This window comes from Paenibacillus lutimineralis, assembly GCF_003991425.1.
GTDB lineage: Bacteria > Bacillota > Bacilli > Paenibacillales > Paenibacillaceae > Fontibacillus > Fontibacillus lutimineralis.
Window position 1 is genome coordinate 3058062 of sequence record NZ_CP034346.1, and the last position, 55957, is coordinate 3114018.

At 44.8% G+C, this 55957-nt stretch carries 70 protein-coding genes and 1 other annotated feature (2 of these 71 only partly in view); of the genes, 59 read left to right on the forward strand and 11 right to left on the reverse strand.

The window, feature by feature from the left end:
• A protein-coding gene (locus EI981_RS13085; protein ID WP_126998789.1) for an SDR family NAD(P)-dependent oxidoreductase crosses the window boundary here: on the reverse strand, positions 1 to 175 show its 5' portion. The gene continues 620 nt to the left of window position 1, outside the view; 175 of the gene's 795 nt are visible here — the first part of the coding sequence; the start codon lies at positions 173 to 175; the stop codon falls past the left edge of the window.
• Between the two features lie 225 nt (positions 176 to 400).
• On the opposite strand from EI981_RS13085, the gene EI981_RS13090 reads away from it, so the two are divergent.
• From EI981_RS13090 to gshAB, 5 genes are all read left to right on the forward strand, one after another.
• Positions 401 to 736, forward strand: coding sequence for an ArsR/SmtB family transcription factor (locus tag EI981_RS13090; RefSeq protein ID WP_227011831.1), 336 nt, complete (start codon positions 401 to 403; stop codon positions 734 to 736).
• Positions 733 to 1785, forward strand: coding sequence for an ACR3 family arsenite efflux transporter (arsB, locus tag EI981_RS13095; RefSeq protein WP_126998791.1), 1053 nt, complete (start codon positions 733 to 735; stop codon positions 1783 to 1785). The genes EI981_RS13090 and arsB overlap by 4 nt, the downstream gene beginning before the upstream one ends.
• A gap of 5 nt (positions 1786 to 1790) precedes the next feature.
• Positions 1791 to 2213, forward strand: a complete 423-nt coding sequence (gene arsC, locus EI981_RS13100; protein ID WP_193556460.1) for an arsenate reductase (thioredoxin) — start codon at positions 1791 to 1793, stop codon at positions 2211 to 2213.
• 64 nt (positions 2214 to 2277) lie between these two features.
• Complete coding sequence (locus tag EI981_RS13105; RefSeq protein WP_126998795.1) at positions 2278 to 3624, forward strand: MATE family efflux transporter; 1347 nt, start codon at positions 2278 to 2280, stop codon at positions 3622 to 3624.
• Positions 3625 to 3643: 19 nt separating this feature from the next.
• On the forward strand, positions 3644 to 5983 hold the full coding sequence (gene gshAB, locus EI981_RS13110) for a bifunctional glutamate--cysteine ligase GshA/glutathione synthetase GshB (RefSeq protein WP_418789054.1): 2340 nt from the start codon (positions 3644 to 3646) through the stop codon (positions 5981 to 5983).
• 92 nt (positions 5984 to 6075) lie between these two features.
• Here gshAB and EI981_RS13115 read toward each other — a convergent pair whose 3' ends face one another.
• The 3 genes from EI981_RS13115 to EI981_RS13125 are packed head-to-tail and all read right to left on the reverse strand — an operon-like array spanning position 6076 to position 9811.
• On the reverse strand, positions 6076 to 7242 hold the full coding sequence (locus tag EI981_RS13115; protein WP_126998797.1) for a Ger(x)C family spore germination protein: 1167 nt from the start codon (positions 7240 to 7242) through the stop codon (positions 6076 to 6078).
• The gene (locus EI981_RS13120; RefSeq protein WP_126998799.1) at positions 7239 to 8720 is read right to left on the reverse strand and encodes a spore germination protein; all 1482 of its coding nucleotides are present in this window, start codon (positions 8718 to 8720) and stop codon (positions 7239 to 7241) included. The genes EI981_RS13115 and EI981_RS13120 overlap by 4 nt, the downstream gene beginning before the upstream one ends.
• Positions 8717 to 9811 carry an endospore germination permease gene (locus EI981_RS13125; protein WP_126998801.1) on the reverse strand — a complete coding sequence of 365 codons (1095 nt, stop codon included), beginning with the start codon at positions 9809 to 9811 and terminating at the stop codon, positions 8717 to 8719. The genes EI981_RS13120 and EI981_RS13125 overlap by 4 nt, the downstream gene beginning before the upstream one ends.
• Before the next feature lie 546 nt (positions 9812 to 10357).
• Positions 10358 to 10580, forward strand: a binding site (T-box leader).
• Between the two features lie 76 nt (positions 10581 to 10656).
• Here EI981_RS13125 and tyrS point away from each other — a divergent pair.
• Both tyrS and EI981_RS13135 read left to right on the forward strand, forming a co-directional pair.
• Positions 10657 to 11919 (forward strand): tyrosine--tRNA ligase, encoded by a 1263-nt coding sequence (gene tyrS, locus EI981_RS13130; protein ID WP_127004654.1) that lies wholly within the window; start codon positions 10657 to 10659, stop codon positions 11917 to 11919.
• Between the two features lie 48 nt (positions 11920 to 11967).
• Entirely contained in the window at positions 11968 to 12672 is a 705-nt protein-coding gene (locus EI981_RS13135) for a protein rep (RefSeq protein WP_126998803.1), read from the forward strand.
• 197 nt (positions 12673 to 12869) lie between these two features.
• On the opposite strand, the gene EI981_RS29010 is transcribed toward EI981_RS13135, so the two are convergent.
• Positions 12870 to 13025: a hypothetical protein gene (locus EI981_RS29010; RefSeq protein WP_162616157.1), complete on the reverse strand. Its 156-nt coding sequence runs from the start codon at positions 13023 to 13025 to the stop codon at positions 12870 to 12872.
• 431 nt (positions 13026 to 13456) lie between these two features.
• Between EI981_RS29010 and tyrP the strand changes: the two genes are divergently transcribed.
• The 4 genes from tyrP (at position 13457) to nhaC (ending at position 19173) form a co-directional block, all read left to right on the forward strand.
• Positions 13457 to 14863 carry a tyrosine-tyramine antiporter gene (gene tyrP, locus EI981_RS13140; protein WP_126998805.1) on the forward strand — a complete coding sequence of 469 codons (1407 nt, stop codon included), beginning with the start codon at positions 13457 to 13459 and terminating at the stop codon, positions 14861 to 14863.
• Positions 14864 to 14928: 65 nt separating this feature from the next.
• On the forward strand, positions 14929 to 16803 hold the full coding sequence (gene tdc, locus EI981_RS13145) for a tyrosine decarboxylase (RefSeq protein WP_126998807.1): 1875 nt from the start codon (positions 14929 to 14931) through the stop codon (positions 16801 to 16803).
• 82 nt (positions 16804 to 16885) lie between these two features.
• Positions 16886 to 17710 (forward strand): pyridoxine/pyridoxal/pyridoxamine kinase, encoded by an 825-nt coding sequence (gene pdxK, locus EI981_RS13150; RefSeq protein ID WP_126998809.1) that lies wholly within the window; start codon positions 16886 to 16888, stop codon positions 17708 to 17710.
• A gap of 89 nt (positions 17711 to 17799) precedes the next feature.
• Complete coding sequence (gene nhaC, locus EI981_RS13155) at positions 17800 to 19173, forward strand: Na+/H+ antiporter NhaC (RefSeq protein ID WP_126998811.1); 1374 nt, start codon at positions 17800 to 17802, stop codon at positions 19171 to 19173.
• A 222-nt stretch (positions 19174 to 19395) separates the two neighbouring features.
• On the opposite strand, the gene EI981_RS13160 is transcribed toward nhaC, so the two are convergent.
• The 5 genes from EI981_RS13160 to EI981_RS30050 all read right to left on the reverse strand — a co-directional run bounded on the left by EI981_RS13160 (position 19396) and on the right by EI981_RS30050 (position 22771).
• On the reverse strand, positions 19396 to 20628 hold the full coding sequence (locus tag EI981_RS13160) for a tyrosine-type recombinase/integrase (protein ID WP_126998813.1): 1233 nt from the start codon (positions 20626 to 20628) through the stop codon (positions 19396 to 19398).
• A gap of 15 nt (positions 20629 to 20643) precedes the next feature.
• The gene (locus EI981_RS13165) at positions 20644 to 21270 is read right to left on the reverse strand and encodes an ImmA/IrrE family metallo-endopeptidase (protein ID WP_126998815.1); all 627 of its coding nucleotides are present in this window, start codon (positions 21268 to 21270) and stop codon (positions 20644 to 20646) included.
• A gap of 85 nt (positions 21271 to 21355) precedes the next feature.
• Positions 21356 to 21646, reverse strand: a complete 291-nt coding sequence (locus tag EI981_RS13170) for a hypothetical protein (protein WP_126998817.1) — start codon at positions 21644 to 21646, stop codon at positions 21356 to 21358.
• Positions 21647 to 21662: 16 nt separating this feature from the next.
• On the reverse strand, positions 21663 to 22349 hold the full coding sequence (locus EI981_RS13175) for a hypothetical protein (protein ID WP_162616158.1): 687 nt from the start codon (positions 22347 to 22349) through the stop codon (positions 21663 to 21665).
• 17 nt (positions 22350 to 22366) lie between these two features.
• On the reverse strand, positions 22367 to 22771 hold the full coding sequence (locus tag EI981_RS30050) for a helix-turn-helix domain-containing protein (protein WP_126998821.1): 405 nt from the start codon (positions 22769 to 22771) through the stop codon (positions 22367 to 22369).
• Between the two features lie 164 nt (positions 22772 to 22935).
• On the opposite strand from EI981_RS30050, the gene EI981_RS13185 reads away from it, so the two are divergent.
• The 34 genes from EI981_RS13185 to EI981_RS13350 all read left to right on the forward strand — a co-directional run bounded on the left by EI981_RS13185 (position 22936) and on the right by EI981_RS13350 (position 43719).
• The gene (locus EI981_RS13185; RefSeq protein ID WP_126998823.1) at positions 22936 to 23190 is read left to right on the forward strand and encodes a helix-turn-helix domain-containing protein; all 255 of its coding nucleotides are present in this window, start codon (positions 22936 to 22938) and stop codon (positions 23188 to 23190) included.
• Positions 23191 to 23337 (forward strand): hypothetical protein, encoded by a 147-nt coding sequence (locus EI981_RS29015; protein WP_162616159.1) that lies wholly within the window; start codon positions 23191 to 23193, stop codon positions 23335 to 23337.
• 12 nt (positions 23338 to 23349) lie between these two features.
• The gene (locus EI981_RS13190; protein WP_227011832.1) at positions 23350 to 23685 is read left to right on the forward strand and encodes a DNA-binding protein; all 336 of its coding nucleotides are present in this window, start codon (positions 23350 to 23352) and stop codon (positions 23683 to 23685) included.
• A 337-nt stretch (positions 23686 to 24022) separates the two neighbouring features.
• On the forward strand, positions 24023 to 24283 hold the full coding sequence (locus EI981_RS13195; protein WP_227011833.1) for a helix-turn-helix domain-containing protein: 261 nt from the start codon (positions 24023 to 24025) through the stop codon (positions 24281 to 24283).
• A gap of 5 nt (positions 24284 to 24288) precedes the next feature.
• The gene (locus EI981_RS13200; protein WP_126998827.1) at positions 24289 to 24567 is read left to right on the forward strand and encodes a hypothetical protein; all 279 of its coding nucleotides are present in this window, start codon (positions 24289 to 24291) and stop codon (positions 24565 to 24567) included.
• A complete protein-coding gene (locus EI981_RS13205; protein WP_126998829.1) occupies positions 24567 to 24854 on the forward strand; it encodes a hypothetical protein in 288 nt (95 codons plus the stop codon). The genes EI981_RS13200 and EI981_RS13205 overlap by 1 nt, the downstream gene beginning before the upstream one ends.
• Positions 24855 to 24875: 21 nt before the next feature.
• Positions 24876 to 25130, forward strand: a complete 255-nt coding sequence (locus EI981_RS13210; RefSeq protein WP_127004658.1) for an AbrB/MazE/SpoVT family DNA-binding domain-containing protein — start codon at positions 24876 to 24878, stop codon at positions 25128 to 25130.
• Between the two features lie 114 nt (positions 25131 to 25244).
• Positions 25245 to 25535: a hypothetical protein gene (locus EI981_RS13215; RefSeq protein WP_227011834.1), complete on the forward strand. Its 291-nt coding sequence runs from the start codon at positions 25245 to 25247 to the stop codon at positions 25533 to 25535.
• Between the two features lie 169 nt (positions 25536 to 25704).
• Positions 25705 to 25974 (forward strand): hypothetical protein, encoded by a 270-nt coding sequence (locus EI981_RS13220; protein WP_126998831.1) that lies wholly within the window; start codon positions 25705 to 25707, stop codon positions 25972 to 25974.
• A complete protein-coding gene (locus EI981_RS13225; protein ID WP_126998833.1) occupies positions 25971 to 26300 on the forward strand; it encodes a hypothetical protein in 330 nt (109 codons plus the stop codon). The genes EI981_RS13220 and EI981_RS13225 overlap by 4 nt, the downstream gene beginning before the upstream one ends.
• The gene (locus tag EI981_RS13230; protein WP_126998835.1) at positions 26301 to 27335 is read left to right on the forward strand and encodes a hypothetical protein; all 1035 of its coding nucleotides are present in this window, start codon (positions 26301 to 26303) and stop codon (positions 27333 to 27335) included.
• Positions 27332 to 28519: a metallophosphoesterase family protein gene (locus tag EI981_RS13235; RefSeq protein WP_126998837.1), complete on the forward strand. Its 1188-nt coding sequence runs from the start codon at positions 27332 to 27334 to the stop codon at positions 28517 to 28519. Before EI981_RS13230 ends, EI981_RS13235 begins: the two co-directional genes overlap by 4 nt.
• Positions 28519 to 28992 (forward strand): hypothetical protein, encoded by a 474-nt coding sequence (locus tag EI981_RS13240; protein WP_126998839.1) that lies wholly within the window; start codon positions 28519 to 28521, stop codon positions 28990 to 28992. Before EI981_RS13235 ends, EI981_RS13240 begins: the two co-directional genes overlap by 1 nt.
• Positions 28989 to 31523 carry an AAA family ATPase gene (locus tag EI981_RS13245; protein WP_162616161.1) on the forward strand — a complete coding sequence of 845 codons (2535 nt, stop codon included), beginning with the start codon at positions 28989 to 28991 and terminating at the stop codon, positions 31521 to 31523. The genes EI981_RS13240 and EI981_RS13245 overlap by 4 nt, the downstream gene beginning before the upstream one ends.
• Before the next feature lie 187 nt (positions 31524 to 31710).
• On the forward strand, positions 31711 to 31938 hold the full coding sequence (locus EI981_RS13255) for a hypothetical protein (protein WP_126998845.1): 228 nt from the start codon (positions 31711 to 31713) through the stop codon (positions 31936 to 31938).
• A complete protein-coding gene (locus tag EI981_RS13260; RefSeq protein ID WP_126998847.1) occupies positions 31935 to 32216 on the forward strand; it encodes a hypothetical protein in 282 nt (93 codons plus the stop codon). The genes EI981_RS13255 and EI981_RS13260 overlap by 4 nt, the downstream gene beginning before the upstream one ends.
• 13 nt (positions 32217 to 32229) lie before the next feature.
• Positions 32230 to 33186 (forward strand): MarR family transcriptional regulator, encoded by a 957-nt coding sequence (locus tag EI981_RS13265; RefSeq protein WP_126998849.1) that lies wholly within the window; start codon positions 32230 to 32232, stop codon positions 33184 to 33186.
• Positions 33164 to 33502, forward strand: coding sequence for a replicative helicase loader/inhibitor (locus EI981_RS13270; protein ID WP_126998851.1), 339 nt, complete (start codon positions 33164 to 33166; stop codon positions 33500 to 33502). The genes EI981_RS13265 and EI981_RS13270 overlap by 23 nt, the downstream gene beginning before the upstream one ends.
• 4 nt (positions 33503 to 33506) lie before the next feature.
• Positions 33507 to 34895 (forward strand): replicative DNA helicase, encoded by a 1389-nt coding sequence (dnaB, locus tag EI981_RS13275; RefSeq protein WP_227011899.1) that lies wholly within the window; start codon positions 33507 to 33509, stop codon positions 34893 to 34895.
• Positions 34896 to 34908: 13 nt separating this feature from the next.
• Positions 34909 to 35076 carry a DUF6906 family protein gene (locus EI981_RS29230; RefSeq protein ID WP_193556461.1) on the forward strand — a complete coding sequence of 56 codons (168 nt, stop codon included), beginning with the start codon at positions 34909 to 34911 and terminating at the stop codon, positions 35074 to 35076.
• Positions 35076 to 35264: a hypothetical protein gene (locus tag EI981_RS13280; protein ID WP_227011835.1), complete on the forward strand. Its 189-nt coding sequence runs from the start codon at positions 35076 to 35078 to the stop codon at positions 35262 to 35264. The genes EI981_RS29230 and EI981_RS13280 overlap by 1 nt, the downstream gene beginning before the upstream one ends.
• Positions 35265 to 35401: 137 nt before the next feature.
• Positions 35402 to 35815, forward strand: coding sequence for a RusA family crossover junction endodeoxyribonuclease (locus tag EI981_RS13285; protein ID WP_126998857.1), 414 nt, complete (start codon positions 35402 to 35404; stop codon positions 35813 to 35815).
• Positions 35816 to 35841: 26 nt separating this feature from the next.
• A complete protein-coding gene (locus EI981_RS13290; protein ID WP_126998859.1) occupies positions 35842 to 36633 on the forward strand; it encodes a hypothetical protein in 792 nt (263 codons plus the stop codon).
• 73 nt (positions 36634 to 36706) lie between these two features.
• On the forward strand, positions 36707 to 36943 hold the full coding sequence (locus tag EI981_RS13295; protein ID WP_126998861.1) for a hypothetical protein: 237 nt from the start codon (positions 36707 to 36709) through the stop codon (positions 36941 to 36943).
• Positions 36943 to 37731: an HNH endonuclease signature motif containing protein gene (locus tag EI981_RS13300; protein ID WP_126998863.1), complete on the forward strand. Its 789-nt coding sequence runs from the start codon at positions 36943 to 36945 to the stop codon at positions 37729 to 37731. Before EI981_RS13295 ends, EI981_RS13300 begins: the two co-directional genes overlap by 1 nt.
• Before the next feature lie 24 nt (positions 37732 to 37755).
• Positions 37756 to 38127: a LexA family protein gene (locus tag EI981_RS13305; protein WP_126998865.1), complete on the forward strand. Its 372-nt coding sequence runs from the start codon at positions 37756 to 37758 to the stop codon at positions 38125 to 38127.
• Entirely contained in the window at positions 38124 to 38585 is a 462-nt protein-coding gene (locus EI981_RS13310) for an ASCH domain-containing protein (protein WP_126998867.1), read from the forward strand. The genes EI981_RS13305 and EI981_RS13310 overlap by 4 nt, the downstream gene beginning before the upstream one ends.
• 246 nt (positions 38586 to 38831) lie before the next feature.
• Positions 38832 to 39323 (forward strand): hypothetical protein, encoded by a 492-nt coding sequence (locus EI981_RS13320; protein ID WP_126998872.1) that lies wholly within the window; start codon positions 38832 to 38834, stop codon positions 39321 to 39323.
• A 40-nt stretch (positions 39324 to 39363) separates the two neighbouring features.
• The gene (locus EI981_RS13325) at positions 39364 to 39561 is read left to right on the forward strand and encodes a hypothetical protein (protein WP_126998874.1); all 198 of its coding nucleotides are present in this window, start codon (positions 39364 to 39366) and stop codon (positions 39559 to 39561) included.
• A gap of 255 nt (positions 39562 to 39816) precedes the next feature.
• On the forward strand, positions 39817 to 40539 hold the full coding sequence (locus EI981_RS13330; RefSeq protein WP_126998876.1) for a restriction endonuclease: 723 nt from the start codon (positions 39817 to 39819) through the stop codon (positions 40537 to 40539).
• Positions 40540 to 41092: 553 nt separating this feature from the next.
• On the forward strand, positions 41093 to 41608 hold the full coding sequence (locus EI981_RS13335) for a hypothetical protein (RefSeq protein WP_126998878.1): 516 nt from the start codon (positions 41093 to 41095) through the stop codon (positions 41606 to 41608).
• Between the two features lie 190 nt (positions 41609 to 41798).
• Positions 41799 to 42335 carry a ParB N-terminal domain-containing protein gene (locus EI981_RS13340; protein ID WP_126998880.1) on the forward strand — a complete coding sequence of 179 codons (537 nt, stop codon included), beginning with the start codon at positions 41799 to 41801 and terminating at the stop codon, positions 42333 to 42335.
• Complete coding sequence (locus tag EI981_RS13345) at positions 42332 to 43369, forward strand: DNA cytosine methyltransferase (protein WP_126998882.1); 1038 nt, start codon at positions 42332 to 42334, stop codon at positions 43367 to 43369. Before EI981_RS13340 ends, EI981_RS13345 begins: the two co-directional genes overlap by 4 nt.
• Positions 43370 to 43503: 134 nt before the next feature.
• On the forward strand, positions 43504 to 43719 hold the full coding sequence (locus tag EI981_RS13350; RefSeq protein ID WP_126998884.1) for a hypothetical protein: 216 nt from the start codon (positions 43504 to 43506) through the stop codon (positions 43717 to 43719).
• On the opposite strand, the gene EI981_RS13355 is transcribed toward EI981_RS13350, so the two are convergent.
• Positions 43720 to 44262, reverse strand: coding sequence for a DUF4145 domain-containing protein (locus EI981_RS13355; protein ID WP_227011836.1), 543 nt, complete (start codon positions 44260 to 44262; stop codon positions 43720 to 43722).
• Positions 44263 to 44452: 190 nt separating this feature from the next.
• Here EI981_RS13355 and terS point away from each other — a divergent pair, with 190 nt between their 5' ends.
• The 14 genes in view from terS to EI981_RS13420 are tightly spaced (at most 60 nt apart) and all read left to right on the forward strand, a layout consistent with a single transcriptional unit that may run on beyond the window.
• Positions 44453 to 45331, forward strand: a complete 879-nt coding sequence (terS, locus tag EI981_RS13360; protein ID WP_126998888.1) for a phage terminase small subunit — start codon at positions 44453 to 44455, stop codon at positions 45329 to 45331.
• The gene (locus tag EI981_RS13365; RefSeq protein ID WP_126998890.1) at positions 45324 to 46772 is read left to right on the forward strand and encodes a phage terminase large subunit; all 1449 of its coding nucleotides are present in this window, start codon (positions 45324 to 45326) and stop codon (positions 46770 to 46772) included. Before terS ends, EI981_RS13365 begins: the two co-directional genes overlap by 8 nt.
• A complete protein-coding gene (locus tag EI981_RS13370; protein WP_126998892.1) occupies positions 46765 to 48261 on the forward strand; it encodes a phage portal protein in 1497 nt (498 codons plus the stop codon). Before EI981_RS13365 ends, EI981_RS13370 begins: the two co-directional genes overlap by 8 nt.
• Before the next feature lie 3 nt (positions 48262 to 48264).
• Positions 48265 to 49281 (forward strand): hypothetical protein, encoded by a 1017-nt coding sequence (locus EI981_RS13375; RefSeq protein WP_126998894.1) that lies wholly within the window; start codon positions 48265 to 48267, stop codon positions 49279 to 49281.
• 60 nt (positions 49282 to 49341) lie between these two features.
• Complete coding sequence (locus EI981_RS29020) at positions 49342 to 49479, forward strand: hypothetical protein (RefSeq protein WP_162616163.1); 138 nt, start codon at positions 49342 to 49344, stop codon at positions 49477 to 49479.
• 60 nt (positions 49480 to 49539) lie between these two features.
• Positions 49540 to 50718: a hypothetical protein gene (locus tag EI981_RS13380; protein ID WP_126998896.1), complete on the forward strand. Its 1179-nt coding sequence runs from the start codon at positions 49540 to 49542 to the stop codon at positions 50716 to 50718.
• 25 nt (positions 50719 to 50743) lie between these two features.
• Positions 50744 to 51139, forward strand: a complete 396-nt coding sequence (locus tag EI981_RS13385; protein WP_126998898.1) for a DUF2190 family protein — start codon at positions 50744 to 50746, stop codon at positions 51137 to 51139.
• Between the two features lie 15 nt (positions 51140 to 51154).
• Entirely contained in the window at positions 51155 to 52219 is a 1065-nt protein-coding gene (locus tag EI981_RS13390) for a hypothetical protein (RefSeq protein ID WP_126998900.1), read from the forward strand.
• Positions 52220 to 52232: 13 nt separating this feature from the next.
• The gene (locus tag EI981_RS13395; protein WP_126998902.1) at positions 52233 to 52589 is read left to right on the forward strand and encodes a hypothetical protein; all 357 of its coding nucleotides are present in this window, start codon (positions 52233 to 52235) and stop codon (positions 52587 to 52589) included.
• Positions 52589 to 52978: a hypothetical protein gene (locus tag EI981_RS13400; RefSeq protein ID WP_126998904.1), complete on the forward strand. Its 390-nt coding sequence runs from the start codon at positions 52589 to 52591 to the stop codon at positions 52976 to 52978. The genes EI981_RS13395 and EI981_RS13400 overlap by 1 nt, the downstream gene beginning before the upstream one ends.
• Position 52979: 1 nt before the next feature.
• Positions 52980 to 53486 carry a hypothetical protein gene (locus EI981_RS13405; protein WP_126998906.1) on the forward strand — a complete coding sequence of 169 codons (507 nt, stop codon included), beginning with the start codon at positions 52980 to 52982 and terminating at the stop codon, positions 53484 to 53486.
• Entirely contained in the window at positions 53483 to 54319 is an 837-nt protein-coding gene (locus tag EI981_RS13410; RefSeq protein WP_126998908.1) for a hypothetical protein, read from the forward strand. Before EI981_RS13405 ends, EI981_RS13410 begins: the two co-directional genes overlap by 4 nt.
• A 9-nt stretch (positions 54320 to 54328) precedes the next feature.
• Positions 54329 to 54520, forward strand: coding sequence for a YqzN/YkzM domain-containing protein (locus tag EI981_RS13415; protein WP_126998910.1), 192 nt, complete (start codon positions 54329 to 54331; stop codon positions 54518 to 54520).
• A protein-coding gene (locus tag EI981_RS13420) for a phage tail sheath family protein (protein ID WP_126998912.1) crosses the window boundary here: on the forward strand, positions 54521 to 55957 show its 5' portion. It continues 21 nt past the right edge of the window; the window shows 1437 of its 1458 coding nt (coding positions 1-1437); it begins with the start codon at positions 54521 to 54523; the stop codon falls past the right edge of the window.

Here is a 55957-nt window from a genome sequence, read left to right on the forward strand (position 1 = left end):
TAGCGCCGGCATGCTGGTCTCGAATTTCCTGAATCGTGTTCATTACTTTGTCTTCGCGGCGGCCATTAATTAGAACCCTGACGCCTTCAGCCGCTAATGATGAGGCGATTGCTTTTCCGATTCCTGCCGTAGACCCGGTAACAAGTGCGGTTTTTCCTTGTAGATGAAGTTCCATAAGTAACCTCCAAAAAAATTAATATGGATAAATAACCTAATTTATAAATCAATTGTTAACTATACTATCCTCTTATACGCTCAAGTTTATTCCGAGTCAAGAGTAAACGATGCAAATGCGGCAAAAGCAGAAATAATTAGATAATTACTTGATTATATAAGTGAATGCTTATATAATAATCTTGGAAATAAGCGATCGGAATGAATATATGAAGGAGGGAAAGATGTGATTCCTACGGATATCATGGCAGAACAACTTAAGTTGTTAGGGGATAAAACACGTTTAAACATTATCAATATCTTATTTCACCAAGAAGCTTGCGTATGTCACTTGGTTGAAATCTTAAAGATGACTCAACCGAACATCAGTCAACATATGCGTAAATTAAAAGACGGTGGCCTTGTACAAGAACAACGTAGTGGTCAATGGATCTTTTATTCTTTGGATATTAATGATAAACCCTACATCCGCGAAATACTGATGCATTTACCCGAATTAAGCGAAGAATCCAGGTCCGTTCTAAATGAAATTCCGTGTAAGCCAAAGGAGGACTGCATATGAGTCAAACTATCAAGCGATTATCTTTTCTAGATCGATTTTTAACGATTTGGATCTTCGCTGCGATGGCAATAGGTATTTTACTCGGAAGCTTATTACCGGGGGTATCGGATACTCTAACAGAGATGCAAATAGGTACTACCTCTATTCCGATAGCTATTGGCCTTATCTTAATGATGTATCCTCCACTTGCAAAGGTTCGTTATGAGAAATTGGGACGGGTATTTAAAGATTGGAAGGTACTTATTCTCTCATTGATTCAGAACTGGATACTGGGTCCGATCCTCATGTTTGTCCTAGCCATCCTGTTTTTGAGTGATATGCCTGAATACATGATTGGTCTTATTATGATTGGCCTTGCTCGCTGTATAGCTATGGTACTAGTGTGGAGCGATTTAGCGAAAGGTGATCCAGATTATACGGCAGGACTTGTAGCTTTTAACTCTATATTTCAGATTCTATTCTATTCTGTATTTGCTTATATCTTCATCACGGTATTGCCTGAATGGTTCGGCATCGCTGGGATGGAAGTAAACATTACCATAGGGCAAATAGCAGAGAGTGTTTTAATCTACCTAGGAATCCCGTTTGTGGCTGGATTTTTAACACGTTTTTTCCTTGTTCGTTCGAAAGGGGAAGGTTGGTACGTTCAGAAATTTATTCCGAAGATTAGTCCACTAACCTTAATCGCCTTGCTGTTTACGATCCTTATGATGTTTTCCTTAAAGGCAAATATGATTGTAAGTCTACCGTTAGACGTGGTTCGTATCGCGATCCCTTTAGTCATTTACTTTGTTATTATGTTTCTTGCGTCGTTTTACTTATCTCATAGAACCGGAGCAAGCTATCAAGTGTGTACTTCGCTATCTTTCACAGCGGCTAGTAATAATTTTGAATTAGCGATTGCAGTTGCGATTGGGGTATTTGGAATTAATTCGGGGCAGGCATTTGCTGCGGTGATAGGTCCTCTTGTTGAGGTACCTGTATTGATCTTGCTTGTGAATGTAGCACGTAGGTTTGAAAGAAAATACTTCTCAACAAAGGGGTCGTAATATTAATGAGTAAACCAATAGTGTATTTCTTATGTACGGGAAATTCTTGTCGTAGTCAGATGGCAGAGGCTTGGTTGAAACATCTTGGTGGCGATCGTTATGAGGTGCTCAGTGCAGGACTTGAAGCTCATGGATTAAATCCAAGGGCAGTTCAGGTCATGAAAGAAGCAGGTATTGACATAACTAGTCATTCATCCGATGTCATTCATCCAGAAATTCTGAATCGGGCTACTTATGTCATTACACTTTGTGGCCATGCGGATGAACATTGTCCGGTCATTTCCAATAAGAATGTGACGAAGTGGCACTGGGGATTTGATGATCCAGCTCAAGCCACAGGGACAGAAGAGGAAATTATGTCACAATTCAGAGCAGTACGCGATGCGATAAAAGCACGTGTAGATCAGTTTTTAGCATCAGGGAATTAAGAACTATCGATAGAGGGCCGGCCTTTAAGGTCGGTTTATTTTCTGACCCAAGGAGTTTAGTGGAATGAAAGGAACGAGGAATCTAACAGAGGGGCCCATCACCCCTACACTTGTGAAGTTAACGTTACCAATTATCGCTACAAACTTTATTTCTACCACTTATGGACTGGTTGATATGATATGGGTTGGCAAATTGGGAAGCGATCCTGTTGCCGCTATTGGAACGGCTAGCTTTTTTGTGAATCTAGCGGTTGCGTTATCGACCATGATTACTATAGGAACCGGAATTAAAGTGGCACATAGCATAGGTGAAGGAAGAGAAGACCAAGCCAAGGTGTATATCAAGAATGGCTTTTTGATGTCAGTAGTCTTAAGCGTCTTATATATGGTGATTATTTTCACATTTAAAAATGGACTTATTGGTTTCTTTGGGCTAGGTAATGACAATGTAGAAAGCATGGCTATTCAGTTCTTGCTGATCTCTATGATCGGAATAAGCTTCTCTATCATCAACACCTTATTTAGTACCATTATAAATTCACTAGGCAACAGTAAGCGACCCTTCAAAATCTTTACGATTGGCTTCTTAATTAATATGCTGCTTGATCCAATATTGATTTTTGGACTGGGCCCCATACCAGCTATGGAAGTGAAGGGAGCGGCATTTGCAACGTTAGCAGCCAATATGTTCGTCACGGTGCTGTTTGTTTTTGAAGCGAAGAACACTCATCTTTTTGCAAAGAACATCTCGTACAAATGGAAAGAAATGCGCGAAGTAATCTCGCTGGGAATTCCGATTACGATACAGAGGGTAACATTCACAGTAATCTCCATTATTATTGCAAAAATTATTGTTAACTGGGGTCCGGAGGCGATCGCTGTACAAAAGGTCGGGATTCAAATCGAGTCCATTTCTTATATGACCATCGGTGGCTTACAGGGCGCCATCGCAGCGTTTTTTGGTCAAAATTATGGAGCACGAAAATTAGGACGAATCAAAGAGGGCTATCATCGAGCCTTATTGTTAACGATGACTTTCGGAGTCTTTATATCCTTCATTTTTATTTTATTCCCTAAACCACTCTTCTCATTATTCCTGACGGATTCTACATCTCTAGAGCTGGGTGCAGATTATATGAGAATCATCGGATATTCACAATTGTTTATGTGTCTGGAGTTAATGACTGTTGGGGCTTTTAACGGAATAGGCAAGACACATATCCCACCGATTTTTAGTATTGCTCTTACAGCCCTTCGTATACCTATGGCCATCGTTCTATCATGGCATTTTGGATTGAATGGAGTATGGATGTCGATTGCATTAAGCAGTGTTCTGAAGGGAGTTATTCTTGTAGTTTGGTTTAATATGACGCTTCGAAATTTGAATAAACCTGTTGCATTGAATACTTAATCATTACTGAAGGAAGGTCATGAGTATGATCGCACTGGATCATCATTTTATAGATGAAATTATTAGAGGGAATTTACAAGAAGAAGTCTTTAAAGGCCAGTTTGGACTTGAGAAGGAAAATGCGCGGGTAGACCAAGACGGAAAACTCGCCCTAACGCCTCATCCATCTGTATTTGGCGATAAGCTTGATCATCCCTACATTAAAACAGATTTCTCAGAAAGTCAGATTGAAATGATCACCCCTGCGCTAAATAGTACAGATGAGGCTTATCATTTCTTAGAGACGCTGCATGATATCGTCACACTTGAACTGCAAGATGAGTACTTATGGACCAGCAGTAATCCGCCAGTACTTCCATCGGAAGAGAAGATTCCTATTGCGAAGATGAACGATCCAAAGGAGGACCACTATCGTGTACAATTGGCCGAGAAATATGGACGTAAAAAACAATTGCTAAGTGGAATTCATTTCAACTTCTCTTTCCGGGACAGTTTATTGATAAGACTTCATCAAAAGCTAGGTCAAACCGTTTCATATCAGGAATTTAAAGATGGGATGTACTTAAAAGTTGCGCGGAACATACTTCGCTACCGCTGGCTGCTCATTTACCTAACTGGTGCAAGTCCTGTATTCGATAAGACCTATATTGAGAGATGCGTACATTTAAGTAATCATCTTGATGAAGAGAGCCACTACTTCCCATATATGAATTCATTGCGGAATAGTACGTGTGGATACCGTAATGAAAAGCCTTATTATGTGTCATTTAACTCCGTTAAGGATTATGTTCGAGATATTCGTCAATTCATTGCAAACAAGCAGCTGCTGAGTGCAAAGGAATTGTATAGCTCACTTCGTCTTAAAACAGCGAAGGGTGAAGATATGCTAGCAGAGTTGATCGAGCATGGAGTCGAATATTTAGAACTTCGAATGATCGATCTGAACCCTTTAAGTAAGATTGGAATTCGTCATGATACGCTTCAATTTATTCATTTGTTTATTGTGTTCTCATTGTTCTTACAGGACGAACCCTTGGATTTGGAGGAGCAGAAGCAAGCACATGATAACGTTGATCTCCTCTTGTCTGAAGGAATTCATGCGAAGATCCAAATGGATCATACGACCGTAAGTATGGAGGCTCTTGCTCTTGAGATTTTGGATTCTATGATGGAATTATTAAATATTCTTAAGCCCGGTGATACAAAGGATCAGCAAGTTATTGAACAAGAAAAGAAGCGGATCTTAAACCCGCAAACCAGCTATGCAGCCATCGTCAAATCAGAAATTGAAAAATCATCTTTTTCAGCCTATCATTTGAATCAGGCAAAGCTGTACAAGAAGCTAAGTATGGAAGTGGGTTATCAATTTGCCGGGTACGAAGACTTTGAATTGTCTACGCAGCTTCTACTTAAGGCGGCGATCAAACGCGGAATTCGATTTGACATCCTTGATCGGGAAGAAAATTTTATCCGGTTGCAGACAGATACTCAGGTCGAATATGTAAAGCAAGCTACCAAAACTTCATTAGACTCTTATAGCACTGTACTTATTATGGAGAATAAGATCGTAACCAAAGAAGTCTTACGAGCAAACGGTATTCGTGTTCCGAACGGAGAGGCATACGGAAATATAGAAGAGGCTATGTCCGCATTTGAGAATTATCTAGGCAAACAAATCGTTATTAAGCCTAAATCTACTAATTTTGGCCTTGGAATAACTATATTCACGGGTGAGTTTTCTATAGAGGATTATCGCAAGGCATTTGAGATGGCCTTTGAATATGATCGTACTGTATTGTTAGAGGAATTCATGACGGGAAAAGAGTACCGTTTTCTGGTGATGGGTGATGAAGTGGTTGGGATTTTACACCGTGTCCCTGCAAACGTCATCGGGGATGGGCTGCACACGATTGTCCAATTAATTCATGAGAAGAATAAAGACCCGCTAAGAGGAAAGGGATACAAAACTCCGCTTGAACGAATCCAGTTAGGTGATGCTGAAGCACTATTCTTAAAGGGGCAGGGAAAATCAGCAGAAGATATTCCAGCTAGTGGCGAAATCGTCTATTTGCGAGAAAACTCAAATATCAGTACAGGCGGAGATAGCATTGACTATACTGATGAAATTCCAGACAGCTATAAGCAATTAGCCGTAAGATCAGCTAGAGCAGCTGGGGCAACAATCTGTGGCGTAGATATGATGATTGATGATTACCAAAATGAGGCAACCCCTCATAACTACAGCGTTATTGAGATTAATTTTAATCCAGCGATTCATATTCATTGCTATCCATACCAAGGTAAGAATCGTAAGGCAGATGATAAGATTCTGGATTTGTTGTTTGAAGCAAAAAGATAGTAAGTTAGACTGAACATGAAAAGAGCATTCACGAAATGATTGCAGGTGTATACGGCCTGTCTCACCAGTGGATGCTCTTTCCTATACTCCAGTTAATCAACTCTTAGCTTATATTTTCCGCTATGCTGTAGTCTCACATCAACTTTGACGTTCACCAGCGATTCCTTATCGATCATGAACCCACCTTCTGAATTCAACTCCCGCCATTTCTTCGGATTCTCACGGTATAGACATTCGGTAAGATTGAAGATGTCAACCTTACGGGCCATTCCCTTCATAAAGGTATGTCTGATTTGATTTTCGATCGTCTGAGATGCCATTTTTTCGATTTCTTGCTTCTTAAGGTTACGCCGAAGTTCATCCACATAAGCATTCAGCTTCAAATTGATCGTGAAATAGACATGTCCGTCCCGAACGGTATGATGAACCGAGTTACTCGGATTTTCTATTACAATGGCCGCTTCAGGCTCGATATCATTCGGAATATTAATGATCGAGCGTTGTAATTTCTTCTGCATCCAGCGGTAACCTTTTAGATCATCTTCGGAGAACCAGTCTTTGGCCACAGTACCCTTGAAGAAATAGGCGCCATCAATTTTGAACATCGACTTTGGGTCCGTGTCTTCCGTCCATGCTTCCCGATCAATGGCTAAAGAAGGAAGAAGGGGGGCACCCGCCGGTTCATTAATAAGAGCGATGAGCTTGTAGCCGTGCAATGGAAGGATGTCTGACCGCTGAGAATAAGACATTTCGGGAGATTCCATCACGGTCTGAAGCGGAGAAAGGTTCAAATTCGACTTCATAGCGAGAATATCACGCAATGGTTCCCGTGTTCCGTATACCGGAATGTTGTAGCGGATTTCACGATAACGATTCACTAAATCGTATGTAGATCGAATCCGTTCTCCTTCCTCAAGGAATCGCTCGCTGAAGACGAGGGCTTTAACATGTCCCCAGAATACCCTAAGCTGTGCTGTCGAATAGATGGAGTTGAAGGACTGGGTTACCGATGTACCTTCTCCTTTACCAATCCAGGTTGGCACGCTGCGTCCCGATTGATTGCTTTCGGACTTGGCTACGTTGGAGAAATTAAGCACCTGTACATACGTAACGTATTTTCCATTCTCGTAATCGAACCCGATGGCCGTTATATAGGCCATGTTCTGAATGTCCTTGGAATTCCAGCAGGACGTTAGCAATAACAACAACATTGGAATGACGCCCGCGAGCAACAGGAGTTTCCGTCTAACCGCTCTCATTGTCCATCTTCCTGCTGATGGTCAGGATCAATTGGGTCAAGCGAAGCTGGACGACTGCGCATCTTACTCCAAGGAACTCGTAAATAGCTCTTCAATATGTCTTTAAAATTTGGGGGGGATATCGGCATGAGATAAGGTATGCCGAACGATTTCATCCTGGACATATAGAACAAGAGCAGTAGCATTGCTAGGATAAGCCCGAACATTCCAACTAATGAGGAGATCAGAAATATAACAAAGCGCAGTACACTGACGATGGAGCTTAACGATTGATTGACAAGTGTAACCCCCATTACCGCTGTAATCGAACCAACCACGACGACTGCAGGGGAGACGAGTCCCGCCCGGATCGCAGCATCTCCGATCACGAGTGCTCCGATCACCGTTAACGTCTGTCCGATCGAGGTCGGGAGCCGTACGCCAGCTTCCCGGAAAATCTCTAGTAGGAGCAGTAGTGTGAACATCTCTAGCTGTGCATTGAAGGGAAGCCCCAGACGTGCAGTGGCGATAGTTGCCATTAGTTGGAACGGAATCTGGTCCTGATGAAATGCAGTCAGGGCCACATATAGGCCAGGCAATAGAATCGACATCCAGAAGCTGAACAGTCGGATCAATCTGACAAAGGTGACATATTGGAAGCCAAAATGCACATCCTCCGGCGATTTCAGAATAAGAGAGAAGGTGGCGGGACCAATGATAGCGAGCGGATTTCCGTCAATGATAATAACAAACCTTCCCGATAGCAAAGCGTTCACGGCAAAATCTGGCCGTCCGGTCGAATCAAGCAAAGGAAAGATTGGATACTTTACATCGGACAAAGCTTCTTCTAGCTGATTAATACTAAAGAGACCATCTACATCGATTTTTTGAATACGATGTCTGAGCTCTTCTAAGATTTTTGGAGACAGAATATCGTCTATATACATCATAGCAACCTTAGTTCGCGTCCGTTTTCCCAGCATAATCGTCTCACAGCACAATGAGGTGCTGCGGATGCGCTTGCGGATCAGAGCGATATTCTTCGCGTACGCCTCGACAAATCCGTCCTTCGGCCCTTTAATGGAAATCTCCGTGCTGGATTCCTCTGGAGAACGTTCTGGAATATTACTGATATTCAATTTGAATAGATCATTGGTATCCGTAAAGACAATTAACAGATCACCTTCAAAGACGAGATCAACGATCTCTTCCTGTGATACTTCCTTGTTGAAAGGAATCAGGGGCAGGGCCCCAACCGCATCGTACATCAGCAAGTTCTGGAAATGATCACGCCCGAACATTTGATCCAGCTCCGGAAGCACTGTATGCACAATCTCCGCGCCATCACAGAGCCCTCCGGAATAGATAAGCATAATTTCACAAGTCGCATTCTCATCCTTAAAATGAAATGATTGGAGGATAACATCGGATGCCTTTTTAAATAAACCGGACAGCTTCTGCTTGGTCCAGACCGAAGTTTGCTTGAGTTGTTCGCTCATGATGTCTCCTCCTTAGTGGGTTTAGCGAACCAGGCGATAACGGCCCAAATGGCAGTTAAGACAACAGCGATGATTAGAGTAGCAATGAGAACAAGTTTGAACAGACCTAAATAGAACGTATTGTATCGTTTAAGGCCAACTGCTAATATGATGTAAATTGTCGTAATCAGTGTTATGATTCGATTGCGTAATTTAGTATTACGAGGTGCAAATAACTCTGCGATCAGGAATTGGGCCAGGCTGATACGAATTGTTGCTCCCGACAACCACTGGAATACAGATAGAAAGTCAACATGCTCTAGATAGTTCCCCAGCTTCACGAGCCGCCATTGCTCATAGGGAGAGACCATCTGCTTTGCAGATTCCGTAGGACCGAATTCTGTGATCGCTCCGATGATCGGACCGAGAGATATATAGACAAGCAGGAGACCCAAAAGCATGATCTGCCATGGCTTTATCGTAGTCTTAAGACGATGTTGAAGCAGTAAGACCAGAAAAATCTCAGATAATGCTCCGCCAGCATACATCATCCCGTTAAAGATAGGCATCCAACCATTCTCAAAAACAGGTAGTAGAAGTAGCCATTCTTTCTCCCGCATGTTCGCAATTGACACAAAATAGCCAAGAACAATAACAGCTGGCAGAATAATCCCTGAACCTATAGCAATAGCAGTAATGCCATGCTTGGCTGCATAGTGACAGACTATAATCAAGATGATGATAATGACGGTCTGTGGTGTGGTTGGTAAATAATTCGATACCGTCCAGACCGTTGTCTGTGTAATTGTCATATTCCCGATAATTAATAGTAGTACAGCAACAGGGGCTAGCATAACCCAAGACAAGAATGAACTGGTTTTCTTGGCAAGCCATTCCTGAAGATGCTGCCTCTCAGATTTCCTCATAATATAGACAATTAGAATAGTCCATGGGATATATAGCACACCTGTGAACAGAAGCGTTATCCAGGAATCTCTATGAGAAGCATCGAGCAGAATCGGATTGACGATAACGTGGCTTAGCAATCCATTGAAGAGCATGATGATCATAATGATCTGGATAATACCGATCTTACCGCCAGTTTTGTCCACAAGAACTCACTCCATAGCAATCGAATTCAACATTTAGCCAGCTTTGGTCTAATATAGCTTGAGCATTATTCTCCAAAATATGCATCTAATTGCCATATGAGAAATGAATAAATCAACTTTCTATTCACTCAATATTTTTTCTGAAGTTCGAATTTTTATAAATTATTTAATCAGAATATACACTCCTAAATGTTGTCATTATGATCATGTTAATTCGTGTTAATAAAAGTGTTAGTTCGGTAAAATGCTTTGAAGAATTGCCTATAATATCAAGGCCTTGTCGTCAAAAAAATGAACCGGTTAGCTTGTAAGAAAAAGCAAAGAGAAGATAACATTAATGACATTAAATATAAGAAATTTAATATGTATATTGGCTGTATCCAAAAACCACTATAACTATCCCCTATGACACATATATAGTTCCACCAATCGTACAGATCTTAGCAACTTTAATCCGAATGGGGGAATAATTTTCCAACAAAAAGATTGAAATTAAAGTGTTGACAAAGAAATTTATTAGCACTATGATTGCTGTAATCTAATATTGGATGCACGATGAAAGAGCGAAGTAGCAAGTTTGTCACTGTTCAGAAAGCCAGGGGTTGATGCGACCTGGTCATACAAAACTTTGCGAATTACACTCCGGAGTACCTTAGGTAATGCTAAGCGGACTGGCAATCGATATCATTGCTATGAGTGGTATTAATGGTGAACTGCAGCGCCATTGATGCAATGTGGGTGGTAACACGGTTAATAAATCGTCCCTATGTCTAAAATAGACTAGGAGACGATTTTTTTATTTATCTAATTAAAATTAAAATTCACCAGGGAGATGAACTACAATGATGAACATTATCGATGAATTGGAATGGCGCGGTGCCATTAATCAACAGACGGATGCAGAAGGATTACGTAAACTAACGAGCGAGAAGTCGATTTCATTGTACTGTGGTGTTGACCCTACCGGTGACAGTATGCATATAGGCCATTTGATTCCATTTATGATGTTGAAGAGATTCCAGCTCGCAGGACATCGTCCCGTCATTCTGATCGGCGGTGCGACAGGTACAATCGGTGATCCGAGCGGTCGTACTACAGAGCGTACATTGCAGACGATGGATCAAGTACAGAACAACGTGGATGCTCTGACTGCGCAAATGAAGAAGCTGTTCCTGAATGAAGGAGAAACAGGTCTTCGCATGGTGAACAACTACGATTGGACGAAGGACATTACAATCTTGGACTTCCTTCGTGACTTCGGGAAGAACTTCAGCGTCAACACGATGCTGGCTAAAGATATTGTAGCTAGCCGTCTCGATTCGGGTATTTCCTTCACTGAGTTCTCGTACCAGATCCTGCAGTCGATCGACTTCCTTCATCTATTTAAGAATGAGGATGTGCAATTGCAGATCGGCGGTGCTGACCAATGGGGCAACATCACAAGCGGACTTGACTTGATCCGTAAGAAGGAAGGCCCTGAAGCGAAAGCATTCGGCTTAACGATTCCATTGATGCTCAAAGCAGATGGAACGAAATTTGGTAAGACAGCTGGCGGGGCCATCTGGCTCGATCCGAACAAGACGACTCCATTTGAATTCTTCCAGTTCTGGGCTAACCAAGATGATCGCGATGTCATTAGATACCTGAAATTCTTCACCTTCTTAACGAAGGATGAGATCGATGCTCTTGAAGTGAAAGTACAGACTGAACCACATAAACGTGAAGCACAGCGTGTATTGGCTGAAGAGATGACGAAATTCGTACACGGCGAAGATGCACTCGCACAAGCTAAGAAGATCACAGAAGCATTGTTCAGTGGCGATATCAAATCCCTAACCGCAGATGAAATTGAACAAGGATTTAAAGAAATGCCTACATTCCACGCTTCCAAGGAAGCAAAGAATATCGTTGACTGGCTCGTTGATCTAGGAATTGAACCATCCAAGCGCCAAGCACGTGAGGATATTACAAGCGGTGCCATTTCTCTGAATGGTGAGAAGATCACGGATACAGAAATGAATGTGACCGTAGACAACTCCTTCGAAGGTCGCTTCATTATTATCCGTAAGGGCAAGAAGAACTACAACCTCGTTAGACTCGGAGAATAGCTGATATCAGCTATTCTCTTCTCTTAAGAATGGAGGCGAGGATTAAGAATGCTTGGATCGTGGAAAAAAACACTGGAGCTTGCATTTATTAATCATCGTTTGATATCGGAAGTGAATCGGACCAGACAAGTCAATTGGCAAACCATCGATCTAGGAATCCGTCACGTAACCGCGGAGCATATTAATGAAGTATTGGATCATATGTTGCTCGGATTGAATCGGCTATTTAAGTATAAGAAAGTGAAGCAAGCTAGTCTTGGTTACTTCCGAATGCTTGACATTATAATAGAAGAAGAACAACTGCATCCGGTTATTCATATCCTGATGCCGACGATCAGAAGCTATTTTCAAGGGCGATATTATATTAAGTTAAGTGAATGGTCATCCTATTGGCGTAGAGCACTAGATATGAATCCAGATTATAATCTATCGTTAAATGTAAATATATTAAATGATAAGAGTGATCAGCAATCCATTACGGGTAAGATGGAGAAAGGGCTGATCCTCTTACATAATGAATCGGATAAAGCGCCAACGAAACTTGATGATTCGATTACCTCTAGAAGAGTGATCGGATATAGTAGATTGTTAAAAGAGCAAGTTGATTTCTTACAACCAAAATTCGTCTATAACTTACATGATTATAATATAAATGATGCTTTTGCCAATAATGCTTTTGAATTTATCCTTGATTGGCATCCAGGATTAAGAGAAGATGCAAATCCACCCCTTAAACTGTTATCAAATCTATGATTTCCATCACAAATACAATGCATTTTTCGCAAAAAAACAAACCGATTTTTCACTGTTTTAACAGCTGAAAATCGGTTTGTTTTGTTTTGTTTTACCAGTTAGATTAAGGCTTGAGATTTTACCAAAATTCAAAATACTAGAAACATTGATGGATATTACTTCTTCTGTAAACCAGGTTGTATGGCTCGAGAAGATGATTAGCTATTCCCCATATCGCATAAGTATTCCTTTTCATAAATTCCCCAGAGCATTTGACCACTATATTCCTCAACTTGGGGTAATGTGCAGTCATAAGTTTCATTAGCCGAAGCCATCATAACGATAAGCAAAGCCAACAGCCAGCCATCATTCATTGCCGATTTCTTCAAATAAAAGGAGAGTGCTGCCTATAAACAGTAGTGTCTGGAGCATGAATATTCTCCAATATAGGGAATGTTATTTATACAAATAATAGAATATATATACATTACTTTTGCCTGAAAGTGCTTTAACCCATGAAAGCGAAAATGGTTTAAAGCACTTTGCGATGAAATAGTAAAACCTTTAAAGTAAATGTTAATAAGATTCTGGGAATTATCAAAATTACCTTATGTGACAAGGATTTGAACCGAATTGACACAACAAAAATTTAGGCGTATATTGACGAGGAAAGTTAATCGATTAACGAATTCATAAATTTTCCTTGCACCACAACTTCATGATTCATCCATTTATTTGTAATACATCAATTATTCATATTTGGATGAATTAAGAAGCTAGACTAGAGAGAAAGAAGGGAGACTTTATGGCCAATTCAAAAAAATTAACCTTATTCGGGTTGATTGGTATCACGATGGCCTTTTTTGGTACTGTACGTAGTGTACCGACGCTCGCTATCACCGGTTGGACACAAATTTTCTACATGCTCGTAGCAGCAGTATTATTTGCACTTCCAATCGCTTTGATGTCGGCTGAACTGTCCACAGGATTTCAAGAAGAGGGCGGACCACAAGTCTGGGTTAAAAAAGCAATAGGAGAGAAATGGGGATTTGTTACCTCATGGCTCTTATGGGTTCAAATGTTCTTCGGTATGGTTATGGTTGCTTCAACAGTAGGGGTACTGTTCGGATATGTTATTAATGTACCTCATTTATCTTCAAATAACTTCTTCATCTTTGCAGTTATTCTGATTTCTTATTGGGGTGTTACGCTCCTGAACTTGAAGTTCGATATGGTTAAGATCGCCGGTAACTGGGGTTCGATCATCGGTGTATATATTCCATTCGTAGTTCTCGTCGTGCTTGGTCTTGCTTATATGTTCAAAAATGGAATTAATCCAGCCGGTCACTTGGCTAATTTCAAGGCTGGCGATCTGTTGCCTAATCTTAGCGATCTAGGTAGCCTGGCTTATCTATCCGGTATTATCTTTATCTTCGCTGGGGTTGAAATCTCCTCAGTGCACGCGAATAATATCGAAAATCCGAAGCGCAACTATCCAATTGCAGTTATTTCTTCCGTAATCTTGTTGGTTATCTTCAACTTGATTGCCGGTTTGACTGTTGCGAACGGCGTTCCAATGGGTAAAATGGAGCTTTCCAATATTACTCAACCCTATATGATTTTCAGTGCAGACCTAGGTATTCCATCTATTTTCGTTAACATCATCTCCGCGATGATCTTGATCGGTGTGCTTGTTCAGCTCAGCGCATGGGTACTTGGACCAAGTAAATCGATGATTAAAGTTGCAGAAGACGGCAACTTGCCGCCATTCTTCCAGAAGAGAAACAGCAAAGGTATTCCAATTACATTCGTTATGCTTCAAGCCATCGTTATTTCCTTGGTTTCGGTTATGTACATCGTCGTTCCTGACGTAAACAGTGCCTTCCTGGTAATCACAATTACTACCACGATTCTGTACTGTATCGTATATGCCTTGATTGCCATTTCCGCAGTTCGTCTGCGTTATAAAGAGCCGAATATGAACAGACCGTTCCGTCTTGGCAAAGGTAATGGCATGATGTGGTTCGTCTCCCTGCTATCGCTGCTCAGTGTTCTGATTACGATCGTGGTGAGTTTGATTCCACCATCCATTCTGCCTAAGAGCTTCTCCACGGGATACGTCATTTACCAAGTCGTTGCGACCGTAGTGATGGTAGGCGTTGCCCTGATCATATACAAATTTAAGAAGCCTAGCTGGAAAAAAAGTGATTAATCACAGCTAATTATGCACTCATTAATCCTTTTTTAATAAATTCATAAATAACGGAGGTACCCAACATGAACTATTCAATCCCTGATATTAACCTCAAAGCATTGTTCCTTGGTGATAAAGGCGAGAACGTCGACCTGTTCAAGGAAATTCTAAACAAAATGGTTGACGAGCATGTGGGCTGGCGCCAAAATTATATGCCTCAAGACTTGCCAGTCATCACTCCTTTTGATAAAAGTTCTAAGAGCTTCCAAGATACTGCCGATCATATGCGTAGCGTATTCAACGTATTGTCTTCGAAGCTTCGCTCCGAATCACTGCCTTGGCATACTGCAGGCCGTTTCTGGGGACATATGAACTCCGAAACCTTGATGCCATCGATTATCGCTTATACAGCAGCAATGCTCTGGAACGGTAATAATGTGGCTTATGAGTCTTCTCCAGGTACATCGCAAATGGAAGAAGAAGTTGGTCATGAAATTGCTAAACTGATGAGCTACAAAGCAGGAGAGAGCTGGGGCCACATTGCTGCCGACGGTTCGATCGCTAACTTGGAAGGTCTCTGGTATGCACGTAATATCAAGTCTCTTCCACTGGCTATTAAAGAAGTTGTACCTGAGGCTGTTGCAGGCAAATCCGAATGGGAATTGCTGAACATGTCAACGGATGAAATCATGGACCTTACAGAGAAACTGGCTGACCAAATGGATGAAATCAAAGCTAAATCCGCTCGCTCTGGTAAAGACTTGCAAAAGCTTGGTAAATGGCTCATTCCACAAACGAAACACTATTCCTGGTTGAAAGCTGGCGACATTATCGGTATCGGCTTGGATCAAGTTGAAGCCATTGATGTTGACAGTGAATATCGCATGGACATCGTAAAACTGGAAAAACGCATTCGTGAATTGGCTGCACAAAATATTCCGGTTCTTGGGGTTGTCGGTGTTGTCGGAAGTACAGAAGAAGGCCAAATTGACCATATCGATAAAATTGTTGAACTTCGTGAAAAACTCGCTAAAGAAGGCATCTATTATTACATTCATGTTGATGCTGCATACGGCGGTTATGCACGTGCCATCTTCCTTGATGAAAATGATGAATTCATTGAATACAACAAAATTGATGAAGTATTCAAGAAACACAACATCTTTACAGATATGAAGCTGAAGGACGAATGGCTTACTGAAGATATCTACAATTCATTCAAAGCTATGAGCCAAGTAGAATCTGTTACGATTGACCCTCATAAAATGGGTTACATTCCTTACTCTGCTGGTGCGGTTGCGATTCGTGACATTCGTATGCGTGAGGCGATTTCTTACTTCGCAACTTATGTATTTGAGAAAGGTGCAGATATTCCTGCATTGCTTGGTGCATATATCCTTGAAGGTTCTAAAGCTGGTGCAACTGCAGCTGCTGTATGGACAGCTCACAAGGTGTTGCCACTGAACGTAACAGGTTATGGTAAACTAATGGGAGCTAGTATCGAAGGGGCTTATCGCTTCTATAACTTCTTGAAGAACAAGAAATTTACAGTTGGCGACAAGACCATCGTTCTTCATCCATTGACGAAGCCAGACTTCAACATGGTCGACTACGTATTCAACGAAGAAGGAAATACCGATTTGGTTAAAATGAACAAATTGAACCATGACTTCTTCGACTATGCTTCTTACGTTAAAGGCGGTCTGTACAGCAATGAGTTCATTACTTCTCATACCGACTTTGCTATTCCTGACTATGGCAACAGCCCATTGGAATTCGTGAAGAGCCTCGGCTTCACCGAACAAGAATGGAATCGCGCTGAAAAAGTTACGATTCTTCGTGCTTGTGCATTGTCTCCATATGCTCATAATGCTGAGACTTTTGAAGATTATGCAGCCAAGATTGAGAAAGCAATGCAACAAAAGCTTGAAAAAATCTACATGTACGAAATGAACTAATCTTCTATAAATAAGGAAATGCGTAACACCCAAATGCGGTTGTTACGCATTCCTCATTTATCCAATATAAGGGGTGCTTTAAATGTCCAACATTAGAAAAGTGCTGACAGTTGCAGGCTCAGATTCCAGCGGTGGCGCCGGTCTTGAAGCCGATCTAAAAACATTTCAGGAATATGGGACCTTCGGGTTCTGCAGTATTACCTCAATAGTCACCATGGATCCCGATAATAATTGGCATCATGAGGTTCAGCCTATCGATACCGAGCTAGTTCTTAAGCAAATTAAGACTGTAATGGCTGGCGGCAAGCTGGATGCAATGAAGACCGGGATGCTCGGCTCCGTTGAAATTATTGAGATGCTAAGCAAAGTGATAGATGAGCATGATATCACAAATATCGTTATCGATCCGGTCATGGTCTGCAAAGGTGAGGATGAAGTCGTTCAACCAGAGAATGGACAGGCGATTCGCGAGCTTCTGCTGCCACGGGCTACAATTACAACACCAAATCTGTTCGAAGCGGGTCAACTTGCTGGAATATCTAAGGTAAGAACGATCGACGATATGAAGGAAGCCGCACGTCGAATTTATGAGCGTGGTGTCAAGAACGTCGTTATTAAAGGCGGTAAGACCCTTGAAGCTGAGAAGGCGGTTGATCTGCTGTATGACGGCAACGAATTTACCTTATATGAAGCGGATAAGCTCGACACGAATCATAATCATGGTGCAGGCTGTACCTTCGCGGCTGCTATCGCTGCAGGATTAGCCAAAGGAATGAGCGTCAAGGATGCAGTCTCTAAGGCTAAACAATTCACAACAGCAGCTATTCAAGGCGGATTTGCTTTTAATCGCTTCGTAGGTCCTGTCTGGCATGGCGCATACAACAAGGCAGAGGCACGCATTGAATAGCAAAGACTCCTTTTGTCCACTCTAAGATCAATCCCTAAAATGATCACCCAATTCAACAGGTGTTTAATACATGATAAGGAGTTCAGCTTATGAACAAAGAGGTGACTCTAAAAGAAAGCCTATTTCTTTTAGTCGTATTGTTAGCTATTATTGGAGCTTGTATTATCGGTTTAGGAATGGATCCACAAATTCCAATATTAGTCTCACTGGGTGTTATTATCGTATTTGCTAAAATTAAAGGGGCTTCCTGGGATCGGATTCATAAAGGAATCCAGAACGGCATTTCTCCAGGACTGATACCTATACTTATCTTTATGTTAATTGGCGCATTAATTAGTGTCTGGATTTCAGCAGGTACGATTCAGACTATAATGATATATGGTTTTAAAATTTTATCCGCTAAATACTTTTTGCCTTCCGTATTTGTCATTTGCGCGGTCGTAGGGATTACGGTAGGCAGCTCATTTACAACGATCTCAACCGTCGGCATCGCATTCTTCGGCATGGGGCAAATTATGGGCTACCATCCTGCAATCACGACTGGTGCTATCATTTCAGGTGCCTTCTTGGGCAACAATATCTCTCCATTATCCGATACCACCAACCTGGCATCGGCCATTGCTGAGGTCGATTTATTCGATCATATCCGTTATATGATGCGTGTTGTCATCCCGGCATTCCTCATCTCCTTAGTCTTCTTCGCAGTCACGGGACATGCCAAGGTATTGACAACCGGACAGGAAGTCAATGAACTTGTAAATACACTAAGTACTTCATTCCCTATTTCTGTCGTAACTTTAATTCCCGTTCTCGTGCTCTTCTTATGTGCTTGGCGGAAGGTACCCGCTATTCCGACATTGCTGTTAAGCATACTGTTCACGATCGGTGTGATTTACATTTATTATCCGCATACCAGCTTATCGGATATTTCTGCGCTGATGCAAAATGGGTATGTAGCTAATACAGGTGTAGAGAGCGTGGATAAACTGCTTACACGCGGTGGGATTCAGAGTATGATGTGGTCGGTATCCTTGATCCTCTTGGCGCTTGCTCTAGGTGGACTACTCGTCGAAATGAATATCATCAAGACGATCATCTCGCGTATTACCTCATTCGTAAGCACAAAAGGCAAGCTGATCCTTATGACAGGCTTAAGTTCGATAGGTGTCAATCTGCTGCTCGGTGAGCAATATTTGTCGATTATTTTACCAGGTGAAGCATTCAAATCACAATACGATGCGATCCAATTGAACCGCAAAGAGATGTCAAGAATATTGGCCAACGGCGGAGCGGCTGTGAACGCTCTGATTCCTTGGGGAGTCAGTGGAGTATTTATCACGGGTACACTCGGCGTATCCACGCTTGAGTATCTACCGTTTGCTATCTTCTGTATTGTGGCGCCGATCCTAAATATTCTGTACGGGTTCCTGAGCAGCAGAAAATCGACAAAAACAGCGCATTAAGTTCAATTTTGACGTAAGAAAAGTTGGTAGTAGAGCCAACTTTTTTTACGTCAAAGTCTAGGCAAAGTCAGTTTGGTAATAATTGCAAGTGAAAATTATTGCTATATTATGTTATACATAATACAGGCAGTTGCTAAAAACCTCGCTAATACCAGTGTTTATAAGGCTCCGCAGGGAAGTGCTCGTAAAATAAAATCACGTAAAAATCACATTCTCTGCAGATTAAGCAGATTCGCTTATTTGATTGTTGAATTTAAAGCTCAGAATATCGGCAAAATGAATTCTAATCTTCTCATCAGCGTTCTTTTTCATCTTGTTCGTGACATGAGTATAGATCTTAAGTGTTGTATTCGGGTCTTCATGACCAACCCGTTGCATAACGGTCTTAAGATCTATTTCCGCTTCAGCAAGCATACTCACATGAGTGTGACGCAAGACATGAGGGGTGGCTTTCTTCTTAATACCAGTTTTCTTCAATATCCTCCTCATCCGGTCCTGAACAACACTTGTGATATATGGGTACCCATTATCACGACAGAATATAAAACCTTCGTCATGAAAAGCTGGATCGATTTTTTTGTTAAGGGACATAATTGTATTACGACGATCCATTAAAGCTTTGATCAATACCATAACAGACTCATCGATCGTAACCACTCTAATAGATCCGATGGTTTTAGGTGGAACCACTTCATATTCCTTCATATTCTTCTTTTCACTGTACAGAGTCTTCGATATACGCACTTCATTAGTCTCGAAGTTAAAATCGTTGACTTTCAGAGCGCAAAGTTCACCTGGGCGCATACCGCTAAAAGCTAAAAGATAGAAACGTTCTAAATCTAGTGGCAAACCATGTGTGAAGACGGCCCCGAGAAACTCTGTTAATTCAGATCTTTCCAAATATTTCTCTTCGATAGGATTACTCTCTATTTCTGCTACCGTAGGAATTCGTTCTGGAATCACCGCATCTTTACAAGGATTATCCTCTCTTAATTTATGTTTAATTGCATATTTAAAAATCATGTTAGCCGTAACATGTAAACCTTTCATGGTGTTAAGTGCATACTCATCGTCATCTAGCTTATTAAGCATGTCCTGATACATCTTATGGGTAATTTTATTAATCATAACATTTGAGAAAAAACGAAGCAGCAAATTGATATCGTCAAGACGCTTTTTCTTAGTGGCAGGCTTGATTTTTCGTTTTGAAAAAGTAGCATGCCAGTCATTTGCGACTTCTTCGAAAGTAAGGGGCTTTTTATTTTTGTCAGCTTCTGCTTGATTCAACAACTTCTCTAATGCAGCTTCAGCCCTTTTCAAGGCTTCCTTCTGCGTAACACCACGCCGTGATATCTGCTTTCTTTTACCCGTAATAGGATCAGACGGTCCTTCAATGACACAAACATATTTATAGCCTTGCTTATTTTTGGCTGGTACCTTAGTGTAGCTGGCCATGATTAAAATCCTCCTTTATAACAGACCATGATCCTGATAACCAGGTAAGCCCTTCGCAATCAACTGGTGATCCAGCTGCTGCAGGATTCTTTTTGTTTCGCGTGACCAAGCAGGTTCATGGCTAAGGTTCTTTAGCTCGCTCCGTTTGCTTTGACGATAACCGTCTATTATTCGTCGTTTAATTTGTTCTATGCGCTTGACTGCAAGTTCAGGAGGAACGTCGAATACTTCCACCAGGCATGGTATCGCATCCGCCATAGTGGGCAAGATTGGGGTCAGCTGGAATACCATTGACGATGGCATAGCTGCATATAAAACAAACTGCTCGGCCTCGAGCTCTTGCATTTGGGTGTACGATTCAGGCATAGTCATTTGATTACCGGCATGCCTGAGAAGGTGACAGAGCTCATGGAGGAAATCCAGACGTTGTTGATCTTGTGGCAACCGGTTGTCGATAAACATGCTGTACATGCCGCTGACTGCTTCCAGGGCTCGACTGCCAACTTCTGCATAATGGACCCATACATTTAACCGCGTAGACAGCTCATCAATGGTGATCTGATCGGGGGAAGTAATGCCGACACTTACATATGTATGCTCTATAAACTCTTCCAAAATAGTCATTCGATAATGTTTGACCATGGTGATAACCTCCAGCAGGGGAATGTATGTTCGTTTTTAATGTGAAAATAAAAGCCGTTACCGGCTTGATCAAATATTTGGAATTTTAGTTCGCTTTAAGATGACGAATATCGGTTTCTTGCTCCAAGGATCGGACAGCGAGCGTTTCAAGAATTTTGTCTTGTCGTTGCTGACTCTTGTTTAGTTCGTCAATATTTTCTTTGATGGCCACCACAACTCCGTGCAGCTGGTGGACATCCATTGAAAGAGCTTCAAGTTTCGCATCAGTCTCTTCTTGGCGATCGCGGATAGCGCTTGTGATCTGCTGCAGCTCCGCTTGTCCAAATTCGAGGGACTCTAGTTTTTGCAAGATAAGGTCTAGCTTTTGGTCGTTCACTATTTGTTTCAACTCCTTATTGTTCAATTGATAATTCTTTATCTATTGAAGTTAAAATTAAAATAGCTTGCTGCATATATTCATCGGAGCCTTCTATTATTTGCTTAATCTCAGCTAATGTAGATGGTATGATTTTCCCTGTATCAAACATTTTCTTAGCCTTCTTGATTACTTCAATTCTTAATCCGATAGAATCCTGAACTTCTACAGAGAAGGAACCAATCTGTTTTTTGCGATCTTTTTCTAACCCCTTATCAGGAACCTTGTTTAGACGATCATATAGTCGATCGTATCTTTTTTCTGCTGTATCAAGTTTTTCATAGCCTTCATAAATATCCATTGAGCCATCTGAAATTTCTGTGAAGGTTTTTATCCAAAGACTATCCCATACTAAATCGAACTCATCAATAACGGAATCAATTTCCGGTTTAGTGAATTCTGTGTAGTATTCCTTTTGCTTGTCTAAAGGAATACTTGCTTCAGCAGCTTTATCTTCTGTAGGTGTGTTGGAATTGGAATCGTTCTGGTCCATTTTTTTTGTATTTGAACTACTTTTATCCTCAATTGTTACAGGATCATTCACTGCTTTATCTTTATTATTGTTTTTTCCTGAACAAGAATTAATAATTGCGAAAGCAATTATTAGAATGACAAACGCCTTGATGAAATTCTTCAAATTAATTCTATCCTTACTTTTCCCCATCGGCTGGGGGATTTGCTCTATTCACCTTGTCTTTGTCCAGGCTTACGCCCCTTTTCTTTCTCCCTCAAGATACTCCATATTTTCCGCATTTCCTCACGACGCTCTTCAGGAGCGCTCAAGTAGTCTTTAAAAAAGATCCCGTATTCAGGGTTATTAATGAAAGCTTCAAATTCTGCTTGTTCTTTTTCATCAAAATCAATTGTTCCACCTGATGAACGAGGTTTGTCAGTTCGTCCTAATAAATAATCTGCGTCAACATCATAAAGATCAGCAAGTTTCGATAACATACCAGTGTCGGGGTCTCGGTAGTCACGTTCATAATTAGAGAGTACGGTATTGGTTATCCCTAATCTTTCAGCAACGTACATCTGAGACCAACCTCTTTTTTCTCGTTCCTTTTTTAAACGACTCCCTAAACTCATAAATACATACCGCCTTGTTTATCTTCTTACGTTAAATCATAACAACATTTCACGTTCCGTTAAACATAATCCACGAAAAGTTAAACTAGTAGTTGACTTACACGATATGTGGAATTATAATAAAAACAACAAATCAACTTTACGTGGAATTGAGGTGATGCAGAATGGAACTGTTTGAAAGAATTAGAGTTGTTCGTCAATCAAAAGGAATCACGCAAACTTTTGTAGCAACTGAAACGGGGTTGACGATCTCTAATTATAATATGAAGGAGAATGGCAAAAGAACAATTTCTGCAAATGAATTGGAGTTGATAGCGAAGGCTTTAGGAGTACCGGTTGGGATTTTTTTTGAAGAAAATATCCACGAAAAGTTGAATATTGAAAGCACATTGTCATCTACTCGAAAGGAGGTGGGGTAATTGGATCACAACATACAAGACATCAGAGAGGTTCGTGAAACACGAGATCCGGAAGAGGTCAATCAGCTACTGCAAGATGGTTGGGTGATCAATTACATCAACCACGAACCAAGCCGAAGCCGTTATGTTCTTGTGAAATTAAAATAGGGAGGCCACCTGATGTCTACCAATATTTTTAAAATGGATTTCGATGTCGAGTTACTGCAGAAGATGATCAATACAGTAGTTGCTGATGCAGTTGATAAAGCAATCGAACGTCACGCTTTTAAAAATACCCTGCCGCCAGTGCTTACAAAAGAACAATTGATGGATCTATTAGATATTAAGGTAACGAAGACAACAGAATTACTGAACCGTGAAGATTTCCCAGTAACCAGAGAACTCGGTCGTCCGAGAGTCCTAACCCACCTCTTGTTGTTATGGATTGAAGATCATACAGATTGGGTTAGAGAAAATGTAGGTGAAAAATCACGTTTAAAGAAAGGCGTTGCCTAGCAATGCGATTCCGTTGGCTTAAACAGACGTCTCGATCAGCTTGCATCTCTGCGATTGTAATCAGAAGTTTTGTAAAAGGAATGGATCTGGAAGAGGCTGTGAAATCTTCGCTTCCGCATTATTCGGTCAATCCAGAATCAATCTCTCAACTGGAATATAGAAGGTTACTTAAGGATGCAAAGGTTGAGTTAAAGAGGGTAGAAGAAAGCCGCCGGAGTTGTACGGGCTACCAGCGGCGAAGGGGATAAGGGAAGGGGTACAACTTGAACTAAAAACAGCATACAACTAAATGCCTTCCCTGTCTGTTCGAATTTCGATCAAGAGAGGAGGTATCAAATTGAAGATTGGATTTGGGTATGGAGTGATTGTAAAAGCGCTACGGACAAGAAAAGGATGGAGCCAAGAAGAACTTGCTCAGAATGTCCATATGTCTCGCAGCGCGATAAGTAAGTTGGAGAATGACCAGCAAACACTAGATGTCCCAACACTAATGCAACTCATACAGGCTACAAATGCACCAGAAGTTGTTGTAGCAATACTTTGCGGTATGGATGGGATCACTTTGATGCAACAATTAATGACTTTAGTAGGAGGATGATGGATTTGGATAGAGAGATGTTAGTAGCACAAGCGCTTGAAGCTGGACAAGCAGCTAAACATAACTTGGAGATGATTATGCGGGAACCGGAGCGGATGGTATCTTCCAAGAAATTAGTGGACGGTATCGCTTATCTGAACACTATGATCAAATTCGCGGAAGCAGAAGTGCAAACGAAAAACGACCGCCGGCCAGGGCAGTCGAATTTGAGAACACGTCTTAAGAGTCTCTTGCTGTCCATTTTACTTGTTGAACGTCGTGAAGGCAAGGGGGAAACAGCATAATGGACCGTCGTTGGATAGCTTTGCTCCACATTTTCAAGAATACACCGCGGTTAGAACCGTTTTTAACAACGCATTACATGAACCCGAAGCGAGGGGTTCTTCATATTCAACGACTTCGGGCAGCTTCAAAAGGCTGGTCGCGGTCGGAGAAGTTCATGCTAGTTCTGGCTTTTCACTTTTACAATGAGTCAAACAAAGTGAACATTTCAGACATGGATTATCTGGACTTTCACCATAAGGAAGTGGCCTTCGAGGCGCTTCGCATTAGATTTAATAATAACTATTAAAAGGAGTAATTAACTATGGCTATGAAATCAACTGGAATCGTAAGAAACGTGGACGAGCTTGGACGGGTAGTAATTCCTAAGGAGTTACGCCGCACATTGGGGATCGGTGAGAAGGATCCACTCGAGATCTTCACTTATGGAGAACAGATCATTCTTCGAAAATATGTGCCAGGTTGCATTCTTACTGGTGATACTGAGGACCTTATTGATTTCAAAGGTAAGTTGGTCAGCAAGGCTGCCATTCGAGAGATGGCGGCTGCAGCAGGACTTCATTAACAGACAAGGCTTCGGCCCTGTCTCCCGGCATCAGACGGTTTTCTAACCTTTTCTCCGTTTGGTGCCGAGAGATGCGGCCGACCGCATCAATATCTTTAGAAAGGAGGATATTCAATGGGAGTTAATGTGATTCAGCGCCTAACAGTGGTCAGTAATCCGACCCGGATCTTCGAAGTTGGAACCGAGCTTGATGGGCGAGAAGTGATTGAAATCAAGCAGGTAGGTTACGAGCTTGATAATGGGGTCTTTTCTGAGTTCCATGTATTTGACGAGAATGATCAACTGATTGCAAGCATTGAAAATTGTCCAGTGATTCTGGACTGGAAAGTGATAGTCGAAGACGGACCGGCGGAGGTGGCAAATGGGCGAGATTACGGAAATGATCTTGGACGGGCTGCTGTGTGAGACTTGCGGCAGCTATATAGACGGCGAGGAGACTGGATATCCTCGAAAATGTGAGGATTGCGAAAACGAAAAATGACCAGCTGCAACTGGTCATGTCTATTACTCAAATAATTTTCTTGCCCCTATCGTAGCAGATGGGGGCGCATCACACAAGAGGGAGGGGTTAGGAATGAGCAAGGCTTACTCAACCTATTCGGTTGACCTGAGCGATCAGAATATTGAGACCACTATCGAGCCAGAAACGCCATTTCTTCCACCGATGGTGACTTTAAAAGGAAGTTTCGGTTCAATTCAAATCTATGCCGCAAACGAGCAGCTGGCGGAGATCGAATATGCTTTTCGGACTCATTTGAACGGGATTCGCTATCCTGAAACTCCGGATCAGCAAACTATTTTGAATAACGAGATTAATCAATCTATTGAGGAGGAAATCGCATGACAAAACAAGATATCGCAAACCGTTTATTAGCATTACCTGGGGAGATCGCTACAGCGGAAGACTCTGTACTTGAGGCAAATAGACAGGTGATTCTGGCCAAAGAGATTCTGCAGCAAAAGGAGGATGACCTACTGCTTGGGAATGCGATCGATGGTAAAAATGCAGAAATCCGTGCGGCCCAAATGCGTCAACATACGGAACATGAGCGATTGAATCTCTCTAATGCCGAACTACATTTGAAAAATGATGTAACTAGACTGGGAAGGCTAAAAGATGAATTCCGGGCGCTTCAGGCCGTAGCAAACTTGCTTCAGGGGGTGGCTTAATTGACGGAAGGGAACCTGACTGTATTGCCTCAATCCTCTGGTGGAAACGCCGGAGGAGGGGCGATCGTCGATCTTGAATTCGGCAGCGCTGCCGATCTTCGGAGGAAATTAGACGCCATGAAACAAAAGCTTAATCTGACCAAAGAATTTTTCCGTGAAGTGATGCAGGAAGGCGTTGATTACGGGACTATCCCAGGAACGGATAAGCCTACTCTTTATAAACCGGGAGCTGAGGGGCTTTGCGAGTTTTATAATCTAGCTCCAACGATTGGGGACAAAGTCGAGGATAAGAATCACGAAAGTGGATATTACAGCGTAGACATCACGATCCGGCTGATTCATCGAAATACAGGATCTATCATTGCTGAAGGTGTTGGCCATGCTAACACTTACGAGAATAGATACCGTTGGCGTTGGTATTCGGAATACAAGCTACCAAAAGGGTTAGACAAAGAGACCCTGTATTCCGAACAGCGAGACGAATGGAAGAACGGTCGGAAAACGGGCACTACGTACACCATGTATCGTGTTGAAAACGATGATATGCACAGTATTTGGAACACGGTTCTGAAAATGGCGAAGAAGCGCGCGTTGGTTGACGCAGTCCTTTCGGCCACTAGGTCAAGTGGTATCTTCTCTCAGTCAGAAGAGGAACTCGAAGCATATTTGAACGGGGATGATCCGGAATCAGGGGATCAAGAAGGTCACGTAACTACTCGGAAAGCTTCTCAATCTACGAAGACTAGTAGAAGCACATCATCCGGTCGACCATCTAGCGGTTCTAGGGCTGGCGGCTCGTTTTCTGAAAAAAACCGTGCATTTGATCTTGCCAAACAATTCAATGGTGGGACTATGGACTGGAAATGGCTGACCGACAGAGCAGTTGAAGCGTTGGGCCGTCCGATCGGGAAGGTGGTACAGGACGTAGGAGACGCTGAGTGGAAGCAGGTTGCAGATTATCTCGAACAATATGGGGCGGGAGGAAATGATCCTGGCGAGTTGAGTTTTGATGATCTTCCGGAGGATTTGCGATGAAAATTGCTCATATAGCAGATGCACATTGGGGTTTCGGGTATCCCGGCCCCAATCCGGCTGCACGGTTTGAAGATATCACTCGTTCGATGGATTGGGCTGCAGATCGGATTATTGCTGAGGGATGCGAACTGGTCTTGTTCGCAGGCGATGCGTTTAAAGACGCTAGGGTCTATATTGACCGGGCGACAGCGGAGATCAGGGCGTTCGTTTCGTGGCTTCGTCGGCTATCAGACGCTGGCATCGAGGTCATCGTAATCAGTGGTACCCCGTCGCACGATGCTATCAGTGCGTACCATCTAATCAGAGAAATGCAGATTCATGGAGTTCAAGTCTTCACCGAACCGGAGATTGCTTCACTTCCAAGCGAGGGAGGAGCAATAGTTGCCTGTCTCCCCGGAATGAATCGCTCGTCCTTTGCGCTTCAAGACGATTTTGCGGGGCTACCACCACACGAATTTCATTCCAAAATGACAAATTGGATTACGGACACTTGCAGGGAGCTTCGTGCTGGCCTTATTGGCCCGGTAATCCTCGTGTCTCACTTGACTTATGACCTGGCCGATACAGGTTTTGAGGATGCACTCCTTCAGAATGAACCTATCCTGACGGACGAGGCGGCCCGCATGTTCGACATCGTTTGTCTTGGCCACATTCATCGTCCGCAGCTCGCTGGTAGCAATGTATATTATAGCGGAGCTCCGGAGCGGCATAACTTTGGTGACGAGCGGACGGTGCCGGGATTTTGGATTCATGAATACACCGGTCTATCATCTATTCACGAAATAAATGGTTTCCGTTCTACATTTGTTGAGACGCCAGCTCGCAGTTTCAAAACAATTGATTGGTGCGATATGGACATCGAAGCTTGGTTAGATGGCCAAGTAGATGATTTTACTTCTATTAAAGATGCGATTGTCCGTGTACGTTACGAGTGCTCAGAAGAATTGCAAAAACGGTTTGATCGTCGATCGTTAGAAAAAGCACTGTACGAAGCCGGAGCCTTCTTTGTAGCCGAGATTCGAGCAGAAGTCCAACGCTCGGAGCGGATCCGGGATACAGAAGTGACAGAAGGATTAAACCCGCTGACGGCACTGACTGCTTGGGGTAACAATCAAGGTTATGAACCTGAGGAGATTTCTGAGCTACAGGTATTGACGACGGAACTATTGGAGGGAACGAACTGATGGCTAATCTTACAGAATCATCGACCGCAGGAGAAGCTAAAAACTTCCTACTATTTCATATGGATTCAACTGAAGCAAACGATGGGGTTTCTGAGGAACCACGTTCCACCGTAAACCCGGGCCTGACAAAAGAACAGGCATGGAACGTCTTCTTTGGAGCAATCATTCAAAAAGAGGATAACGAGCCCATTCATTATCTAGCTCTCCGAAATATGATCAGGGAATTCGGTTCTTATTATGATGACGGATCTCCAGAGGAAGAAATAACTAACCAGATGACTTGCATCGGATGTGGACTCCCTCCCGATCAAATCGAGGAATATATTGAGATGGCGCGAGAAGAAGGAACGACTCCTAAGCAAATTGTTTTAACGGAGGAAGGCACGTATAACGGTTTCGAACCCGGGCGGTTTTACTGCACTTCATGTTACATCAAAGCTGGTATGCCGATTGTCGAGGAGGGCAGCGCATGATTCCTCTTCGTTTTATCCTCAAAAATTTCAGAGCAATTGAATATGCCGACATTGATTTGTCGGCTGTAACATTGGCAGCGATTGCCGGGCGGAACGGTGCCGGCAAGTCGTCGGCCTTCACGCTGGCGCCACGATTTGCTCTCTTTGGTGATGTTATCAAAGGTATCAGCCTGGATGACCTAGTTCGCAGGGGAGCACAGGAAATGTCCGTCACCTTCGTTTTTGAGCACCAGGGCAGCGTATATCGGGTAATCCGTACGCGGTCAACGAAGGGCAAGGGCAAATCCACGCTCGAGCTGCAGCAACAGGTTAACGGTACCTGGGAAAGCAGATCGGCCGAGAAAATCGGTGATACGGAGGCTAAAATCCGCATTTTGCTCAACTTGGACGACGAGACGTTTACGGCCAGCAGCATGATCCTACAGGGTCAGGCTAACGCCTTCACTGGTTCGACTGCCGGGAAGCGGAAGGAAATCTTATCACAGATTCTTGGGTTGAACGTATATGAGCAGCTTCTGGAGCAGGCCCGGCAGCGGGCCGGGCTGCTGAACATAGAGATCGAGAAATCCAAGGATAAGCTATTGATAATTGACGAGCGACTAGCCGGTCGCCCAGCGAAGGTAGAGGAGCTGCGGATTGTAAAGAGCCAGCATGACTTAACTCAGACTATGGTGGCTGAGGATGAACGAGCGGTCCGGGAAAGCGAGGCGCAGCTTGCCGTACTCCAGGTAAAGCGGTCCCGTATTCTGCAAATCAATCGGGATATGTCGATGATCGACGACGAGATCACGGCCCTGCAACAGGAACGGTCTGGCCATCTTGAACGCCTCGAGCGTGCCGAGAAGATTCTTGCCAACGAGGCGGGAATTTTGGCCAAGGCTTCCGAGTGGGAGGAGGTCAAGCAGCAGATTGCCACTCTGGAAGCCAGGAAGCCCGAGAAGGATCGCATTCTCCGCGAAATGTCAGCAGCGGGAGCGGAACAGTTCCAACTTGACGAAGATATGATCAACTTGGCTACTCGAATCGTTACACTCAAGCGACAGCTTGCCGATCATGAGACACTTCAGCTGCGAGCAACAGAATATGAAAGAGAGTCGGCAAGGCTGCAGGAGTACGAGAAAAAGGCTGACAAGTGGAATCTGTTGGCTGCTGAAATCCGAAGCCTTGACACTCAGCGGGATAAAGAAGAATCCCGGTTGAAGCTTGAAGAACAGCGTTTGACGGATAAGATTACCGTACTCGAACAGCAGGAAGCACATATTCACGACAGCGGCTGTTTACCAACCTGTAAGTTCCAGCAAGCTGCCGCCTTCGCTATCGCAGAGCTTCCGGACTTACGGAAGCAATTAGAAGAACTTGACTGGAGTTCAGCGTTTGATCTGACAGCAAGAATCGCAGTATTTGAAGCTGACCAGGCTAATATCGGATATAACTCTTCAGCTCACCAAGATTGCAAAGTCAAAGTGAACGAATTACGTGAGGCCGCTACCGCCTTCGCTCAGCTATTAGGAAAGGGTGAACTGCTACAGCAGTTAGAGCAACAGTATCGTGATCTCAAGGCACGAAAAGATAACAGCATAGAACGTGTTGGTGATCTTTTGCAGCAACAGGCAGGTCTTGATGTTCTTCTCATGCCGCTGCCAGAGTTGACAGCACGTGCCACTGATCTGCAGCGCTGGGCAAAGCTTAAGGACGAGATCAGCGCATCCCGTGAGGCAGCCGCGAATGCGAAGGAGCGCATCGCCGCCATTGATCGGGAAATCTCCAGCAAGCAAGCCCGCAAGGAAGAATTAGAGAGTGAGAAAAACAGCCTGGTAATTGACACTCTTGAGTATGATTCCTTGCATCGAGAATTGGACAAATTGCAGACCGTATTACAAGACCGTCGCCGGCAGCTCGCTGCTCTGGCCGAACAAATCGGCGGCATCAAAGCGGTATTGACTGAGCTCGAGGCAGATCAGCAGGAACGTGACCGGCTAGCCGCTGATTTGGAACCGAAGACGGTCCGCTGGACCCGTTATCAGACACTGATCAAAGCGTTCGGACGCGACGGGATCCCAGCGCTCATTATCGAAAACGCCGTGCCACAGCTCGAACGCATCGCCAATGAGATACTCGGACAGATGTCGAAGGGCAAGCATTACGTCCGCTTTGAAACGCAGCGAGAACTCAAATCCCGCGACGGGGTCGCCGAAACGCTAGATATAATGATCGGCGACTGGTCTTCTGAAAGACCGTATGAGACTTTCAGCGGAGGCGAGCAGCTCCGTATCGATTACGCCATCCGCTTCGCGCTAGCCGAATTACTTGCACAACGAGCCGGCAGTAAGGTCGAATGGCTAACGATCGACGAAGGTCTTGGCAGTCAGGACGCGGAGCACCGTGCGCTTGTACTCGAATCTATCAAATCTGTGGCCAATCGATTTAAGAGGGTCCTTGTTATCACGCATATTGAGGATGCTCAGGCTGCATTTGACCAGGTCATAAGGTTCGAAAATGCAGACGGTGGCGTGGAAGTGCTTGTGGCGTGAATGATGAGTTCGGTCGGCCACTGTTGCGAAGTATGATGGGCGACCAGATTTGGAAGCTCATGCGTGTTGACGAAGAGATGTTCAAACAGGAGACTCGGGCATATTTCGCTCTTAGGTATCCTGGATGGACGGTTGTAAAGGTTAAGTATCCGATTGTATTTCTTAGAGACGATAGGGGGACGTGAGCATGGATAAGAGCGTTGTTCAACTAGATTTGTTTGATCTAGAACAGCCTGCAGAGAAATCTTTCAAACAGCCAGTGCGAAGCCCTCTACTAAATGGAATGTATTATGAGCGCAGTTCAAATAGATTTGTTTCATTCGTCCAGGGACGCAGGCACTTCGAAGTAACTCCAAGCCGCTGTCTGGGAGACAAAGCCTGGAAGGAAAAAATAATGAGGGAGCGTGTGATATGAGCGTAATGACGAAGGAAGAAAAATTAGCACAAACAACAGAAATCGTTAAATTTCTTACCGAAAAGAACGAGGAGGCAAAGAAGGCGGGTATTGAACAACATGCCCACTTTATAACATCTATTGCTTACACCCTTGGATCGTTAATCGGTTTTGACCTCAAGCCTATGGGATATGGTCCGATGTTAGGCACAATAATTGAATCACTTACGGATGGGCTTCAAATGGCAGCCACCGAAAAAGGTGTAGAAGGAACTTTCGTAAAAATCGTTCGAGATTGATGTATGTAAGGGGATGAAGCATATGCCCGAAGGCAGTTACCCTTTTCCGATGTACTCAGGGCTTTTAGAGCCAGAACACTATAAGAACATAGGCAGCGCGATATGGCTTTTCCTCTGGTGCATCAGCTCCACGACACAAGAGCTTAGGGAGGAGGAAACGGTCTGGGGCATTGTCCTCGGTGGTAAGCCAATGAAACTGTCTGAGATAGCAGGGTATTTCGGAGTCAATGACAAGACCGTTAGTCGCTGGTTGGACACCTTAGAGCAACACGAGTACATACGAGTTACCAGGGCTGCACGCGGGTTGATCTTGTCGGTTCGAAATTCGAAGAAGTGGACGGACAAAAATGTCCGATCACATGAAAGTGAACAGACAAAAATGTCTGATCATGAAGTTAGTGATAAGACATATATGTCCGATCAGTCGAGCAGTGAACAGACAAAAATGTCCGATCATGAGCAGAAATTAGCCAGTGATCGGACAAAAATGTCTGATCTAAAAGATATTAAAGATCTTACTACTACTCCTATTACTGTTACGGATTGGCTTGAGGAAGAAAATCCTGATTCTCAGGCTAACGGAATTTTCGAGCTTTTAAACGCTTATTGCAAACTGCATGGGAAATTCGATATCCACGTTTCCCCAAACGAACGCATAGCCATGGGTAAGATGGTCGCCGGAGGTACGCCTAACCCTTTTACCATCCGAACTATGGAGAGCCTTCTGGAGGCAAAGCGACTTCGTGAGGGGGCAAGGTTTAAACTGCCTAAGAGCTTTTTATACTACGTGGACGGTATCGAGGAGGCCTGGCAGAACCATCTGGCTGCTTTGGACAAGCCAGATGAAATGAAGCCAACTCATACGCCGCCTGAACAGCCCAAACGAATGACCAAGCAACAACGCGAGCTAGAGGATTTACGCAGAAGAGCAGAGGAGGCGCGGAAACGTGGACAGGGCAGAGGTTATTGAATTGCTCATAGTCATCAAAGAGAATTACCCGAACTTCGATGTCAGCGACGATAATATCGATCGACACATGAAATACCTTCATGATTTTCCTTTTGACGTGGCTATGCGAAACGTGGACGAGCACATTCGGACGAATAAGTATCCGCCAAACATAGCGGAGATCCGCGGTAGTCTGGGTGAACAGATCGAGCGGGACCGGATGAAGGCTGCTACGGATGAATATTTCAGAGCACGGGAGAAAGCACAGGAACAGGCATGTCCTCCACCTCCTGGCTGGAAGGAGGATATCTTTGCAAAACTTAGACGGTCATCTTGAGGTGATGATGCCGCATGATTTAGCAGCTGAGTGTTCGGTGATCGGAGCGGTTTTGGTAGATTCAGAGGTTTACGAGCAGGCGGAGTCGTTAACATCGCAAGCTTTTTATAACGATGAGAATCGGATCATCTTTGAGCGCATAGTGGAGCTTGCTGACGAAGGAGAGCCCATTGACTTAGTCACTCTGACATCACGTCTACAGGATTGGGGTGAGCTGGAGAAGATCGGCGGGGTCAGCTATCTATCCAAGTTGGCTCATGCGGTTCCAAAGACGGAGAATATCGAGTCTTATGTTTCCGCAGTTCAAAACAAATTCTTGTTACGAGAAATCATTCAGTCGGCACAGTCTCAAATTGCCGCAGCTGCATCCGGTGGAAATATTCAAGCACTTCTGACTGACATGCAGACGTCGGCTGCTAAATTAACGGATAAGGCAGCACCACCGCAGGATTTTAAGCGCATCGACAATGTGTTGATGGAGGTCATCGAAGCAACCGAGACCAAATCAGAAGTCTTTAAGACTGGCGAAGTAACGGGTCTTCAAACTGGATATAAGGATCTGGATGCAATCACTGCGGGGCTTCAAAGGAGCGATCTTATCATCGTCGCAGCTCGTCCATCCGTCGGGAAGACGGCTTTTGCACTGAATGTTGCTCAGAACGTGGCTGCACGATCTTCAGAGCCGGTTGCAATATTCAGCTTGGAAATGTCTGCAGCTCAACTTGTAACCAGGATGGTCAGTGCAGAGGGGAATATCGATGCTAGCAAGCTCAGGATGGGTGATATGGGTGCGGATGATTGGACTAAGATGGCGGATGCAGCAGGAGTCCTTGGCAGGGCTAATATCCGCATTGATGATTCAGCAGTCATCACGGTCCATGATATCCGGGCGAAATGCCGGCGCCTGAAAAAGCAGGAAGGGTTGGGGATGATCGTTATCGACTACCTGCAGCTGATCTCTGGACCCAGCAAAGGGCGGGGAGCCGAGAACCGGCAGCAGGAGGTTTCTGAGATCTCACGTACCTTGAAGCAGATCGCCCGAGAATTGGAAGTGCCGGTTATCGCATTATCTCAGCTCAGCCGCGGCGTCGAGCAGCGCCAGGACAAACGTCCGATGATGTCCGATCTTCGGGAGTCAGGCTCTATTGAACAGGATGCCGATATCGTTGCTTTCTTGTACCGGGACGATTACTACAACCAGGATGCTGAGAAGAAGAACATTATCGAGATAATAATCGCCAAGCAACGGAACGGCCCGGTTGGAACGGTCGAACTAGTCTTCTTGAAGCAATTTAATAAATTCGCTAACTATGATCGGATTCATACTGATCCGGGGCCACAACCACCACCTCAGAAGAAGGTAACGGATATTAATAAGCGCCGCTGGGCGTAGGGGAGGAAAGGATATGGGGAAGCAAACACGACCAACAAGACCTACACGTAAACAAAAGGCAGAAATGAAAGCCTGGAAGCTTGTACCTGAAAATTGGTTAGTTATACAGGACATACCGACAGTGATGATATTGGTTAGCAAAGGTGGTCTCAAAAAACGAGTCATCAGGCGGGGAGCATAATGAGTAGTCCGTGGAGCAAATGGAGTGTGTACGAGTATATGAGGCACACATACATGCGATCTGGGCGCTGGCCAGACTTGCCAGAGTTAGTGGACAAGTTTCCAACGGTACCGCCGGCAGAGATTAAAGAGGGCATGGAAGAATTCGAACTCACCCTCACGATCGGGGGCAATCGAATTGCGAAATGAAGAACTCATTGATCCATTCTTTCAAGACACTCCATGGGAATTGATTCATGATGACAATGGGCGCTTGTTGGGTGAAGTATATGTACTGGATTTATATATGCTTCCCGCAGCATTCATGAAGGAAGAGGGGAAACGGAATGATTCAATTCACAGTGTATGGCGAACCAGTAGCACAAGGAAGACCGAAGTTCAGCACCGCCGGAGGGTTCGTTAAAGCTTATGATCCGGCTAAGTCTCGGGACTATAAAGATTACGTCCGTCTGGCTGCAACGGAGCACGCTCCAGAGGTGCCACTGGAGGGACCGGTCGGGATGGTGCTAACGGTTTACCGATCAACTCCAAAGAGCTTTAGCAAAAAGCGGGCGGCAATGGCTGAGGCAGGGCAAATACAACCAACTACAAAACCGGATGTAGATAACTATCTAAAAGGGGTCAAGGATGCGCTGAAAGGCGTTATCTGGAGAGATGACAGTCAAGTTGTTGAAGTGTTTGCTCGGAAGAGATACAGTGCGAGACCGCGTATTGAAGTAAAAATTAAGGAATTATCATAAAAATCATGAGGGGAAAGTGATTGGGTATGGTAAAGAATTTCGCTAGATTTACAGCAACAATAGGCAAAGGTATCAAAGTTGGTGATTCAGATGTAGAAATTAAGCTGACACTTCCGTTAAAAGTAGTTCAAGAGAATTTTATGTTTCTTAGTACTAACCAAGGTGAAAAGGTTAATGTTTTCTTAGGTGATCCACAAATGGCCTGGGATTTTAATGAAGAGGAAGAAGATATGTATAAGACTTATACTGGCGGTCGTCAAGTTACTGCAGATGCTTCAGGTGTGGTTACATCAGTGGAGCGGCCAGCTGAGGAAAAGGACGATAATCAAACTGAATTGTTCGCCGAAGATGGGACTGCACCTGAAAGTGATGCGGAAACAGATAATGATCAAGTTGGTGAACAATCCGGAGAGCCGGATGGCGAGAACCCTGTGGGAAACGAGCTGGATGATTATGAAAGAGAGATTCTCGGTGAGATGGATAAATACAAGGAGTCAGGGGAAATGACATTCGAAGAAGGTCATTCTTCAAATGATAATGGATCCGATCAGAAGGAGGTCACTCCTGTAGAGGATGAAAGTGCTGGCGAAGAGATCGAAATCAGCAAGGAACGACTCGAGGAGTACATCCTTGATCAGCGTCCATCATTTCCGGAATTTGATTTGGATTTCGCAGACTTATTGAAGAAGCGCCGTGATGGTTCGACATGGCTAGGTTTGTCTAAGGAACTAGGTATTCCGAGCAGTCAACTGAATACCAAGTACCGGAAGTATAAAGACAAGGTTAAACAGATGATGAAGGACAATGGAGCTGCTTAAACTGTAGAAGGTAAAAATTGAAGGGCCCCTTGCGGCCCTTTAACCGAACATATGATCTTATGGGGGATGGGAAATGAAAAACACTTTGGGAGATTTGAACAATCATTTATTTGCTCAACTTGAGCGGTTAAGCGATGAGGATATGACTGGAGAAAAGCTGGCTGATGAAATCAACAGAGCGAAGGCAGTGACGAGCGTTGCCTCACAAATTATTGCCAATGGTTCTCTTGTGTTGGAAGCCAGAAAGCTTGCGGATGACCGTATGAACGCAGATACAAAGATTCCTAAGATGCTTGAAGGTGGGAGCTAATGCATCGCTGGACGGATGAGCAGAAACAGTATATTCACGAGATTGCCCAAGGTAGGTACAACTCTGAGATTGCTGATTTGTTTAATTCAAGGTTTGGAACTGATATCTCAGAGGGACAAATTAAAAGTTTTAAGGCTAATCACAAGATAAAAAGTAATGTTCCAAGGAAACGGATAACTGGTGATGAGGGATTGTTCACTCAAGAACAAAAAGACTTTATTAGACGAAATGTCAGCGGCCGACTAAATGAAGATCTCGCGGATCTAGTCAATAAAAAGTTTAGTCTCCAAATCACAGCTAGGCAAATGAATACTTATAAAAAAAATCATGGTTTGGTAAGTGGATTGGATTGTCGCTTCTTGAAAGGATCTACTCCGGCAAACAAAGGGACAAAGGGATTGTACAATGTCGGAGGTAATCGAACTTCATTTAAGAAAGGGCAGCAGGCGCTGAATTACAAACCCGTGGGCAGTGAGCGAATCGATCGTGATGGGTATACGCTGATTAAAGTTTCGGATGAAGGACCTTGGAACAAAAGATGGCGACATAAGCACAAGGTTATCTGGGAAGAAAAACATGGTCCAATTCCGAAAGGCCATGTAATTCTTTTTGCAGATCAGAACAGACGCAATATTGATCTGGATAATTTAATTATGATCAAACAAAGCCAACTTTCGGTTTTGAATAAAAAGGGCTTGCTCCATGATGATGCTGAGCTAACTAAGACCGGCATAATTATGGCAGACATATATCTAAAAATTGGTGAAAGAAAGAAACTGAGGAAATAGTCCTTCGAAGGAGGATCGCTGACAATGAACAATCATAATAAACCACTAACTCGGCGCCAAACCGAGGCGTTGCAATTCATAAAATCATTTGTTTCTAAAAACGGTTATCCGCCGACGGTCCGAGAGATCGCCGATCATATGCAATATCAGTCTGCTTCGACGGCGTTTCAATTGCTGGAAGTTCTGGTACGTAAGGGATATATCAAAAAGGGAAGCCGTCCTCGTGAGCTGCAGATCGTTGGGTATGAATCCATGGCAGAGAAGGATGCGGAGATAGCACGGCTACGGGAAGCCCTGGTACGTATTGCTGGCATGAATATCATCGGTAGCTCGGCAATCACGATGAAGAGCATAGCGAACAAAGCTTTGGAGCTGATTGGAGGCAAGGCACAATGAAGGCAATTACGATTCACCAGCCTTGGGCGACGTTGATTGCACTTAGGGAAAAGAAGTTTGAAACACGGAGCTGGCCTACTAAGCACCGTGGAGCGATCGCCATTCATGCCGGGAAGAAGATTGATAAGGCGGCATGTGAGGTGCCTGATATCAAGGCAGCACTCGCTAGGCATGGATATACAGCAGACAATCTTCCGACCGGTGCAGTAGTGGCAAAGGCTGAGTTGCTGGATAGTCATACTATTTTTAATACAGCTGACAATGGTATACATGTTATTCATTCGACTGATGCAAGGGTAGAGTGGATTTACAACAATGAGAAAGCCTTCGGGTGGTACGATGAAGGTCGCTATGCCTGGGAACTGGATAATGTCCGGATGCTGCCGGAACCTATCCCAGCAAAAGGGCAACAAGGATTATGGAATTGGGATGGTGGTATCCATGAAGCATTGGTTTAAACGCCTATTTTGCAAACATGATTATAAGCCGTTTACGAAAAACTCTAAGTTTCATCATATCCAAGGGGAAAGGGTTTATATTATCTGTACAAAATGTGGGCATGAAAAAGGTTCTATTTTCTATGAATATGAAGGTTCAGGCTACAAATGAATAGAAAAGCAAAGACCCCCATAACCTGGCCGGGCGCGGGGGTCTGTTGGTAAACCATTCCTCTTGACATTATAGCATAAAGGGGAATGAGGGGAATGGCGATGGCATGGGAACAGGGGGAACTTTTTCCGAAGGCATCAGAGCAGGAGATCCAGCGCACTAAATTCCTGCTCGGTAAATATACAAGTATGATTTCTTTGATGAAGGACTTTGAAGGATATGAACAGGAATTGAGACAGGTGGCCATTGATGGAGAAGTGGCACGTCGCATCGACCAGGAAGACCTGCATGCGGATAAGACAGCAAATGCAACGATTATGATTGAAAAGCAGCGCTGGGTATATCAGCGATACAAGTTTTATACCACGCAACTGCGGAGATCCTGGGCGCTCATCCAGGACGAGGACGAGAAGAAGGCAATTGATTACAGGTACATTCAAGGATATTCGTACAAGGAAACACTGCTGTTTTTTCGCCGTAGTCTGAGTGACAGTACTATTCGACGGAAGATTGATGATGGCGCGAAAAGCATGGCCAACTCACTTAAACTGATGGGATTCTTTGAGCAGGATGATGCGGAGTTTTGATGTGTAGTAGACCCATATTGCACAGGAAGGAGAGAAGACGGTGAGAAACTATTGTCTTAAAATGACCCCTTATCAAATGTTAATGCTGAAGGCTGATATGGAAGACCGACTTAAATATAACGGTGGATTTTCTGCTGATGAACATGCTCTTTGGTTGCAAATGGTGGAGTTTGAAAAACAGTTCGATATTGATGATGCTGAGTACAAACGTCGTGAAGCGGAAAAGGCTGCTGAATAGTACAAAAAAATTACGGATTTTTGGCCCTAAAATGAACACAACATGAACGTAACTTGAACCTAAGTTGAGCACCACATGACGGATTTTCCATGATACATTAGGAGCATAGAAAAAGGCGGGATGACACGCACGGCTGCATGAATGCGGCATTGAACCGGGGCGTAACTCTCTCGCCTTTTCTATTCCAATGCAGGAATATAGTCCCAATTGTCGAAAGATGTAATGTATAACAGTATTCGATGGGGGATTTTTGAGATGGCAAGAAGAAAGAGCAAGGCAAAGCAGCAAGAAGAGTTTATTCAGGGGCTTTTAGGGTTGGTGTTATTTGCTTCAATATTTGGGACATTTGGTCTAACTAAGTCGTTTCAGGTGACCATTATTGTTACAGTACTGGCCGTGGCTGTATTCATCGCTATATTGACTATGATTGGTATCAAGAGAACAGAGCGTCTAAAACGATCCGGAATCGCGGACATCGATAAAATGGAGGGTGTGCAGTTCGAGCAGTACCTAGGCCATTTATTCCGGGCTCAAGGGTATAAGGCTGAAGTGACAAAAGCCACGGGGGACTACGGCGCGGATCTGCTCATCCAGAAGAATGGCAAGAAGACCGTTGTCCAGGCGAAACGATATAGTAAAAACGTCGGGATTAAAGCGGTACAGGAGGCACAGGCGGCCATTGCTCATTATGGAGCTTCGGAGGCCTGGGTCGTCACAAATAGCGATTTCACCACAGCAGCATATGACTTGGCCAAGTCAAACCGGGTTCGACTGATTAATCGTGAAGCATTGGTTGAAATGATTCTTTCTATGAACCCAGGGACCGCGCCGGCACCAAAAGCCGTCATGGCCACGACACCAGTGGACGAATTGACTTGCCCGAGATGTGGGAACAAACTTGTGCTTCGGAACAGTTCAAAGGGCCAATTTTACGGATGCAGCAGTTTTCCGAAATGCCGGTATATAAAGAAGAGTTAGGTTAGTTAGTGAAATAGTGAGGAAATGAGAGCAAACAAAAGAAGATATGGATTATGTCCAGCAGCCCGAGCAAAACACATTTTGACTTCATTTTCTAAAGCTCATTAAAATGGTCTTGTCATAAGTATCTAGTTACTAAGTACAGATGCTTTTATAGCAAAGAGCGAAGCGTTTTTGCGGCGGCCGTTCAGGACGCAATGATCCAGCGGATCTCTTTGCATTGAATGAACTACATATATAATTCGAAGTCGTTCCTTCCGTGGAGTGGCTTTTTTTATTTTCACAGGAGCGTGATTGTATGAAAATCCTTCGATGGTTAATCAAGGTCACATACGGTCGATCGGAGGCATCAAGAAATCGGGGTGAGCGAATACATGGCCGGGAAACGTAATAAGCTGCAGCAGCCACGATCGGAACCGAAGCAGCCGAGGAAGTGTAGAGGTTGTATATGGGGTTCATGGACCGGAACGAAGCAGTTTTGCAGTAAGCAGCAGTGTGTGAAGAAGGGAAATCCTTCCTGATGTCGAATTTTGAAAACAGGAGGGAAGTTGATATGTTTGACTTTATTGCGAATTTGAAAGAACTAAAAGACCTAAGTATCTCAAAGGTTCTAATTTTCAGTTCTTTTATCTTACTGGTGCTAGCTTATGTCAGGAAGAATATGCCTGAAATGAATAGTGATTTTTTAGAAACCCTAGCTTTTTTCTCGAAAAAATTAGGGTATGAAGATTGGAAGTCACTTTTTTCAATTATTCAGATAATTAGTGCGGGAATAGTTTTAGTGCTATTTACCGTTTATATTCTGTGCCTTATTCTTTATATGTTTTACTGGGAAAAGCAGAAAAATGCCCCATATCTAAATGCACAAAGAAAACAGTGGGTCCAAAGTAAAGCTCCTGTCTATCTTATGTTGTCTTGTGCGTTCTACTTAAACTTAGTTGGGTATTACTATGTATTGGAAATAGATATCATTAACTATTCTGTTCCACTTATTATTTCGACATTAGTCTTAATGACTGGCGTATTAGGTATTCTAGGGAAATATGTCCTTCAAAATTATGATGATTAACAGCAATTAACTGATGTTTTTTCTTCTGCTCACATAACGAATACAATCCGACTTCAAGTTAATATGTTCTTGGTGTCCGATTACAACAACAACATCTGTAAACGTCTGGAGAGGGCCACAGCTTAGCTGTACGGCCCTCTTTTGCATCTACGTATACGAAAACCAACTCAACACAAAGGAGGCGTCCATAGTGGACATCAGAATCATACCGATCGAACAGATTAACGCAGCTGCTTATAACCCTCGTGTCAATCTGCAGCCTGGCGATCCGGAGTACGAGAAGCTTAAACAATCAATTCTATCATTCGGTTACGTCGAGCCAATCGTCTGGAATGAACGAACCGGCAACATGGTCGGTGGGCATCAGCGGTATAAGATCATGGTGAATGAACTTGGCCACACAGAGTTAGTCGTTTCCGTCGTCAACCTGGACGATCAGCAGGAACGGCTGCTTAATCTAGCTCTTAATAAGGTTTCGGGCGACTGGGACGAAGAAGCGTTGGCCGCTTTGCTGGATGAATTGCAGACAGCGGGGGCTGAGCTGGGGCTTACCGGGTTTGATGATACGGAGATCGACAGACTGCTAGCCGACTTTACTGAGCCGCCAGAGGATCAATTGGGCGATTTCAGCAACAAGGAACTGGACGTATCCGAGTTCGACGAATCACAGTTCGATTGCAAATGCCCGCGCTGTGGGTTTGTATTTGACAAGGAGGATACGTTATGACTCTCCCGGCATGGGATTGGCGCCTGTCTGATCTCGCTGGCATTCCGCATCATGGCAAGACTGTGTTCTCCTGTTTCTCGTGCGGCGGCGGCTCTACTATGGGTTACAAGTTGGCTGGATACAGGGTCCTTGGAAACGTTGAAATAGATCCACAGATGATGAAGATCTACCGGAAGAACCACAACCCGTCTCACCCGTTCCTGATGCCCATACAAGAGTTCAAGAGCATTCCTGATGCGGATCTTCCGCCTGAGTTATTTAATCTGGATATCTTGGATGGATCGCCGCCATGTAGCGTATTTTCAACTGCCGGCGCACGTGAAGATAAATGGGGAGGGGAATATGCCTTCCGGGAGGGACAGGCTGTTCAGCAATTGGACGATCTGTTCTTTGAATTTTTAGAAGTGGCCGAGAAGCTTCAGCCGCGGGTGATCGTGGCTGAGAATGTCAAAGGTATGTTGATAGGCAAAGCACGAGGTTTTGTCAGTCTTGTTTTGTACAGGCTCCGAGAGATCGGCTACAGGCCGCAGCTATTTCTACTCAATAGTGCGACGATGGGCGTTCCCCAAAAGCGGGAGCGCCTATTCTTTGCTGCATCCCGTAATGATCTGAAGTTCCCGCGTTTGAAGCTTGAATTCAATGAGCCGCCAATACTTTATGGAGAGGTTCGTCAGGGACGTGGAAAACCGATCAATCCGGAGAGCAGGACCTTCCAACGTTGGCATAGGAAGCGCCCGCCTGATCTAAACATGGGAGACGTAACCGAACGCGAAGAGGGAAAGGTGAGCAACTTCAACACTATTCTTCTTAAGGACCAAAAGGTCGCAAATACGCTGGCCAGTTCGTCGGTATTCCTACGTGATGATGTGCCGGAACATATCAGTGATACCGATGCAATTCACATTCAGACTTTTCCGTCTGACTATGATTTCATGGATGCTGATGTCCAGTATGTATGTGGAATGAGCGTCCCGCCGATCATGATGCATCGGATTGCGGAGCAGATCCATCTTCAATGGCTTGACCCAAAATAAAAAGGAGGACGCGCGAACGTCCTCCCATTCATCCAGGGTATCCCCCGGCTGAGATAGCGGCCCGCCGCGCGCGGCATTTTGCAGACATCCGCTATCTCGCATTCCATCATAACGGAAAGCCGAGGGGAACAGCAATGAGAACACCTGAAGACAATGACATCCTGCTGCAGCATGAGCTCGCAGTGATGGAAGGAATTTTGGAAAGCAAAGCACAATACCGGAAGATCGTTAAAGCTGGCATTGCGAAATGGGTCAAGGACTTTCAGGACGGCCGTATCGAGATTAAAACGGTAGACGATCTGAAAAAACTGATTGAAATAGATATTGAACTGCAAAAAGACGAGCTTTGATTAGCTCGTCTTATCTCTTGCCTCGATACCTTGTCTTTTACCTTCGGGTAATTTAGCAAACAGTTCACTTATTCTTTTATTACGAGAAATTCTTTCTTCTATTATGAAGTTTATAAGTTCGAAGAGTTGTAATGCTGTTTCTTGATCATCTCTTAAATCGAGTTCGCCAGGATGTACAGATTCGTTTCCAATAACGCGTACAATATCTAGGGCTTTTTGTACTGCTTCTGGTAGCCCTTTGCTTACTAGTGAACCTATATCCTTGTTGATATCTTTTCCTGGTTCACCTAGTTCAACCATGAGTTTTTGAAGACAAAGTCTTAGTAAGGCAGCTGCCCCTCTTGGAGAGAGGTCGACAATACTTCTGGCTTCTTGAAAATCATCAAGTAGGGTTTCGGGCATGTCAGCATGAGGAGTTGGAGCTGTTTGTACATCTGGTACCACCATTCTATGCCCTTGCCAAATGGCATACTCCCTACAATGAGTACAGTAGGATATATTAAAACCCTTTAACATATCGGCATGACCAAGCACGTTGTGCATTACATTGCCCCATCTTTGATGTGCGAGCACTCCACAGTTAGGGCAATGAAAGGATGTCTTGTGTAAAGCAGGAGGAAAATAATCCGTTTGCATTAAAATCACCTTTCAAGTTTGAGTATTTAATGAAGTAATTCTACTTTTCACTAAACAATTCCTCTATTAAATAAATCCGGAGGTGGTGATATATGTAATGGCCAGAGAACGCAGTCCAGATCGGGACAAGGCTAAGCAAATGTGGATAGAGAGCGGCGGGACGATGAGGTTAAAGGACATCGCCGCCGCTCTTTCATTTGGTGATAGCAAGATCCGAAAATGGAAGTCCTTAGACAATTGGGAAGCAGAACTGAAAGGGAGCGCTCCATCTGAATCGAAAGGGAACGCTCCACGTCGCGGCGCTCCTAAGGGGAACAAGAACGCAGTTGGTAATCGCGGTGGTGCGCCTCCTGGCAATCAGAATGCTCTCGGGAATAATGGTGGGCCCGGCGGGCCGAAAGGCAATAAAAAAGCGGTAACTACCGGCGAATATGAAACTATCTGGATGGATGCCCTTGAAGAGGACGAGCAGGAGCTGGTTGACCAGGTTGATACCGATCCGATCCAGCAGGCTGACGAAGCTATCAAATTGCTAACGATTCGGGAACGTCGTATGCTGCAGCGGATTGGTAAACTCATAAACGGGTTGACAGAGAAACAACGGCGTGTCCTCAATGAACTCAAGGCGGTTAAGGATGTCATGACCGTTCATGACGAAAAGACTGGCGTTACTAAGACGATACCGATCACTCGTACCGAGATGGTAGAATCTGAGATAGAGGAAACAGAATTTCGTCCGCTCGACGACATTTTAAAGCTCGAAGAAGCGTTGACTCGGGTACAAGGGCAGAAGATCAAGGCGATAGAATTGATGAACAAGCTCATTGCTATCGATGAGGAGAAACAGGTTCGCACGGCTATCCTGCAGATCGAGCTGCAGAAACTACAGGGAGCTGAGGGAGCAACGGCCAGCTGGACAGATGCTCTCAAGGAGATCGCGGAACGCCGCAGAGCGAAGGTGAAAGCTAATGGCTAAGCCTTATAATGTTGTGGCAGACCTGGTAGCCCTTATCGATCTCTATTGGGATGACCCGAATGCTTTTGTTGAGGATATTCTTCGGGCGGATCCAGACGAATGGCAAGCTGCTGTTCTTCATGATATTGCTTATCATCCTTTAGTAAGTGTGCGGTCTGGCCAGGGTGTCGGCAAAACCTCACTTGAAGCTTGGGTTGTCATCTGGTTCCTTTGTTGTCGGCCTAACCCGAAGGTAGTTTGTACTGCACCGACCCGACAGCAGCTGCATGATGTACTTTGGGCGGAAGTGGCCAAGTGGCTTGAAGGGTCAATGGTGAAGAATCTGCTCAAATGGACAAAAACTAAGATTTACATGATTGGCCATGAGGAACGCTGGTTTGCAACGGCGAGAACTGCTACCAAGCCGGAAAACATGCAGGGCTTTCACGAGGACTATATGCTTTTTATCGTGGATGAAGCTTCCGGTGTTGCTGATCCGATCATGGAAGCAATCGACGGTACATTATCAGGTCCAGAAAATAAATTGTTGATGTGCGGAAACCCGACTCGAACGAGCGGGTATTTTTATCGGTCACATCATCAAAATAGAGGAGATTACAGAACTCATAAAGTTTCTTCTCGTGACAGCAAGCGAACCAATCGGAAGAACATAGAGCGCCTTGAAAAACAGTATGGCAAGGACAGTGACGTTGTACGAGTGCGGGTTGACGGAGAGTTTCCACGATCAGAGCCGGACACATTCATTCCGCTAGAGTTGGCTGAAGCTGCTGTAGTCCGGGAAGTTTACGTCAAGATTTTGGACGAGGACACGGGGGAATGGAGTCAACCGATTCCAGATACCGCCGAGATTGAAATTGGCGTTGACGTCGCTCGATTCGGTGATGACGTAACGGTAATTGTTCCTCGTATAGGTAATCTTGTTCCGTTCATTCGGTCTTATTCCAAGAAGGACACCATGGAGACAACCGGTTGGGCAATTAACTTGGCAAAGGAACTCATGGCGAAATACGGACGTCCGCGCTGCACAATTAAGATTGATGATGACGGTGTTGGGGGTGGGGTGACGGATCGACTTAGAGAAGTTGTCCGGGAAGAGGACTTATACATCGATGTGGTTGACTGTCACAACGGCGGTAAAGCTGACGATCATGAACATTATGACAATTGGGGGACAGAAGCCTGGGCGACCGTTCGGGATTTGCTTCAGGCCGGGGACATACAAATTCCGAACGACGAGGATCTGATTGGCCAACTCTCGACACGGAAATACACCGTGACTAGCAAAGGCAGAATAAAACTTGAATCAAAGAAAGAAATGAAAAAGCGGGGCCTCCGATCACCTGACCGGGCGGACGCGCTTGTTTTGGCATTCGCAAAAACCGGAAGGATTATTGATCCGGCTGCGGCTGGATTACTGAGAGGAGGGAGAATATATGGCTAAAATATGGGGCAAGATCAGCGGCGAGATGTCCAGGCTACGCGGAGGAATTGTAAACATGATGAACGGCCTTGGATGGAGCCTGACCGGCGGCACGATTGGCGGGACATATACGCTTAATACAACTCGTGTTAACTATGAGTTTGCCCGGAAGCTATATGACAACACAGCTGAAGACTATAAGCTTGGAGCTGGCTTTGCGAAAAAGATTATCAATTCAACAGTCGGATTCATGGGTTTACCGGACGTTAAGAGTTCAGATGCTGATGCCCAAGAGCGCCTGCAGGAGTTCTTTAAGCAAAATCGTAGTCGGATGCAGCGAACACATCTGAACGCGATCCGAGAAGCTGACTGTTTCGTCTGGTTGACTCGAGAGGACAACAACAACCCTCTCTATCCAGAAGAGCGCAAGCGGATCGTCTATAACATCATTCCACCGGAGCAAGTCAAAGGGATTAACCTGGACCCGATCACTGGCGAACCGATCGAGTATATCCTCGAATCGACTAGTACTTGGACCGATGATTCTGGGGCAAAGCGACGGGCTGTTATTAAACAGCGGATCAACAAGGATCGCCGGATAATTGAAATAGAAGGTGATCAGCCGCCAAATTTGGTAGCGGGGGAGATTACTAATCCATGGGGCTTCATTCCAATCGTCCATTTTAAAAATGAAGCGGATGAAACAATGGCCTATGGTAAATCGGATCTCGAATCCGTTGAACCGTTCTTTAAGATTTACCACGATGTGTTTCTTCATGCTGTTCAAGGTTCTAAAATGCACAGCACACCGCGCTTGAAACTGAAGCTTAAAGATGTCGCAGCGTTTCTTCGTAATAATTTTGGTGTTAATGATCCGGCCAAGTTTGCAAAGGATGGCGGAACAATTAATCTGAATGGACATGAGTTAATCTTGCTGGAGTCAGAAGAGGATGCAGCATTCATTGAGGCCAAGTCAGCAACAGGTGATGCTACGGCGTTGCTTAAATTCGTGTTCTATTGTATTGCCTCGGCTTCGGAAACGCCTGAGTTTGTATTCGGCGTTCATATGCCTTCGTCGCTTGCTTCTACCAAAGAGCAGATGCCGGTATTTATTCAGAAGATCGAGCGGAAGCGCATGGCATTTACGGATAGTTGGCAACTCATGTGCCGGATGGTCCTGGCCATGATCTCGCAGGCAGAGAACAGCTCCTTTTCCACCTATGAGACGGAGCTGATCTGGGAAACAATCGATCCACGGGATAGTAAGGACGTAGCCACAGAGATCAAGACGATCGTCGAAGCACTGGACAAGGCGCTTGCTGGTCGCTTCATCAGCTTAGAAGCAGCTGTAGATTTCTTGAAAGCCTGGATCGACACTATGCAAGATTTCGAAACGGATGATGAAGATGTCCCGGGTGAGAAATCGCGGATTGTTCAAACTTCCTTGTTCCTCGCTCGTTTAGAGGATGGTGAAGGGCTGGACGAAGAAAAGCAGGAACTGGAGGTGTAAGCTATGGCAGAATTGCCATCTGCGCAGCAGATCCTCGAGCAGCTGAAACTGATTGCAGGCCCTTATGCCAAGTTTGCACTCGCTGGTCGCAAGAAGTACGTCGATCTCCGACTTCGCCAAGATCAGGCAGTACGAAGTATATACATCCGAGCAGCTGACAAGGTGGCCAAGGAGATCCGGCGGTTGAAACGACTTGGCGCCGGCAGCCAGATGAACATAAGGTATTTGACTGCTGTAAGCGAGTCATTGCGCGAGAATGGTGTAGGTGAAGCTCTGACTGACCTCTTAACAGGTGATATCGTCAAAGCGGTCGACGCTGGATCTACTTACAGTATGGAAGTAACACTGTCGCATATCAGCAAGACCAAACTTGCCAAGAAGCCGGTTAAACGAGCATTCTTCCGAGCTAACAATCAAGCGGTTGAAGCCTGCTGGGCGCGAACCGAGCGCGGACTGCACTTATCTGATCGGATATGGGATAAAGATGAAAAATACCGAAAGGCTATGACGGAGATCATACAGGACGGCGTCGCTACAGGTGAGGACCCAGTCGAAACGGCCCGGCAGCTTGAAAAGTACGTGCGCCGTGGCAAGAAGACTTTAGCAGTCGATTATCCTGAAATGATGGATCGGATCGGTAACAGGGTACCACAGGACATCAGTTATGAAGCGTTACGCCTTGTCCGGACAGAGACAGCTGCGGCATTTGGGGAAGGCACGATTGCTGCAGCTAGCGTCAGCCCGAGTTACAAGGGCATGAAATGGGTTCTTTCCGGCTCACATCCGGTTCCAGATATATGTGACGATCTGGCCAACGCCGACCATGGGCTTGGTAAGGGAGTCTGGCCGCCTGGTCAAGAGCCACCAATGCCGGCGCATCCGAACTGTTTATGTGTTCTTATTTCCGTTCATGAGGATACAGACGACTTCATGAAGCGCTTGAACGAATGGACCAAGAACCCGCAGTCACATCCGGATTTGGAAGATTGGTACACGAACGTATATTCCGAAGTGGCATAGATTTCCTGCTAATGGTGATATATGATATATTCGTAGATTGCTATTTTAGGAGGTATGGCCATGGATGGTGGTATCGAAATTGAGATCCCGTTAATGCCGACTGAAGAAGAACTCCGAGAGATGCGCAAGGAACAGACCAGGGAAAAGCTGCAACTGCTGGATGGCGGCAAAGATACAAATAATAATGATGAAGAGTAGGCGCCTAATTATGGCGCCTTTTCTTTTGTCGGTTTTACCGGAGAGGGGGTGAACGTGAAAATGTGGAGCTCACAAATTTACGGGGAGATGGCAGCGGAGGAAAGTAGCCTTTTTCGTTTGTTTGCTGGCATTTCGGGAGAAATGAGTGTGAATGATATTCCCGTCGCTCCTGGGGTTGATGTTGATTTGATCAAACAGGGCGACAGTGATCCTCTGGAAGTGGTTGTAGAGGTTCCTGTCGGTAAGTCGAAGCGGGGTTGGAATTATACTCACAAGTCATTGCAAGACATCGTTAATGCCGTTAATACGAGGACGCTTGCCGGCTTCAAGGGGCACCAGAAACCGGAGGACGTATCCAATCAGTTTATTGATCCGGCCACCCATTGGATCGGCGCTAAGATGACCGAAAAAGCAGCCTATTTCCGTGGGATTGTGGACCAGAGAGAACCAGACCTCAAACGGTTTATTCGATCTGGACGAATCAAGCAAGTTAGTATCTTCGGGCGGCCAGCTCTTAAAAATGTTTCTGGCGAGACGCAGGTCGTCGGCTACGATCCTCTTAGTATTGATTGGACGCCGCTTGACCGGATGGGGATGCCGACACGGATTGTTGCTGCAAGCGGTGAGATGTGGGATTTAAACGGGGCAGGACCCGGAGAAATGAAGGGAGATGATGAGCAAGTGGAATGGGCTCAAGTGATTGCGGAAATTAAGAAACGTTATGAGAATAAGACGATTACAGTTGGTATGCTTGCTGGCGAGATGGGGCTTACCAATGATCAAGTCATTGCAGAGTTGACTCCGGAGTTTGCCAAGGAGGTTCAACGGGCGCTGGAGATCAGCACAAAGGCTACTGAAATCCTTGGTGTCAGCGGCGAAATGGATGTCGAGGCCTTGTTTAAGTCCTTGAAAGATGCTGCCGACAAAGAGGCCGGCGCAGGACGGGATAAGATTGTTGGTGAGATGATGGAAGGCAAGGTGACATCGGAGTCAGTCCGGAAGGAATTACAGAATCCTGAAACAACTCTTGGCAAGCTGTGGGCTTACCATGCAAAAGGCATTGCTGCTGATGCAACTAAGGAGCAAATCGCGGGTGAAATGGATACATTCTTGGCTGATCCAGTTGTTAAAGGGATGGTAGATGTCATTCACACGGACAAGCCTGCTGGTACAGGTGGGGGCGGAGGCAGCAAGACAGGCGCTCCGAAAAACCTACGAGTTAAACGAGCATCGTTCTAATTTATCAATTCGAGGAGGGATTCATATGTCTTACAAAGGTCAACCAGTGCCAAGTACTGTGCATCAACTTAATCGTGCCAAGATTTCTGATGGTAAATCCGTTCGCGTTACAATTCCTGAAAAGATGACTATTGTCGCACAACAATTTTATCTTATCGAAGGCTTTTTCGGCGCGGCAATGCAGTCTGTTAAGACGGAAGAAGGTCAAACTGATGAAGTCATTCTCAATATCGAACAAGCTGAATTTGAGACTGATCAAATCGATAAGACTCAATCGTTTGCTGTCGGAACATCAATTTATTGGGATGCTACTGCTGGTCAATTAACTGAGACTGACGAAGACAATCGTCTCGTTGGTCGGGTTACTGCTCCCAAGGACGCTAAAAACGTAATATGGTTCCTTTTGGGACCACAAGTATAAGGAGGCTAATAACTGATGGCAAAATTTCATAGTGCTGAATCGATTAAGGCCGCACGTCGTCAAGGAACCGTTGAAACTACGGTTCCTTTTTTGTTGAACGGTAAACAGGAGGAAGTCACCAAGAAGATCGTTAACGGTGAAATGGAGACGTATGAGCTCGATAAGCCGATTGGTGAGATGCTCACATCCGAAAGTGTCCGTAAGGAACTGTTGCAGAAGGTTGTCCTGGATGTGGAGTTGGGGCGCGAAGAGGTTCCATTGTTGTATAAACTTATCTACGATACTATCTCAGATCCGAACTTCCCAAAGGAGTTTGAAGCAAAATGGGCGATGTACGGGGCTGTCATCTTCCTTGAACACTTGGAGGGTGAAGAAGTCAAATTCGGCAGCCTTAATGCAGAGGAGGGTCCGATTGCTCGGATTAAAGGTTATACAGCTGGATTTGAGTATACAAAGGAAATTCAATTGTTCAACCAGACTTTTAATTTTGAGGTGCTCAATAAGGCTTTTGGAGAAGCTCACAATGCGTTGCTGAACCACTTACATTTGGCACCGATCATTAAGTACGCTTATAAGGCAGCTAACAAGACTTCTCCAGCATATGTTGATGAGAAAGGAAAAGCACTATCTAATGCTACAAACTCTCATTTTGTCTTGTCGCTTCGTGAAACTCTGCGTAATGCTTTGCGTGATGCACGGACAGCTAAGCGTGCTGGAACAATCCTTTTGGCTAACTCAGCAGATCAGGAGGATATTGCTGATGCTTTGTCCAGTATTAACATTCAGGCCACCCCATACCGGGCTTTGTCAGGCATTTCAGACATCATCTTTTATGACGGATGGGAAGCGCCAGTTGGTAAGAAATCTTATGTTTACACAGGCGTACCTGCCGGCAAGGCTTATCTGATCCGTCCGAAACGCGGATTTAAGGAGCTTATTAAACAGGCTCTACAGATCCAGGCGACTATGGGTGACCTGACCCGTCTGGTGGAAGCTCAGATCGTTGGTGATGTATGGCGCGGGGTCTTTGCAGCGGTAGAAGAGAACGTCCAGGAGATCACTTTGCCTGGTAAAGCATAAGGCGGTGTATTAAATGGAACCATCAATTGCGCTTCGTGCCCGCTTGAGGAAGCTTCTTAACGAAGCCATCCCGGCTGGTGGCACCGAAGCAAATACCAATTTTCTTGACGCCGAGATCGATCTACTCCTGACGGAGGCGGACAGCCTACACGGCGCCGCTTCTGCCGGATGGATGGAAAAGGCCGGACTCCTGCAGGGCGACATTGAGGGTTATAGCAGCGGTACTGAGAAATACGACCTAACGTCGTTGAAAGACCGGCTCAGTCATGCGCTTGCTATGTCCAAACAATATTCCGATATGGAGGCTGATGCAGCTGGTAAGGATGCATCAGGGTTTATGATCCGCGTCTGTCCGCCGGAGGTGTTGTGATGGTAGTAACGGACTTTGTTGCTACACGACGTAAACACATTGCCTGGAATATATCGCAGAACCCGACGACGATCACCATCCACCGCAAGGAGAAGATCCGGAAGGGTGGCGGGTACGAGGAGAACGAAAAGGATCTTCCTCCCGTTACCGTCCGGATTTTTATCTCTCGCTCTCAGATACCGCAGAACATATCCGTTCTGGCCGGCACGAAGCAGACTGATAAAATGTACAGCCTGCTGGCCGACGAACATGCTGACATTAAAGCGGGTCCCAATGTAACAGATCGTTTCGAAGCTTTAGGCGAGACGTTCGAAGTCGTTTCCGTGCAACCGCAGGTTGTGCAGGGATTGACTGTTGGTTTTCAAGCGGATCTCGAAAGGGTGAAGTGATATGGGCGACTTTGGTCAAGGCGCAATCGAGTACATGAAGAGGAAGCAGGCAGGGATTTACGCTGTTGCAGACAATGTGGCAAGGGAAGCAGAAGGGTACATGAAATTAAACGCACCATGGAAGGATCGACTAGGTGGATCTGGAGCGAGAGGTGCTCTTCACACGGGGATTGAGATTAAGAATAAAGAAAAAGTTCTTGTATATTTAGCTCATGGTGTAAGGTACGGGAATTATTTGGAGGAAGGAACGCCTCCACATAAGATCAGAGCAAAAAATAAGAAAGTTCTTGCTATCCCTATAGAAACATGGAATAAGGATAAGCGCGGACCGGTGAATGATCATAAATCGAAGCAGTTGCCTAAGTTATCTAAGGATGGAAAATTCGTAATTTTAGGTAGATCAGTTAACCATCCTGGGACAAAGAAACGCCCAATTGTTCTGCCGACTGCGAAGAAGTACAAAATAAAATTGAGGGATAAACTCATCAAATGGTGGTTGACGCCATGAGAAACACTATTCGTGAAAAACTTCTCGCCGCCGTTCCCGAACTTAAGGACGTTTTTGAGCCACATTCAGCAGAGGAGAGCAGCCCCAAGCCATATGCTATTGTTCTTCAGGGGGATGATAGCGAAGAGTCTCCGTGGATCGGCTTCCGCCGTATCGTCGAGATCTGGCCATATGTATCCCGGTCTACCTTTGGCAAGGTGGATGCGTTGTCGGATAAGATAATCGCCGCCTTGGACAAACAATTGCTGACAACTGAAACCGGCGAGGTCTTTTCCTGCGTTTACCTCGGATCTGCTGGCCAGGACGTGGTTGACGAAGAATGGGATGCGATTACTCGAGGCATGCAATTTGCCGTCATGGCCTTGCAGCCAGTAGGGACTGATGGCCAGATCACAAGCGATCCTTGGGTGCCAGCCTTATCTGCATGGACTTCGAGTATTCTAGGGACGGATTGGGACATCTATAACGGTTTCTGGCCATTAGGCTACTTACGCCCTGCAGTGATGTGGAGAGTGACTAACGTTGAAATCAAGACATTAGCTTTTTCTAGCTACCAGGTTACTAAGCGATTTACTGCTCATGTCCTTGGGAATGAGAAGCAGCCGGAACATTCGGCGGTATTTTCCTTAGTAGCGGCATTAGGCAGCGCCATTAAGATCCCATTCGATCTTGCCGATCGGCGTTATCTGACAGTAGTGGATCCCAAGGCGAACATTGGGGCCGATGGGCTCCGAGAGGGGCAGATTACAGTGACGCTATCTCGAAGAGTCGCCCGCCCGCAAGAAGAGGTTCCACTGATCCGATCAGTGAATTACAAACCAAATATTAAGTAGGTGATGACTATGGCTGAAAAGCCAGATAAGAAAATCGAATCGAAGTACCCCGTTGTAGAGCTTCTGGTAAATGCTGAGGCTCTTTTTTCTGTTCGAGGGGAAGTTGTGATTGGGGCTCTGCATGGCCATAACGAGGTAGAATTTACAGTCAGCGAAGTGAAACGGCTTGTTGACCAGTTTTTGAAAAGGAAGGTGAACTAAGTGGCAGGAGGAAATTGGAGTCCGACAGATATGCCCGTGTTACCAGGGCTGTACATGAATTTCGTTGCTGCAGCTGGCACTGCTATCCAGCCTGGAGCTCGCGGCATTGTTGTTGCTGCTGTTAAAGCGCATTGGGGTCCGGTTGGGCAGTTTGTGGAGGTTTCAGACGAGGCCGCCATTAAAGAAATGTTTTCCGAGGGTGAGAACGGTGGTGCTACGGCATTTACGACGCTTTACCTAACCCTTTTGGGTGGGCCGAAGACGTTGCTAGCTTACCGGATTGCTTCGGATTCAGCAGCGGAAGCGACCATTTCCGTTAACAATACGGATTCAGTGACTGCTTTAAAACTCACTGCTAAGTATCCTGGTATCCGCGGCAATGATTTCAATGTCACGATCGCTGATAGCTTGGCGGTAAGTGGTACCAAGGAATTGAAGCTGTATGAAGGCACCAAACTACTTCGAACCTTTGCGATCGGTAACGGTGATGTAACGGCGGCGCTAGCTGCTATCAATGATGATGAAAGCAATAAATGGATTGTGGCAAGCAAAGTGGCAGATGGCACACTTACCGATGTATCGGGGCAATCCTTGACTGGTGGGGATAGCGGTATAGAAGGCATCACGAATGCCGACTATGTGGCCGCACTCGTCGCGTTCGAAGGGCAAGAATTTCATGTACTAACACTTGACGGGGTAACAGAGCCAGCATTGAGATCCAGTGTTGTTGCCTGGGTTAAACGCGTACGCAGCGAGGGCAAGGGTGTAATCGCTACTTTGGGCGGTATGGCATCGGAGGATACGGCTACCGATGCAGTCAGCAAGGCTGTGAACCGCAGTGCGGGCTGTAATCACGAAGGCATCGTCAATGTGGGCTCTGGCGCAGTTTTGGCGGATAAGGAGTATAGTTCGGCGCAGATAGCAGCCTGGGTAGCTGGTTTGATTGCAGGGCAATCTCTAAGTCAATCCACAACATATGCCGAGTCACCATTTGATGACGTAACTCGGCGCTGGACGCGTTCTGAGCAAGAGAAGGCTATTCGTAGCGGTGTATTTTTGCTCATCCACGACGGCCGCAAGGTCAAGGTACTACGGGGAATGAACACACTGACGACCTTACAGGTCGATCAGAATAACAGCTGGAAGAAGATTCGGACCATCAGGGTCATGGATGCGATTAATGGCGATCTGCAGAGGACGGCTGAAGATGTCTATATCGGTAAGGTTAACAACACGGAGGAAGGCCGACTTGCTTTGATCGGCGCCTGTAAGGAATATATGAGAACGTTGGCCCAGAGTAATGTTATTGAAGGGACCGGGTATGACGTTCTTCTTGATCCGGATTACTATGGCTCTTCTCCGGCCAAGAAGCCGGAACCTGACCAGGTATTCTTACGCTGGAACGCTCGTCTGACCGATGTAATGGAACAAATCTTC

What these genes read in the sequence shown, in the direction of transcription:
- EI981_RS13415 (WP_126998910.1), top strand. Translation starts at nt 54,329, where the DNA reads ATGGCTGAAAAGCCAGATAAGAAAATCGAATCGAAGTACCCCGTTGTA.
- EI981_RS13345 (WP_126998882.1), top strand. Translation starts at nt 42,332, where the DNA reads ATGACTCTCCCGGCATGGGATTGGCGCCTGTCTGATCTCGCTGGCATT.
- EI981_RS13350 (WP_126998884.1), top strand. Translation starts at nt 43,504, where the DNA reads ATGAGAACACCTGAAGACAATGACATCCTGCTGCAGCATGAGCTCGCA.
- EI981_RS13295 (WP_126998861.1), top strand. Translation starts at nt 36,707, where the DNA reads ATGAAAAACACTTTGGGAGATTTGAACAATCATTTATTTGCTCAACTT.
- EI981_RS13365 (WP_126998890.1), top strand. Translation starts at nt 45,324, where the DNA reads ATGGCTAAGCCTTATAATGTTGTGGCAGACCTGGTAGCCCTTATCGAT.
- EI981_RS13235 (WP_126998837.1), top strand. Translation starts at nt 27,332, where the DNA reads ATGAAAATTGCTCATATAGCAGATGCACATTGGGGTTTCGGGTATCCC.
- EI981_RS13165 (WP_126998815.1), bottom strand. Translation starts at nt 21,270, where the DNA reads ATGGTCAAACATTATCGAATGACTATTTTGGAAGAGTTTATAGAGCAT.
- EI981_RS13390 (WP_126998900.1), top strand. Translation starts at nt 51,155, where the DNA reads ATGGCAAAATTTCATAGTGCTGAATCGATTAAGGCCGCACGTCGTCAA.
- EI981_RS13245 (WP_162616161.1), top strand. Translation starts at nt 28,989, where the DNA reads ATGATTCCTCTTCGTTTTATCCTCAAAAATTTCAGAGCAATTGAATAT.
- EI981_RS13375 (WP_126998894.1), top strand. Translation starts at nt 48,265, where the DNA reads ATGGCAGAATTGCCATCTGCGCAGCAGATCCTCGAGCAGCTGAAACTG.
- EI981_RS30050 (WP_126998821.1), bottom strand. Translation starts at nt 22,771, where the DNA reads ATGAGTTTAGGGAGTCGTTTAAAAAAGGAACGAGAAAAAAGAGGTTGG.
- EI981_RS13380 (WP_126998896.1), top strand. Translation starts at nt 49,540, where the DNA reads ATGTGGAGCTCACAAATTTACGGGGAGATGGCAGCGGAGGAAAGTAGC.
- EI981_RS13175 (WP_162616158.1), bottom strand. Translation starts at nt 22,349, where the DNA reads ATGGGGAAAAGTAAGGATAGAATTAATTTGAAGAATTTCATCAAGGCG.
- EI981_RS13395 (WP_126998902.1), top strand. Translation starts at nt 52,233, where the DNA reads ATGGAACCATCAATTGCGCTTCGTGCCCGCTTGAGGAAGCTTCTTAAC.
- EI981_RS13280 (WP_227011835.1), top strand. Translation starts at nt 35,076, where the DNA reads ATGAGTAGTCCGTGGAGCAAATGGAGTGTGTACGAGTATATGAGGCAC.
- EI981_RS13225 (WP_126998833.1), top strand. Translation starts at nt 25,971, where the DNA reads ATGACAAAACAAGATATCGCAAACCGTTTATTAGCATTACCTGGGGAG.
- EI981_RS13300 (WP_126998863.1), top strand. Translation starts at nt 36,943, where the DNA reads ATGCATCGCTGGACGGATGAGCAGAAACAGTATATTCACGAGATTGCC.
- dnaB (WP_227011899.1), top strand. Translation starts at nt 33,507, where the DNA reads ATGATGCCGCATGATTTAGCAGCTGAGTGTTCGGTGATCGGAGCGGTT.
- arsB (WP_126998791.1), top strand. Translation starts at nt 733, where the DNA reads ATGAGTCAAACTATCAAGCGATTATCTTTTCTAGATCGATTTTTAACG.
- EI981_RS13160 (WP_126998813.1), bottom strand. Translation starts at nt 20,628, where the DNA reads ATGGCCAGCTACACTAAGGTACCAGCCAAAAATAAGCAAGGCTATAAA.
- gshAB (WP_418789054.1), top strand. Translation starts at nt 3,644, where the DNA reads ATGAGTATGATCGCACTGGATCATCATTTTATAGATGAAATTATTAGA.
- EI981_RS13255 (WP_126998845.1), top strand. Translation starts at nt 31,711, where the DNA reads ATGGATAAGAGCGTTGTTCAACTAGATTTGTTTGATCTAGAACAGCCT.
- EI981_RS13265 (WP_126998849.1), top strand. Translation starts at nt 32,230, where the DNA reads ATGAAGCATATGCCCGAAGGCAGTTACCCTTTTCCGATGTACTCAGGG.
- EI981_RS13400 (WP_126998904.1), top strand. Translation starts at nt 52,589, where the DNA reads ATGGTAGTAACGGACTTTGTTGCTACACGACGTAAACACATTGCCTGG.
- EI981_RS13310 (WP_126998867.1), top strand. Translation starts at nt 38,124, where the DNA reads ATGAAGGCAATTACGATTCACCAGCCTTGGGCGACGTTGATTGCACTT.
- EI981_RS13120 (WP_126998799.1), bottom strand. Translation starts at nt 8,720, where the DNA reads ATGAGCGAACAACTCAAGCAAACTTCGGTCTGGACCAAGCAGAAGCTG.
- tyrS (WP_127004654.1), top strand. Translation starts at nt 10,657, where the DNA reads ATGAACATTATCGATGAATTGGAATGGCGCGGTGCCATTAATCAACAG.
- tdc (WP_126998807.1), top strand. Translation starts at nt 14,929, where the DNA reads ATGAACTATTCAATCCCTGATATTAACCTCAAAGCATTGTTCCTTGGT.
- EI981_RS13220 (WP_126998831.1), top strand. Translation starts at nt 25,705, where the DNA reads ATGAGCAAGGCTTACTCAACCTATTCGGTTGACCTGAGCGATCAGAAT.
- EI981_RS13190 (WP_227011832.1), top strand. Translation starts at nt 23,350, where the DNA reads ATGTCTACCAATATTTTTAAAATGGATTTCGATGTCGAGTTACTGCAG.
- EI981_RS13105 (WP_126998795.1), top strand. Translation starts at nt 2,278, where the DNA reads ATGAAAGGAACGAGGAATCTAACAGAGGGGCCCATCACCCCTACACTT.
- EI981_RS13335 (WP_126998878.1), top strand. Translation starts at nt 41,093, where the DNA reads ATGTTTGACTTTATTGCGAATTTGAAAGAACTAAAAGACCTAAGTATC.
- EI981_RS13115 (WP_126998797.1), bottom strand. Translation starts at nt 7,242, where the DNA reads ATGAGAGCGGTTAGACGGAAACTCCTGTTGCTCGCGGGCGTCATTCCA.
- EI981_RS13135 (WP_126998803.1), top strand. Translation starts at nt 11,968, where the DNA reads ATGCTTGGATCGTGGAAAAAAACACTGGAGCTTGCATTTATTAATCAT.
- EI981_RS29010 (WP_162616157.1), bottom strand. Translation starts at nt 13,025, where the DNA reads ATGAATGATGGCTGGCTGTTGGCTTTGCTTATCGTTATGATGGCTTCG.
- EI981_RS13205 (WP_126998829.1), top strand. Translation starts at nt 24,567, where the DNA reads ATGGACCGTCGTTGGATAGCTTTGCTCCACATTTTCAAGAATACACCG.
- arsC (WP_193556460.1), top strand. Translation starts at nt 1,791, where the DNA reads ATGAGTAAACCAATAGTGTATTTCTTATGTACGGGAAATTCTTGTCGT.
- terS (WP_126998888.1), top strand. Translation starts at nt 44,453, where the DNA reads ATGGCCAGAGAACGCAGTCCAGATCGGGACAAGGCTAAGCAAATGTGG.
- EI981_RS13210 (WP_127004658.1), top strand. Translation starts at nt 24,876, where the DNA reads ATGAAATCAACTGGAATCGTAAGAAACGTGGACGAGCTTGGACGGGTA.
- EI981_RS13240 (WP_126998839.1), top strand. Translation starts at nt 28,519, where the DNA reads ATGGCTAATCTTACAGAATCATCGACCGCAGGAGAAGCTAAAAACTTC.
- EI981_RS13405 (WP_126998906.1), top strand. Translation starts at nt 52,980, where the DNA reads ATGGGCGACTTTGGTCAAGGCGCAATCGAGTACATGAAGAGGAAGCAG.
- EI981_RS13330 (WP_126998876.1), top strand. Translation starts at nt 39,817, where the DNA reads ATGGCAAGAAGAAAGAGCAAGGCAAAGCAGCAAGAAGAGTTTATTCAG.
- EI981_RS13355 (WP_227011836.1), bottom strand. Translation starts at nt 44,262, where the DNA reads ATGCACAACGTGCTTGGTCATGCCGATATGTTAAAGGGTTTTAATATA.
- EI981_RS13285 (WP_126998857.1), top strand. Translation starts at nt 35,402, where the DNA reads ATGATTCAATTCACAGTGTATGGCGAACCAGTAGCACAAGGAAGACCG.
- EI981_RS13290 (WP_126998859.1), top strand. Translation starts at nt 35,842, where the DNA reads ATGGTAAAGAATTTCGCTAGATTTACAGCAACAATAGGCAAAGGTATC.
- EI981_RS13320 (WP_126998872.1), top strand. Translation starts at nt 38,832, where the DNA reads ATGGCGATGGCATGGGAACAGGGGGAACTTTTTCCGAAGGCATCAGAG.
- pdxK (WP_126998809.1), top strand. Translation starts at nt 16,886, where the DNA reads ATGTCCAACATTAGAAAAGTGCTGACAGTTGCAGGCTCAGATTCCAGC.
- EI981_RS13305 (WP_126998865.1), top strand. Translation starts at nt 37,756, where the DNA reads ATGAACAATCATAATAAACCACTAACTCGGCGCCAAACCGAGGCGTTG.
- EI981_RS13410 (WP_126998908.1), top strand. Translation starts at nt 53,483, where the DNA reads ATGAGAAACACTATTCGTGAAAAACTTCTCGCCGCCGTTCCCGAACTT.
- EI981_RS13215 (WP_227011834.1), top strand. Translation starts at nt 25,245, where the DNA reads ATGGGAGTTAATGTGATTCAGCGCCTAACAGTGGTCAGTAATCCGACC.
- nhaC (WP_126998811.1), top strand. Translation starts at nt 17,800, where the DNA reads ATGAACAAAGAGGTGACTCTAAAAGAAAGCCTATTTCTTTTAGTCGTA.
- EI981_RS13185 (WP_126998823.1), top strand. Translation starts at nt 22,936, where the DNA reads ATGGAACTGTTTGAAAGAATTAGAGTTGTTCGTCAATCAAAAGGAATC.
- tyrP (WP_126998805.1), top strand. Translation starts at nt 13,457, where the DNA reads ATGGCCAATTCAAAAAAATTAACCTTATTCGGGTTGATTGGTATCACG.
- EI981_RS13260 (WP_126998847.1), top strand. Translation starts at nt 31,935, where the DNA reads ATGAGCGTAATGACGAAGGAAGAAAAATTAGCACAAACAACAGAAATC.
- EI981_RS29020 (WP_162616163.1), top strand. Translation starts at nt 49,342, where the DNA reads ATGGATGGTGGTATCGAAATTGAGATCCCGTTAATGCCGACTGAAGAA.
- EI981_RS13370 (WP_126998892.1), top strand. Translation starts at nt 46,765, where the DNA reads ATGGCTAAAATATGGGGCAAGATCAGCGGCGAGATGTCCAGGCTACGC.
- EI981_RS29230 (WP_193556461.1), top strand. Translation starts at nt 34,909, where the DNA reads ATGGGGAAGCAAACACGACCAACAAGACCTACACGTAAACAAAAGGCA.
- EI981_RS13385 (WP_126998898.1), top strand. Translation starts at nt 50,744, where the DNA reads ATGTCTTACAAAGGTCAACCAGTGCCAAGTACTGTGCATCAACTTAAT.